The organism is Sorangium sp. So ce295, from assembly GCF_051527405.1.
In the GTDB taxonomy this organism is placed as follows: domain Bacteria; phylum Myxococcota_A; class Polyangia; order Polyangiales; family Polyangiaceae; genus Sorangium; species Sorangium cellulosum_B.
This window is the reverse complement of sequence record NZ_CP150324.1, coordinates 2,646,873-2,703,422: the sequence shown is the minus strand read 5'-3', so window position 1 is coordinate 2,703,422 and position 56,550 is coordinate 2,646,873. Positions and strand designations below refer to the sequence as shown.

At 71.4% G+C, this 56,550-nt stretch carries 49 protein-coding genes and 1 pseudogene (2 of these 50 running past the window's edge); 13 read left to right on the top strand and 37 right to left on the bottom strand.

Translation table 11 applies throughout. The features are described 5' to 3' along the window. From WMF11_RS10365 to WMF11_RS10350, 4 genes are all read left to right on the top strand, one after another. Nucleotides 1-400 carry the 3' end of a carboxypeptidase regulatory-like domain-containing protein gene (locus WMF11_RS10365; protein WP_437977336.1) on the top strand. Its footprint begins 2,579 nt before the window's first position, so 400 of the gene's 2,979 nt are visible here — the last part of the coding sequence; its start codon lies beyond the left edge, outside the window; the stop codon is at nt 398-400. A gap of 93 nt (nt 401-493) precedes the next feature. Beyond that, nucleotides 494-1,414 carry a LysR family transcriptional regulator gene (locus WMF11_RS10360; RefSeq protein ID WP_437977335.1) on the top strand — a complete coding sequence of 307 codons (921 nt, stop codon included), beginning with the start codon at nt 494-496 and terminating at the stop codon, nt 1,412-1,414. A 154-nt stretch (nt 1,415-1,568) separates the two neighbouring features. Then, nucleotides 1,569-2,663 carry a 2Fe-2S iron-sulfur cluster-binding protein gene (locus tag WMF11_RS10355; protein ID WP_437977334.1) on the top strand — a complete coding sequence of 365 codons (1,095 nt, stop codon included), beginning with the start codon at nt 1,569-1,571 and terminating at the stop codon, nt 2,661-2,663. 37 nt (nt 2,664-2,700) lie between these two features. Next, nucleotides 2,701-3,621, top strand: a complete 921-nt coding sequence (locus WMF11_RS10350) for a sterol desaturase family protein (protein WP_437908251.1) — start codon at nt 2,701-2,703, stop codon at nt 3,619-3,621. Between the two features lie 34 nt (nt 3,622-3,655). On the opposite strand, the gene WMF11_RS10345 is transcribed toward WMF11_RS10350, so the two are convergent. Together WMF11_RS10345 and WMF11_RS10340 are read right to left on the bottom strand one after the other, a co-directional pair. Further along, a complete protein-coding gene (locus WMF11_RS10345) occupies nt 3,656-7,015 on the bottom strand; it encodes a HEAT repeat domain-containing protein (RefSeq protein WP_437977333.1) in 3,360 nt (1,119 codons plus the stop codon). 158 nt (nt 7,016-7,173) lie between these two features. Next, nucleotides 7,174-8,826 (bottom strand): glycoside hydrolase family 30 protein, encoded by a 1,653-nt coding sequence (locus WMF11_RS10340; protein WP_437977332.1) that lies wholly within the window; start codon nt 8,824-8,826, stop codon nt 7,174-7,176. 304 nt (nt 8,827-9,130) lie between these two features. Between WMF11_RS10340 and WMF11_RS10335 the strand changes: the two genes are divergently transcribed. Beyond that, complete coding sequence (locus WMF11_RS10335) at nt 9,131-9,916, top strand: hypothetical protein (protein ID WP_437977331.1); 786 nt, start codon at nt 9,131-9,133, stop codon at nt 9,914-9,916. Between the two features lie 109 nt (nt 9,917-10,025). On the opposite strand, the gene WMF11_RS10330 is transcribed toward WMF11_RS10335, so the two are convergent. The 13 genes from WMF11_RS10330 to WMF11_RS10270 all read right to left on the bottom strand — a co-directional run bounded on the left by WMF11_RS10330 (nt 10,026) and on the right by WMF11_RS10270 (nt 22,686). Then, a complete protein-coding gene (locus tag WMF11_RS10330; RefSeq protein ID WP_437977330.1) occupies nt 10,026-10,847 on the bottom strand; it encodes a metallophosphoesterase in 822 nt (273 codons plus the stop codon). Nucleotides 10,848-10,999: 152 nt separating this feature from the next. Then, a complete protein-coding gene (locus tag WMF11_RS10325) occupies nt 11,000-12,010 on the bottom strand; it encodes a hypothetical protein (protein ID WP_437977329.1) in 1,011 nt (336 codons plus the stop codon). After that, nucleotides 11,988-13,223 (bottom strand): hypothetical protein, encoded by a 1,236-nt coding sequence (locus WMF11_RS10320; protein WP_437977328.1) that lies wholly within the window; start codon nt 13,221-13,223, stop codon nt 11,988-11,990. The genes WMF11_RS10325 and WMF11_RS10320 overlap by 23 nt, the downstream gene beginning before the upstream one ends. Next, nucleotides 13,220-14,338 carry an ATP-grasp domain-containing protein gene (locus WMF11_RS10315; protein WP_437977327.1) on the bottom strand — a complete coding sequence of 373 codons (1,119 nt, stop codon included), beginning with the start codon at nt 14,336-14,338 and terminating at the stop codon, nt 13,220-13,222. Before WMF11_RS10315 ends, WMF11_RS10320 begins: the two co-directional genes overlap by 4 nt. Next, nucleotides 14,331-15,500 (bottom strand): ATP-grasp domain-containing protein, encoded by a 1,170-nt coding sequence (locus WMF11_RS10310; RefSeq protein WP_437977326.1) that lies wholly within the window; start codon nt 15,498-15,500, stop codon nt 14,331-14,333. The genes WMF11_RS10315 and WMF11_RS10310 overlap by 8 nt, the downstream gene beginning before the upstream one ends. A 2-nt stretch (nt 15,501-15,502) precedes the next feature. Then, entirely contained in the window at nt 15,503-15,967 is a 465-nt protein-coding gene (locus WMF11_RS10305; RefSeq protein ID WP_437977325.1) for a GNAT family N-acetyltransferase, read from the bottom strand. A 2-nt stretch (nt 15,968-15,969) separates the two neighbouring features. Beyond that, nucleotides 15,970-16,764: a class I SAM-dependent methyltransferase gene (locus WMF11_RS10300; protein WP_437977324.1), complete on the bottom strand. Its 795-nt coding sequence runs from the start codon at nt 16,762-16,764 to the stop codon at nt 15,970-15,972. Beyond that, the gene (locus WMF11_RS10295; protein WP_437977323.1) at nt 16,761-17,288 is read right to left on the bottom strand and encodes a hypothetical protein; all 528 of its coding nucleotides are present in this window, start codon (nt 17,286-17,288) and stop codon (nt 16,761-16,763) included. Before WMF11_RS10295 ends, WMF11_RS10300 begins: the two co-directional genes overlap by 4 nt. After that, nucleotides 17,285-18,514 carry a 3-isopropylmalate dehydratase large subunit gene (locus WMF11_RS10290; protein ID WP_437977322.1) on the bottom strand — a complete coding sequence of 410 codons (1,230 nt, stop codon included), beginning with the start codon at nt 18,512-18,514 and terminating at the stop codon, nt 17,285-17,287. The genes WMF11_RS10295 and WMF11_RS10290 overlap by 4 nt, the downstream gene beginning before the upstream one ends. A gap of 1 nt (nt 18,515) precedes the next feature. Continuing rightward, a complete protein-coding gene (locus WMF11_RS10285; protein ID WP_437977321.1) occupies nt 18,516-19,649 on the bottom strand; it encodes a homocitrate synthase/isopropylmalate synthase family protein in 1,134 nt (377 codons plus the stop codon). A gap of 18 nt (nt 19,650-19,667) precedes the next feature. Continuing rightward, complete coding sequence (locus WMF11_RS10280; RefSeq protein ID WP_437977320.1) at nt 19,668-20,996, bottom strand: LLM class flavin-dependent oxidoreductase; 1,329 nt, start codon at nt 20,994-20,996, stop codon at nt 19,668-19,670. Then, nucleotides 20,993-21,406, bottom strand: a complete 414-nt coding sequence (locus tag WMF11_RS10275; protein WP_437977319.1) for a hypothetical protein — start codon at nt 21,404-21,406, stop codon at nt 20,993-20,995. Before WMF11_RS10275 ends, WMF11_RS10280 begins: the two co-directional genes overlap by 4 nt. 38 nt (nt 21,407-21,444) lie before the next feature. Further along, a complete protein-coding gene (locus WMF11_RS10270) occupies nt 21,445-22,686 on the bottom strand; it encodes a radical SAM protein (protein ID WP_437977318.1) in 1,242 nt (413 codons plus the stop codon). A 240-nt stretch (nt 22,687-22,926) separates the two neighbouring features. On the opposite strand from WMF11_RS10270, the gene WMF11_RS10265 reads away from it, so the two are divergent. After that, complete coding sequence (locus WMF11_RS10265; RefSeq protein ID WP_437908234.1) at nt 22,927-23,346, top strand: putative metal-binding motif-containing protein; 420 nt, start codon at nt 22,927-22,929, stop codon at nt 23,344-23,346. Between the two features lie 84 nt (nt 23,347-23,430). Here the strand turns inward: WMF11_RS10265 and WMF11_RS10260 are convergent, their stop codons facing one another. Then, nucleotides 23,431-24,864: a hypothetical protein gene (locus WMF11_RS10260; protein WP_437977317.1), complete on the bottom strand. Its 1,434-nt coding sequence runs from the start codon at nt 24,862-24,864 to the stop codon at nt 23,431-23,433. A gap of 183 nt (nt 24,865-25,047) precedes the next feature. Continuing rightward, a complete protein-coding gene (locus tag WMF11_RS10255; protein ID WP_437977316.1) occupies nt 25,048-26,250 on the bottom strand; it encodes an SMP-30/gluconolactonase/LRE family protein in 1,203 nt (400 codons plus the stop codon). A gap of 218 nt (nt 26,251-26,468) precedes the next feature. Here WMF11_RS10255 and WMF11_RS10250 point away from each other — a divergent pair, with 218 nt between their 5' ends. Continuing rightward, the gene (locus tag WMF11_RS10250) at nt 26,469-27,449 is read left to right on the top strand and encodes a 2-dehydropantoate 2-reductase (RefSeq protein ID WP_437910970.1); all 981 of its coding nucleotides are present in this window, start codon (nt 26,469-26,471) and stop codon (nt 27,447-27,449) included. Nucleotides 27,450-27,461: 12 nt separating this feature from the next. Here the strand turns inward: WMF11_RS10250 and WMF11_RS10245 are convergent, their stop codons facing one another. Further along, complete coding sequence (locus WMF11_RS10245; RefSeq protein ID WP_437908231.1) at nt 27,462-28,118, bottom strand: hypothetical protein; 657 nt, start codon at nt 28,116-28,118, stop codon at nt 27,462-27,464. A gap of 175 nt (nt 28,119-28,293) precedes the next feature. On the opposite strand from WMF11_RS10245, the gene WMF11_RS10240 reads away from it, so the two are divergent. Both WMF11_RS10240 and WMF11_RS10235 read left to right on the top strand, forming a co-directional pair. Beyond that, entirely contained in the window at nt 28,294-29,403 is a 1,110-nt protein-coding gene (locus tag WMF11_RS10240; protein ID WP_437977315.1) for a multiheme c-type cytochrome, read from the top strand. A 148-nt stretch (nt 29,404-29,551) separates the two neighbouring features. Next, nucleotides 29,552-31,171 carry a hypothetical protein gene (locus tag WMF11_RS10235; protein WP_437977314.1) on the top strand — a complete coding sequence of 540 codons (1,620 nt, stop codon included), beginning with the start codon at nt 29,552-29,554 and terminating at the stop codon, nt 31,169-31,171. Nucleotides 31,172-31,261: 90 nt separating this feature from the next. Here WMF11_RS10235 and WMF11_RS10230 read toward each other — a convergent pair whose 3' ends face one another. Beyond that, nucleotides 31,262-31,666, bottom strand: a complete 405-nt coding sequence (locus WMF11_RS10230; protein ID WP_437908228.1) for a GFA family protein — start codon at nt 31,664-31,666, stop codon at nt 31,262-31,264. Between the two features lie 318 nt (nt 31,667-31,984). Between WMF11_RS10230 and WMF11_RS10225 the strand changes: the two genes are divergently transcribed. Continuing rightward, entirely contained in the window at nt 31,985-32,554 is a 570-nt protein-coding gene (locus WMF11_RS10225; protein WP_437977313.1) for a hypothetical protein, read from the top strand. Nucleotides 32,555-32,753: 199 nt separating this feature from the next. Here the strand turns inward: WMF11_RS10225 and WMF11_RS10220 are convergent, their stop codons facing one another. The 11 genes from WMF11_RS10220 to WMF11_RS10170 form a co-directional block, all read right to left on the bottom strand. Beyond that, nucleotides 32,754-33,257 (bottom strand): hypothetical protein, encoded by a 504-nt coding sequence (locus WMF11_RS10220; protein WP_437908226.1) that lies wholly within the window; start codon nt 33,255-33,257, stop codon nt 32,754-32,756. Between the two features lie 96 nt (nt 33,258-33,353). Next, a complete protein-coding gene (locus WMF11_RS10215) occupies nt 33,354-34,334 on the bottom strand; it encodes a hypothetical protein (RefSeq protein WP_437977312.1) in 981 nt (326 codons plus the stop codon). Between the two features lie 38 nt (nt 34,335-34,372). Next, complete coding sequence (locus WMF11_RS10210; RefSeq protein ID WP_437977311.1) at nt 34,373-35,437, bottom strand: hypothetical protein; 1,065 nt, start codon at nt 35,435-35,437, stop codon at nt 34,373-34,375. After that, on the bottom strand, nt 35,434-36,147 hold the full coding sequence (locus WMF11_RS10205; RefSeq protein WP_437908223.1) for a hypothetical protein: 714 nt from the start codon (nt 36,145-36,147) through the stop codon (nt 35,434-35,436). The genes WMF11_RS10210 and WMF11_RS10205 overlap by 4 nt, the downstream gene beginning before the upstream one ends. 85 nt (nt 36,148-36,232) lie before the next feature. Beyond that, nucleotides 36,233-37,609, bottom strand: coding sequence for a DUF5050 domain-containing protein (locus tag WMF11_RS10200; protein ID WP_437977310.1), 1,377 nt, complete (start codon nt 37,607-37,609; stop codon nt 36,233-36,235). A 548-nt stretch (nt 37,610-38,157) separates the two neighbouring features. Beyond that, nucleotides 38,158-39,537 carry a DUF5050 domain-containing protein gene (locus tag WMF11_RS10195; RefSeq protein ID WP_437977309.1) on the bottom strand — a complete coding sequence of 460 codons (1,380 nt, stop codon included), beginning with the start codon at nt 39,535-39,537 and terminating at the stop codon, nt 38,158-38,160. Between the two features lie 566 nt (nt 39,538-40,103). Then, on the bottom strand, nt 40,104-41,303 hold the full coding sequence (gene purK, locus WMF11_RS10190) for a 5-(carboxyamino)imidazole ribonucleotide synthase (RefSeq protein WP_437977308.1): 1,200 nt from the start codon (nt 41,301-41,303) through the stop codon (nt 40,104-40,106). Between the two features lie 54 nt (nt 41,304-41,357). Beyond that, nucleotides 41,358-41,861, bottom strand: a complete 504-nt coding sequence (purE, locus tag WMF11_RS10185; RefSeq protein WP_173427451.1) for a 5-(carboxyamino)imidazole ribonucleotide mutase — start codon at nt 41,859-41,861, stop codon at nt 41,358-41,360. A 115-nt stretch (nt 41,862-41,976) separates the two neighbouring features. After that, nucleotides 41,977-42,303 (bottom strand): TerB family tellurite resistance protein, encoded by a 327-nt coding sequence (locus WMF11_RS10180; protein WP_437551368.1) that lies wholly within the window; start codon nt 42,301-42,303, stop codon nt 41,977-41,979. 120 nt (nt 42,304-42,423) lie between these two features. Next, on the bottom strand, nt 42,424-44,181 hold the full coding sequence (locus WMF11_RS10175) for a hypothetical protein (RefSeq protein ID WP_437977307.1): 1,758 nt from the start codon (nt 44,179-44,181) through the stop codon (nt 42,424-42,426). A gap of 30 nt (nt 44,182-44,211) precedes the next feature. Next, nucleotides 44,212-46,902 carry a HEAT repeat domain-containing protein gene (locus WMF11_RS10170; protein WP_437977306.1) on the bottom strand — a complete coding sequence of 897 codons (2,691 nt, stop codon included), beginning with the start codon at nt 46,900-46,902 and terminating at the stop codon, nt 44,212-44,214. Nucleotides 46,903-47,083: 181 nt separating this feature from the next. Between WMF11_RS10170 and WMF11_RS10165 the strand changes: the two genes are divergently transcribed. Then, nucleotides 47,084-48,085, top strand: a complete 1,002-nt coding sequence (locus WMF11_RS10165; protein WP_437977305.1) for an LLM class flavin-dependent oxidoreductase — start codon at nt 47,084-47,086, stop codon at nt 48,083-48,085. A gap of 154 nt (nt 48,086-48,239) precedes the next feature. Here WMF11_RS10165 and WMF11_RS10160 read toward each other — a convergent pair whose 3' ends face one another. The 3 genes from WMF11_RS10160 to WMF11_RS10150 all read right to left on the bottom strand — a co-directional run bounded on the left by WMF11_RS10160 (nt 48,240) and on the right by WMF11_RS10150 (nt 50,806). Further along, the gene (locus WMF11_RS10160; RefSeq protein ID WP_437977304.1) at nt 48,240-49,346 is read right to left on the bottom strand and encodes a hypothetical protein; all 1,107 of its coding nucleotides are present in this window, start codon (nt 49,344-49,346) and stop codon (nt 48,240-48,242) included. A 12-nt stretch (nt 49,347-49,358) separates the two neighbouring features. Beyond that, entirely contained in the window at nt 49,359-49,949 is a 591-nt protein-coding gene (locus WMF11_RS10155) for a hypothetical protein (protein WP_437977303.1), read from the bottom strand. A gap of 77 nt (nt 49,950-50,026) precedes the next feature. Beyond that, complete coding sequence (locus WMF11_RS10150) at nt 50,027-50,806, bottom strand: hypothetical protein (RefSeq protein ID WP_437977302.1); 780 nt, start codon at nt 50,804-50,806, stop codon at nt 50,027-50,029. 1,137 nt (nt 50,807-51,943) lie between these two features. Between WMF11_RS10150 and WMF11_RS10145 the strand changes: the two genes are divergently transcribed. Both WMF11_RS10145 and WMF11_RS10140 read left to right on the top strand, forming a co-directional pair. Further along, nucleotides 51,944-52,834: an AraC family transcriptional regulator gene (locus WMF11_RS10145; protein ID WP_437977301.1), complete on the top strand. Its 891-nt coding sequence runs from the start codon at nt 51,944-51,946 to the stop codon at nt 52,832-52,834. 69 nt (nt 52,835-52,903) lie between these two features. Then, a complete protein-coding gene (locus WMF11_RS10140) occupies nt 52,904-53,773 on the top strand; it encodes an alpha/beta hydrolase family protein (protein ID WP_437977300.1) in 870 nt (289 codons plus the stop codon). Between the two features lie 171 nt (nt 53,774-53,944). On the opposite strand, the gene WMF11_RS10135 is transcribed toward WMF11_RS10140, so the two are convergent. From WMF11_RS10135 to WMF11_RS10120, 4 genes and pseudogenes are all read right to left on the bottom strand, one after another. Next, nucleotides 53,945-54,898, bottom strand: coding sequence for an MbnH family di-heme enzyme (locus WMF11_RS10135; protein WP_437977299.1), 954 nt, complete (start codon nt 54,896-54,898; stop codon nt 53,945-53,947). Further along, nucleotides 54,894-55,067, bottom strand: a pseudogene (locus tag WMF11_RS10130) (MbnP family protein); the annotation flags it as partial. The gene WMF11_RS10135 and the pseudogene WMF11_RS10130, both read right to left, overlap by 5 nt. A gap of 357 nt (nt 55,068-55,424) precedes the next feature. Further along, nucleotides 55,425-56,174, bottom strand: a complete 750-nt coding sequence (locus WMF11_RS10125; protein WP_437977298.1) for an FkbM family methyltransferase — start codon at nt 56,172-56,174, stop codon at nt 55,425-55,427. A gap of 309 nt (nt 56,175-56,483) precedes the next feature. Then, on the bottom strand, nt 56,484-56,550 hold the 3' end of the coding sequence (locus WMF11_RS10120) for a PQQ-dependent sugar dehydrogenase (RefSeq protein ID WP_437977297.1). 1,340 nt of this gene lie beyond the right edge of the window; only the last 67 of its 1,407 coding nucleotides appear in the window; its start codon lies off the right edge, out of view — the gene reads right to left on this strand; its stop codon occupies nt 56,484-56,486.

Here is a 56,550-nt window from a genome sequence, read left to right as displayed (position 1 = left end):
CGATGTGCAGCCGGGCACGGAGACCGACGTCGGGCGGCTGCTTATGGCGAAGCGCCGGGTGAAGCACGACGAGCCTCCCGGCGATCTCGGGTTCACTGTCGAGCCGCCCCGGTCGCCGATGGATGTGGCCATGCGGCCGCACAAGGTGGTCGACGTGCGCCGCGACGGTCCGGCCGCGGCGGCCGGCCTGCAGGTGGGGGACGTGATCGTCTCGGTGGACGGCCACGATGTCACCGGCAAGCTGGGCTATCTGGTCGGGTCCCTGATCCGCGTGCCCGCGGGGACGCGGGTGACCCTCGGGCTCTCGCGCGGGGCGCACGTGACCCTGGTGGCCGCGGCGATGCCGCCGCCCCCGGGCGTCGGGCAGGGCGGCATCGAGGCCGCGCCCTCGCCACCGTAGGCGCCGCCCGCCACGTCGCGACGGCAGGCGCGTGGAAGAGCTCGCCGCCCGCGCTCTCGGCGGCGGGTGTCGGGGCAGCGCTACCCTCCCCCCATGAACGCACCGCCGCTGCCTCGCCTGCGCGCCGTGGACCTGAACCTGCTCACCGTGCTGGACGCCGTGCTCACCGAGCGCAACGTGACGCGGGCGGCCGAGCGCCTCGGCATGACCCAGCCGGCCGTGAGCAGCGCGCTGAACCGGCTACGCCTGCTGTTCAACGACGATCTCATCGTGCGCCGCGGCAAGGAGATGGCCCCGACGCCGCGCGCCCTCGCGCTCGCCGGCCCGATCCGCAGGGCGCTCGACATGATCCATGCCTCGCTCGCTCACACCGGCGCCTTCGATTGCACGGCGAGCCACACCTTCAGGCTGGGGATCACCGACCTCGGAGAGGCCCTCCTCTTGCCTCGTTTTCTGCAGTGGCTCGAGCAGCTCGGCGCCCGCGTCCGGCTCGATCTCTGTCGCGAGCCCGGAGCCTCGCTGCAAAATGAAATGCGGCTCGGCAAGGTCGAGCTCGTCCTGGATCACATCGCCATCCCGGGCGAGGAGTTCCGGCGAACCCGCGTGCTCGACCTCGAGTTCGTCACTCTGGTGCGCCAGGATCATCCGACCGTTGGCCCCTCGCTGACGCTCGACGAGTACATGGCGCTCGAGCACGTGATCATCGAGCCGCGCGAGGGCCAGACCAACCTGGCAGAGCAGATTCAGGCCGTCGTTGGGCGAGCGCGGCGCGTGCGGGTGCAGGTCCCCCGCTATCTCTCGATGCCGTTCATCGTCTCGCAGTCGAACCTCGTCTGCACGCTGCCGCTCCCCCTGGCGCGGCTGTTCGAGCAGCACTTCCCCGTGCGGGTGGTGAGCTGTCCGCTCCCCATCCAGCCGATCCCGCTGTTCATGATGTGGCATGCCTGTCAGGACGGCGACCCGGCCCACGAGTGGCTCCGGCGATCCCTCATCGAGCTCTGCAGCCGCGTCTGACGCGTCCCATGCGGGCGGGCTCGGCCTGAACAGAGGCGGGCGGCCAGGGATTCGGAGGAATATTCACGCCGGTAATCTGCCTCATACCATTTCCTGATTGGGCTTTTCGGTGGCCGCCTCCATGAAGCCACGTGCAACAGGGAGCCATGACATCGTGAAAGCCATCTCATTCGGCGGCCGGGCGAGGGGTCGAGCCGGGACCCTCCACCTCCTGGGCAGCGATCGCGCGGTCCGTATCGAGGCCGGAGAAACGCTGCTCAGCGCAGCCGTGCGCGGGAACATCCCGTTTCCACACATGTGCAGGGTGGGCGAGTGCGGCAGCTGCAAGTGTCGCCTCATCAAGGGGCATATCCGCCTCAAGAGCGATATCTCGCGCCACGTCGCGCCCGAGGAGATCTCTGCCGGCTTCGTCCTCGCCTGCCAGAGCCTCGCCGTGTCGGAGGACGTGGCGGTCGAGGTCCCGGGGATGGGCCGCGGGCGCTCGACGGATCGAGCGCCCGCGCAGATCGACGCGAGCGTCGCGCGCGTGACGCGGCTCGCGCCCAGCGTCGTCGCGCTCGAGGTCGACCTCGCCGCGGACGTCCGCTACGTGGCCGGGCAATATGCGCAGCTCACGGTCCCCGGCGCACCCGGGCTCGGCGAGCCGCGCTGTTACTCGTTCGCCGAGGCGCCGGATCGGGCCTCGCCGCGCAGGGCGCTCTTTCATATCCGCCACGTGCCGGGGGGCGCCTTCACCGAGTGGCTCTTCGGGGCCGATCGCACGGGCGCGCGCCTCTGCTTCTCGGGGCCCCACGGCAGCTTCCGTTATCACGAGGCCGATCGGCCGCTCCTCTGCGTGGCAGGAGGCACCGGGCTCTCTCCGATCAAGGCGATCCTGGAGCAGGGGCTCTCGGATGGGCTCGCCCGCGACGTGACGCTGGTCGTCGGCGCGCGCGCCCGGCAGGATCTCTATGCCCTCGACGCCATCGCCTCGATCAAGGCGCGATGGCGAGGTCGATTCGTCTTCATGCCCGTGCTCTCGCACGAGCCCGAAGGCTCGAGCTGGACAGGGCGGAAGGGGCACGTCACCGACCATCTCCGTGAGGTCGCCGCGGGCCACGCCGATTGCGCGGCCTACGTGTGCGGGCCGCCCGGGATGATCGACGCCGTGCTCGACGTGCTGCGCGGCGCGATCCCGCCGAAGCACTTGCATCACGACAGATTCCTGGACCGCGGCTCGGTCGCTCGCGCCGCCGCCGCGGTCGCCTGAGCCAGGCCACGACACTCGAAACGAAAGGAGAGCCCTCATGCTCCACGGCACGGTGTTCGTCCTCGTCTTCCTCGCGCTCTTTGCCGCCCTCGAGCTCGCGCTCGGCCTGTATCGGCGCACAGGCGTGCTCACCATGCGGGAGCTCGGCGCGAGCCTCGTGTCCGTCGGCGCCTACCTCGTGATCCGCGGCGCGTCCTTCGTCGCCGTGACCTGGGCGCTCGGGGCGCTCTGGCCCGGCTCCGAGGGCGCGCTCGCCAGCGTGAGCTCCTTGGTGGTGTTCCCGATCTACGTGCTCCTCGACGAGTACGGGATCTACTGGGTACACCGCAAGAGCCATGAGTGGCCCTGGCTCTGGCGGCTCCACAAGCCGCACCACGTGCCGCGCAACATGAACATCGCGGTCACGTACCGGGAAAACTGGCTATGGCATGTCCTGTTGCCGGGCACGTGGATGGCCCCGCTCGTCGTCTGGCTCGGCCACCCTGGCGCCTATGTCGTGGGATTGGCCTTCAGGACGGTGATCGTGCTGGCGGAGCACAGCGATCTCCGCTGGGACGTGCACCTCCAACAGGGCCGCTTCACGCGCCCTGCCATGCGGGTCCTCGAGCGCATCGTCTCGCTGCCCGACACGCACCATGTGCACCACGGAGTCGGCCGCTTCGGCAATGCCACGAAGAACTATGGCGCCGCCCTCATTTGCTTCGATTGGATCCACGGCACGCTCATGATCCCGCACGCGCGCCAGGAGGGCTTCGGGCTCCCCGAGGGCGCGCCGGTCGAGCCCTGGGCCGAGCAGCTCTTCTGGCCGTTCGTGCGCTCGACGAAGCACGAGAGGGCGGATCGCCGCGGCGCGATCGAACCGACGCAACCGACGCAACCGACGCAACCGACGGCCGACCTCGCCATGGCGGAGGCGGTGATTTACACCGCCGATGGCCGCGCTGTCGTCGTGAGATGAGCCGTGCCAGACGGCGCGCCCGCCGCCCTCCGCCTCACGGCGGCATGACGAACGACGCCGGCCCCGCCACGGCGGGGGACGGGTCCTTCCGGTAGCGCTCCAGCAGCTCGCGCCGGTCCGCCGTCCAGCCGTTCTTCGGCGACGCCGCCTGCACGAGCGCCTCCAGCGCGAGCCGGCGCAGCCGCGGATCGGGGCTCGCCCGGAGCTCCTGCTCGAGCTGCGACGGGTGGACGCAGCCGTGCACCGCGGACATCGCCGCGACCATCGCGTCGTGGTGCAGGAGGTCCCGCCGGCCGAGCTCGACGAGCGCCTGTCCGAGCGCCTTCCAGGGAAGGAGGCGCGCCGCGAGCCCCAGGTACTGGGGCACGGCCAGGGCGTCCGCCTTGAGCGCGGCGAGCAGCCCCTCCCCGACGGCGACGTGGTGCTTCGCGGCGTACGAGCCGAGCCGCGCCGAGAGCGCGGGCAGGAACGCCACGAGGTGCCGGCGCCTCGGCGAGAGCTCCGCGAGCCGCTGGACGACGATCGCGACCTCCCCCGGCTGCATCCTGGCGAGCGCCGCGGACAGCGCCTCCGCCGCCTCCTCGGGCGCGGGCGCGGCCATGTGCTCGAGCAACCGGCGGAAGAGCGACCGCGCCTCGTCCCGGAGCGGCAGGTGCGCGGCGCGCCGCAGCAGGTCGAGCCGCGCCTCCGGCTCTGCCCGCCCGAGGATCGCGGCGAGCAGGTCCACAACGCGCCGCTCGGCCTCGGGCGACAGCCTGCCGAGCGGGATGTCCGCGAGCTTCGAGGCCACGATCCAGTCGGGATCCCGGGCGGCGCGGCCGAAGACGTCCCAGGTCTCGGGCTTGTCCAGGTGGTCCCAGAGCGCCCGGAGCAGCGCGATCCGCACGTCGCGGTGCGTCTTCGGGGCGTCCAGCTGGAGCAGGTCCCGGTAGGCGTCGTCGCCGCCCAGCTCGCCGAGCAGGCGCACGACCTCCTTGGCCACGGTCACCTTCGTTGTCGGCACCGCCCGGAGCTCGGCGAGCACCCGCTCCCGGGACATCTCCGCGAACGCCTTCCGGAGCGCGTAGATCGCCCAGCGCGCGCGATCGTCGCCCAGGCACTCGATCAGCACGGGGACGCCCTGGCCGGCGTCGAGCCACGGCAGGCCCCGGATGGCCATCTCGCGCAGGGGCGGCCTCGGATCCGAGGCGAACGGGGTGATCGCCGACGCGTCGACGTACGCGAGCCGGACCAGCGTGGAGATCGCGAACCGCAGCGTGGGGACGTCGCTGGTCTCGTCGCCGAGCAGCGCGCGGAGGCCGGCGGCGTACTTCTCCTGCTGCCTCGCCGTCCAGCGGCCGTGGCCCCCGCCGAAATCGAGCACCCAGCGCGTCTTGCCCGTCGCGAACCTGCCGGTCATGGGTTGCGTCCGGTCGAGCAGGGGGTCCAGGAGATCCTGGCGCCTCTGGCTCACGTGCCGGGCGACGGCGCCGATCAGCACGAAGCTCCTGTCCTCGCGCAGCAGCGCGGGCACGAGCCGCGCGAACCGCGGCCTGTCGTGGGCGCGCAAGAGGCCGAGCGCGCCCGCAGCGACGCCGACGAACGGGAGCTCGCGGGACAGCCGCTCGAGCGCCTCGAGCAGCGGCGTGACCACCTCGAGGCGGATGCCGAGGCTCTGCGCGAGCGAGAGCACCGCCCCTGCCCGCTCGCCGGTGCACCACGCGCCCGCGAGCTGCGCGAGCGCCGGGCTGAGCCGCTCGGCCTCCGCGCGGGTCAGCCCGTCCCCGAGGCCCGCCGTCGAGACCGAGCCGCGCACCGCGAGGAGCTTCGTGAGCCAGCGCGCCCCCCACGCTCCGTCGATGCGGAACAGGCGGACCACGAGCCGCTCCACGGCCGAGGCCGTGGCGTGGGACAGGTCCGCGGCGTCGAGCGCGTCCTGCGCCACGGCGCCCACGGCCTCCAGGTGCTCCTGCGCGAACCGGCCGATGGGCAGCGCGGCGAGGGCGCCGATCATCGCCCGCCGCACCGGATCCTGCTCGAACTTGCGGGCGCGGACGTTCGCGAGGGCGTCCGCGAGCGCGCCCCGGTCGTGCAGGACGCTCGCGAGGAGCAGCGCCTGCGCCTTCGCCCGCTCGTCGCCCTCCGGGTGCCCAAGGAGCGGCGCGAGCACCTCCTTGGCCTCGGCGAAGGACAGGAGGCGCGCGTAGCTCATCCGCCGCTCCGGCTTCGAGACGAGCGACGGGCAGCTCGAGAGGTGCCGCCTCGCCTCGCGCTCGCGCAGGTCGCGGGGCAGCGCGTCGAGCACCTCGGGCGCGATCGTGCCGTCGGAGGCCTGCGCCGCGCAGGACCAGCGCACGAAGGCCCGCTCCCGGAGCGCTTGCTCCTTGGCCGACTCGGCCTTCACGTAGCGGAACAGGAAGGCGCCGTAGCCCCCGGCCCCTCCGAGCAGGAAGGCCCGCAGCACGGCCTTCTGGTCGTCGGGGCCGAGCCGCAGGAACCACCGCACGCCCCGCTTGCCGTCGCTCAGCGCGCCCCAGGCGTGGCGGATGAGGTACTCGAGGCGCTCGGCGCCGAGGGCGGGCGCGCCCTTGTCGAAGCGCACCACCCCGAAGGCGCCGGGCGGCCGCGCGGGTCGCCCGCCCTCGTGGCGCGCCTTGAGGAGGTCGAACGTGGCGGCCGGCCGCGATCGGGCCAGGAGCTGCAGGGAGCCGGCGAGGAACGAGGGCTCCTCGCCGCGCTCGAAGAGGGCCTGGATCAGCGGCAGCGCCGCGTCGGGCGCGCGCCGGGCGAGCGGGACGAGCAGCGGCGCGAGGCGATAACGCAGGCGAGCGTCGAGGGACTGGGAGCGGGCGATCGCCTCCCCGAACCAGCGCGCCGCGGCCGCGGGGTGCCTCACGCCGAGCCGATCGAGGCAGCTCGGGCCGCCCGCCTCGTCGATGGCGCGCCGGTGCGCCGACACGAGCGCCTCGGAGCCGAACGGGAGCAGATCCACGATCAGGGGGTCGCGCCCCGCCTGCATGCGCGCGCCGAGGAAGGCGTCCACGGCGGCCTGGCGCTTGCGCCGCGCGAGCTGGGCGACGGTGCGCCGGAGGGTGCGCCGCTCGAGGAGGGCGCCGAGCGCCGCGAGCGCCTGCGCGTCGTCGCAGAAGCGGGCGACCATGCGGCCCGCGCGCCGCCGCACGGAGCGGGACGGGTCGGAGATGGCCGCGACGACGCGCGCGCCGTCGCCCGAGCCGTAGACGCTCATCAGGGCGAGGAGGCGCTCGTAGGGCTGAGCGCTGCTCCAGAGCGCGCCGAGGAGGGTGCTTGCTCCGGCGTCGCCGCGCGCGGCGGCGCGGCCCACCTCCACCACGCGGCGGACGCGGTCGTAGTGGGCCAGCGGCTCGATGTCGGCGAGGAAGGAAGCGGCGTCCATGGAGGGCGATCATAGCGCCCCGGGGCCGGAGGCTCGCAAGGCCGAGCGCGGCGACGCTCCGGAGCGTCGACACCCTCCGGCTCAGGTTTCATCTCTCCCGGGAGGCCATCGACAGGTTCGGGCCGCGATGGTTCAACCCGGGTCGGGTCGCGCGCGTCTTACTTCCAGTTGACGGTGGCCCAGCCACGGGCAGGAACGCTGAACTGGAGCTTTTTCGAGGCCACGCTGAGGGTGGTCGTCTTCGCGGAGCTGCCGGAGTTGTAGATGACCGTGACGATGCTGCCGTCAGGGTTCTTGAACGCCAGCGCGTCGCCGCCGGTCGTGTTGACGCGCATCGCTCCAGGATCGACGTATTGCGAGACGTGGCGGAAGACGTAGTAGGCGGGCGTCAGTACCAGCTCCTTCGTGTCGGCTTTCACGTTGAGGAGCGCGTTCTGGGGCCACGGCCGCTGCGAGTCGATGTTCTTCCCCACCGGGTCCAGCACCATGTTCCAGGCGTTGTACGAGTTCACCCCCGCCTTGATCCAGTCGCGGATGAGCCCCCAGCTCTCCTGCCCGTAGGCGTGATCGTTCGCCGCCGTGTTCGGGTTGAACGTCGGCACGCCCGGAGGGTTCCAGTTGTAGTTGCCGCACTGGTGCTCCGTTTGCACGATCGGCATATTCCGCGATTTCAGGCCGTTCACGCTGCCCCGCATGTTCCACTGCAGCCCGAAGCCCTTGACGTACTTCATCGCGGTGGCATCGTCCGTCACGGCGCTGAGGATCCCTGGGTCTGCCGCTTCGTTGGACATCGTGCCGAGGAAGATCTGCGCCTTGATCCCGCGCTCTTCGAACAGCGGCCCCAGGTGGGTGCCGATGAACTTGGCCATGAGCTGCCCCGTCCACGCGCAGCTCGGATACCTCGTCTCGTAGGTCGGCTCGTTCTGGGGGTGGACCGCCTCGATGGTCATGCCCTCTGCGGCGTACGCCTCAACGAACTTCGCGAAGTACAGGGCATGCGCCTTCAGGGTGTTCGCGTCGTCCTTCATCTTGCCACCATCGAAGGCGCCGTTGCTCTTCATCCAGGTGGGGGGCGTCCAGGGGCTGGCCCAGAGGTGGAGGCCGGGCCTCACGGCGAGCGCCGCCTTGATGTACGGGATCAATTTCTCCTTGTCCCGCGCGATGGAGAAGCTCTCCATCGTGAAATCATCTTTCTTCTCGTTGAGGCTATAGCGATCCATCGCATAGTCGCTCGCCCCCATGGGGATGCGCCCATAGGCGAACCCTGCGCCCTCGTTCTTGTCGAAGAGAAGCTTGATGGCTCGCTGCCGCTCAGCTTCGCCGAGCATCGAGAGCATGTTCCAGCCCATCTCGTTGAAGGAGCCGCCAAAGCCATCCCAACGCTGTTGCGTTGCCGCGTCGTCGACGGTCACGTCGGCATTGCCGCTCGTCACTTCAGTCGGCGTCCCGATCTTCCAGTAGTCTTTGTCGCCCGAGGTGATCAACGTGGGCTCGACAACGTCGGGCTCACCGCCGCCGGTACCGGAAGACGAGCCGCCGCCGCCGTCTCCGCTCGGATCGCCGCCCGCACCGTCCGAGCCGGTCGAGCCGCCCGTCCCCGCGCCGCTGCCTGTCGTCCCGCTGCCGCTCGCGTCTCCGCTCCCGCTCGCGTCTCCGCTGCTGCTCGCGTTTCCGCTCCCGCTCCCGCTGCTACTCGCACCCGCACCCGGGCCGCCCGAGCTCTCGGGTTCTTCCGGGCCGCTCGAAGAACCACAACCCACCAAGAGAGACGCGAGCAATATGCCGACGGTCGAAGCGCGTACCCTGTTCATCACAAAAATCCTCCATCCCAGGGGTGCAACCCCTTGGCGGTGCCTGCAGCAGGCGTCAGAAAGTGGCCGTCCTATATGCCCAGCAGGCCCCACGGTGATCGGGCGGGTGGGATAAAAGGCGGCAAGCCCCACGTCGATGACCCGGCGCACGCACGCGCCATGCGCTCGCGTCACACCTCCCGTGCCGAAGGTCCGCGTCGATGTCGCGGATGGCACGGCGACACGCCTTCCAGATCGTGCACAGCAGATCCAACCCGGCCGTATGATTGCTGGGTTTTGATGCGCGTGTTAGCGTCGGCCCCCGATGCGAACCGCGGTTTTCGCCCTCGCCCTCCTGGCCGGTTGCGGGGGCGCATCCGGGGCGGCGCCCGGCGCGGCCCTCTCCCCCTCCTACGCGACGAGCCTGGGCTCCACGTCGGCGAGCATGCCCAGCATGCCGTCCGCGCCCGCGTTGCCCAGTCGAGCTTCGGTCCAGGCCGATCTGGTCGTCCGCCCCGACGTGCTCGTCCTTGGCTTCGCGCTCCAGGAGACCGACGCCGATCCGCAGCGCGCCCTCACCGCGGCGCAGGCCGCGGTGCAGAACCTGGAGCGGCAGTTCAAGGAGGCGACCGGCGGCGCATCCACGGTGAAGATGCTGGGCGCGTCGTTCACCGCGGTCTTCACCGAGAAGGCGGAGAGCGAGGGTGACGCCGTATCGGCCGCTGTCGACGGCGTGATCGAGGTGCGCCTCGCCCCCGAGCTCGACTTCTGGGCGAGGAGCCGGCTGGCCGCAGCCGTGGCGCAGGTCAGGCGCGAGGTGAACGCCGCGGTGCAGGCGGCCAAGGACGGGCGGCGCGGGGCCACCTTCGGGCAGCTTCGGGCCGAGGTGAAGGAGCCGGAGGGGCACCGCGCGCAGCTGACCGAGCAATGGCTCCGGAGGGCGCGATCGTTCGCGGAGGCGGCGCAGGCGGCGTCAGCGCCGCTCCTGCTGGTGGACTGCGCGCCGCCGGGGGCCATCGAGCAGCGGCCCATCTCGCTGCTGGAGGTGGGGCTCTCCCTGTCGGTCGCGTGCCGCCTCGACGCGCTCTCCGCAGAGCCGAAGCGCGACTGACGGACGCCGGGCGATTCACGCCCGGCCAGCGACAGCTCGGATTCGTGCGGCGCCGAGGGCTCGTCGTGCTCGAGAAGCGGATCTGAACCGCCAGCGAACCGCAAGAACGTCACCCGGCGATCAGCCGGAACACCGGGAGTTCTGGCCGACAGGTGAACCGCACAGGCAGGACGCTTGTGCCGACACCGCGGCTCACATACACCCTGCCATGGGCGGTGTCGTACATACCCGAGCGAAATCGGCCTGATCCAGGCGGAACCCACACCGGCGTCCCGAGCGCTCGGATCTGTCCTCCATGCGTATGCCCCGCGAGGCCCAGATCGAAGCGCGGCGCGCCGGGAGGGAGCCTCTCGAAGATGCCGGGCGCGTGCGAGAGAAAGAGCCGCACCGGAGCGGATGGCACGTTCGCCAACGATGCACGGAGATCGTCGTGGCCGCTGCAGAAATCGTCCGTCGCGACGATGGAGACACCACGCTTCAGCAGCACAGATTCGTTCCCCAGGAGCCTGGCTCCGGCACGCGCGTAGACCTCGCCCAGCCGCCGCAAGGGGACGTGCCCCCAGTGTTCCCAGTTGCCGACGGTGGCGAGGACGTCACGCCCCGGCGCGGCGAGCCTGCGGCAGAACTCCTCCAGCACGTCGAGCGAGCGCTCGCTCTCGATCGAGTCGCCGGTCAGCACGACGAGATTGGGCTCCAGCCTCCGGATCGCGTCGACGGCCTTGTCGTGGACACGGCCGAGCGCGCGCAGGTGTACGTCAGAGAAGTGAGCGATCCGAAGCCCCTGGAGCGCGGCCGGGAGCCGGGGAATCGGGACGTCGTGCTCGGCGATCTCGAGCCACGAGGGCTCAATGGCGAGCCCATCCACCGCGGCAATTCCAGCAGCGCAGCAGCTGGCGTGGAGGAACGCTCGGCGGGTGAACCGTCGGATCATCCAGGAATCCTAGCAAACTCAGCGGGTGGACCGCGGCCAGCGCGTGAGCTCGGCCGGCCGCTCCGGGAGGGGCAGAACGAGCCCTGCACGACGTGGTCCGCGAGCTCCCGGCGCTGGCCGCCCTCGTCCGAGCGAGGCGCGGCGCACATCCATCATGGCGCAAAGGGGTCGTGCGCCACGGCGTAGGCCCCGTGCTCCGCGAGCGCCATCCCCTGCGAGTACTCGATGCCGTCGGCGAGCAACGCCCGCTGCAGCGTGGCTGACGGCTTCACGGGCAGCGCGCTGGCATCGAGACCCGGCCACTGCCGGAAACGCACGAGCAAGGACGCGCGCGCCGCGGCGGCGGCGACGTCGGGCCAGTAGGCATGCATCTTGGCGCCGCCGATCACGTCGACGTCGCCGAGCGCGCCCGCCAGCGCGACGTTCGTCGGGTTGTCGAAGACGTAGGCGTCGCGCCAGTCAGCCGCGGGCGCGAGCTCGCCGCCTTCGCCGAGCCGGCGCGCCGGCGCCGCGTCCATCAGCGCCGCGAGCCGCGCGCCAGGCGGCGTGCCCGCCGCGCGCTGCGCGCGCACGCTGGCGACGAGCCAGTCCAGCGGCAGGTACAACGTGCGCGCGGCGCGCGCGACGCCGGCGCGCCGTTCGTGGAACGCCATCATCAGCATGCACGACAGCGCGAGGTTCGCCGCGCGCTGCGCATGACGGTACGCCTCGCGGTCGAGCTCGCCCGCGTCCACCGGCGGCTCCCCGAGCGGCGGCCGGCTCGCGACGATCACGTGCTTGAGCTTCTTGTTGCGCGTGAACAGCGTCGCGCGCGCCAGCGCGCCGGCGTCGTTCAGGTACCAGTACGCGTACGGTCGCCAGCCGAGGTCGCCGAAGTTGTTGTGCGTCAGCATCAGACGCACGTGAAACAGCGCCGCGTCGCGCACCTGCAGGTGTCGCGCGTACCAGGCGACAGCCGCGCGCGGGAAGAAGACGTTGGGGCTGGCGTGCGGCATCGTGACCAAGAGCCGCGGCGCCTCGCAAAACGCCGCGAGCGTCGGCGCGTCCCAGCCGAGCAGCGCCGCCGTCGCCGCGGGCGCGCCGGGCAGCAGCGCCGCGGCGTCGGCGACGAGGCGCTCCGCCAAGCGCGCGCGCGCGTCCTCAGGCCGCAAGCGTGTCCCCATGCGTCGCGGCCTCTTTCCACCGCGGGGGCCGGTACAGCCACGCCAGGGCAAACGGCAGGACGCTCGCGCCCAGCGCCAGCAGGCTGGGGCCGACGCCCAGGCGGTTCACGAGAAAGCCGGCCGCCAGCGAGTAGCCCGCCTTGACGACCGACACCACCGCTGTGCGCGTCACGACGAAGCTGCCGACCTCGGACTCCGGCGGCACCTGGTTCGCCTTGACCTGCATGGACACGACGTGCGCCGTCGCCGCGGCGATCAGCGTCACGGCGAACACCAGCGCCAGCGCGGGGCGGAAGTCGAGCGACATCAGACCCGCGGCCGCCGCCATCATCGGCAGGCCGAAGGTCAGGACGCCGCGCATCGACAGGTAGCCGGCCGACAGCAGCATGCTGACACCGGCGCTCGCGACCAGGCAGGCCATGTTGACGAGCGAGAAGAAGCCGGCGTCGCCGCGGGCCACGCCGTCCGCGAAGGGCGCGAGGATGGCGTTGGCGAACTGCAGGCCGCCGCTGCTCGGCACCGAGAACAGCAGCACCGACAGCAGGCCCGGACCCAGCTGCAGCGCCGGTCGCGCCGGCGCCTGGCGCGGCCTCTCGATGACCGCGGCAGGCGCCTCGGGCCGCGCCATGCGGAGCGCCGTCAGCCCCGCGGCGCCATACGCGAGCGCCGCGAGCAGGAGCCCCCACGCCGTCAGCTCGGTGCTCAGGAAGACGCCGGCGAGCCCCGCGCCCGCCGTCTGAGCGATCAGCGTGATCGACGACTGCGCCGCCAGGAGGCGCGCGCCCGTCGCCTGGTCGAAGGCGCCGCGGACCACCCGGTGCACCGCCGACTTGTTCACCATCTTCGCGAGCGACAGCGCGACCTGCGCGACGCCCATGCCGACGAGCACCAGCGCCACGTCGGACGCTCGCCGCAGCACCAGCAGAGCCGGCAGCAGCGCGAACAGCGCCAGCGTCAGGTTGCTGAGGTGCAGGCGGTCGGCCGACGCCCCGCCGTCGGCGAAGCGAGCGAAGGCCAGCCCGAGCACCGCCGACGGCGCATAGCCGAGCACCAGCATCACGCTCACCAGGAAGGCGTCGTGCGAGAGCTGGAAGGTCGCCCATATCAAGATCACCGACTGCAGGCCCTCGGCGAACGCCGACAGCGCGGTGAACGCCTGCAACGTCAGGGCGCCGGATTGGCGCAGCCACGACGGCCCGCGCTGCGGCGTCATCGCGCGCCCGCCGCCCCGGTGAAGCGCTCGAGCAGCGCCCCCAGCGCGTGAGCGTCCGCCGCCTGGAAGTAAACGTGATGCGAGAAGTCGCACGAGCCGATCGCCGTCACCCCGCGCCGCACACGCTCGCGCAGCGGCTCGATCAGGTCGATGCCCGGCGACGCCGCCGGCGGGCCGGTTGCGTCGCCGACGACGCCGATGACGCCGCTGAAGCCGACGGCGCGCGGCGCCGCGGCGACGTCCACAGGCGCGCCGAGCTGCAGCTTGACGAAGGCGTCCCACAGGTCGACGCCGAAGCGGAGCGCGAGGGATCGCGCGACGCCGCCGCCCGCGGGCCGCAGCGCGACCTCGCCGATGAACAGCGCGCCGCCGCTCGCGAGTAGCTCGATGTGGAAGACGGCGTCGCGCACGCCGAGCGCCGCCAGCGCCGCGGCCGCCTTCGCGAGCGCCGGCGCGCGGCGCGGGTCGTCGTGCGGCAGGTGGATGCTGGCGCGCGTCGTCCCCACGGCAGCCAGCACCGGCCGGTCGTAGGTCGACGCGAACGCCGCGCGCAGCTCGCCGCCGAGGATCACGCCGTCGCAGTGCAGCTCGGCGTCGAGGCGCACCGCCTCCTCGACGAGGAGCAGCTCCCGCGCCTCGCTCTCGAGGTACGGGAGCGCCGCGACCGTCGGCATCCTCCGGACCCCGCGGCTCGACGAGCCGTCGAGAGGCTTCACGACCACCTCGGCCGGCAGCGCGCCGCCGCGCCGCGCTGCGGCCACGAACTCGCCGGAGAGCCAGCTGCCGACGGCCGGCGCGACGCTCGCGAGCCGTTGCCGCATGCGCCGCTTGTTGGTGCACTCGAGCGCCTGGTCGTAGCGCATGCCAGGCAGGCCGTAGCGGCTGCGCAGGAAGCCGGCGAAGGCGAGGTTGCTCTCGGAGGTGGCGAGCACGTGCGTGAACGGCGCGCGCGCCATGATCAGGTCGATCGCCGCGAGGCTCGCGGGCTCCGGCGCGAACGCGATCGCACCGTCGCCGCTCTCTCGGACGCGCACGACGGCGACGTCACCAAGGCGCGCGAGCGCCTCGTCGAACAGCGGCTTGCGCGTGTCGAGCACCAGGGCCGTCTTACCCATCGCGGCCGGCCTCGCTGAAGGTGATCAGGCGCTCGACCTCGCGCGCGAGCTGTCCGCCGCCGCGACCGCGCACCACAGCGTGCCCGACGCGGCCGTACAGGCCCGGACGAGCTGCCGTCGAGTCCGGATAGTCGAGCTCGACGAGGTCGAAGCGCCCTTCGAAATCGCGCCGCGTCAGCGGCCGCGCCGCGCACGCTCTCAGGTAGACGCCAGCGTAGCAGGTGTCCGGGATCCTTGCAGACACCGGTTGGCTCAGCGGTTTGCCCAGGGCGACGTCGAGCTGCGCCTCATACAGGTCGAAGCCGTACGTGTGCTTGACGATCTCCGGCACCAGCGTGCCGCCCAGGCGCGCCGCGCACTCGCTGAACACCAGGTCCTCGCCGTCGTCGAAGCACTCCAGGTGGAACACGACGTCCGGCGCGCCGAGCCGCCGCAGGCTGCGCGTGACGAGCTCGTGGGCGCGCTCGAACAGCCGCGGCGCCTCGGCGCGCGAGAGCACCTCGACCGCCATCGTCTTGCCCGTGCTCCACTGGATCATCGGCGTGCGGTAGCGCCCGACCGAATGGAACACGACGCGCCCGTCTTGCCACACGCCGTCGACGAACAGCTCCTCCCCCTCCAGCGCCGACTCGGCGACGAAGGCGACGTCCGAGCGCTTCGCCCCGCCGCTGTAGTGCATGTCGAGCTCGGCCTGGCTCGCGACGAAGCGCGTCTCCTTCGAGCCCGCGCCGTTCGACGGCTTGACCACGAACGGCGCGCCCAGCTGCGCCGCCAGCGCCGCGAAGTCCGGCTGGCGCGTCAGGTACACGCAGCGCGCGTGCGGCACGGCGTCGCCGAGCGCATGCTTCTGCAGGTACTTGTCGCGAAAGCACAAAAGGCGCGCGTAGCCGCGGTCGCCCGGCAGCCCCAGCGCGTCGCGCAGCACCGCCGCGCCGAACACGCCCTCGTCGTGGCCCGTGACCACGCCGGCGACATCGCCGCCGAACGACAGCGCGGCGCGGATGATCTCCTGCGCGTCTTCGAGCTCCGCGACCTTGCGCGTCGGCCAGTCGCCGGTCTCGCCCTTGTCCTTGTGGACGATGCACAGCGGCGTGTAGCCGCGCTTCACCACCGCCGCCGCCAGGCCCGCGCGATACCCGAGAACGATCACGCTCTTCTGCATCCTCAGTCCTCCAGGTCCAGCCGATAGATGTCGTGCGCGCCGCCGGCGGTGAGCTCCCCCTCGAAGCGGAAGCCGCGCCGCCTGAAGAAGCGCACGTTCTCCGCGAGCTCCCGCCGCACGGCGATGCGCACCGCGCGGCGGCCCGCCGCGCGCGCCTGCGCGGCCGCGGCCTCGACCAGCGCCCCGCCGTACCCGCGCCGCTGCCGGTCCGGCCGCACCGCGAGGTAGCTGAACGTCCAGAAGTCGTCCTCGCGCTCGCTCAGGACGCAGCCGACCACGTCATCGCCCGCCTCCAGCACGAGCCAGTCCGCCGCGCGGGCGGCGATCTCCGCCGGCTCCAGCCTCGACGCCGACGGCAGGAAGCGCGCGCGAAAGGGCATGTATGCCGCGGCCAACAGCGCGTGCAGCGCCGCCGCGTCGGCCGCGACCGCCGCCCGGATCGTCACGCCGCGCGCCGCCGCCTGCACGATCAGCCTCCGGCCCCCGCGCTCGCGACGCCGAGGAAGAGCTGGCTCTCGTACGGCACGTCGACCGCGCCGCCGGGCGCGTGCTGGGCCAGCAGCGCCGCCAGCCGCTCGGTGAACCCGTCACCGTGCGCCGCGATCGCGCGCTGCACCTGCGTCGACGAACGGCTCATCCCGACGAACGCCTCCGCCGGCATGTGCATCACCCACCGCGTCTCGGCGGCGACGACGACGTCGTACGAGCCGTCGAACACCGCGCGCAGCTCCGCCGCGTAGTCGATCGCGCGGTAGCGGCGGCTGTAGCCGGGGCTGAGCTCCTCGAGCAGCGACTCGTACGCGTCCAGGAACGCGCTGCGCGCGTAGTCGCGGTTGTTCTGCAGAATCGCCATGACGCCGCCGGGGCTCAGGCGCTCGCGCACCGCCGCCAGCACGGCCTCGCGGTCCATCCACTGCATCGCCTGCGCCGCGAGCACCACGTCCATGCGCGGCATCGTGCGCAGCACGTCCTCGGCGCGGCCCAGCAGCCAGGTGACCTGCGGCAGCTTCTCGCGGCCGGTCGCGATCATGTCGGCCGACACGTCGACGGCGTGGTAGCGGTGCGCGGGGCCGAGCTCGGCGATCAGCCCCTCCAGCGCGATCCCGGTGCCGGCGCCGATGTCGACGACGTCCAGCTGCGGCGCCGGCGCCGCCCACGGGCGGATCCCGCGCAGCAGCGCCGCCGGGTAACGCGGCCGGTGCTGGTCGTAGCCCTTCGCCAGCCCGTCGAACGAGCCCGACTTGACCAGGGGAACGGCGCTCATGGCGTGACTCCTCTCGGCGAAACCGGCGGCTCGGCGCCCTCGCTGCGCGCCAGCACGAACGGCAGGAGCCCGCCGGCGCGCAGCATCGCCAGCATCAGCTCCGACGGCGGCGCGAAGCGCGGCAGCTCGACGCCCTCGGCGACGAAGCAGCCGCCTTCGAGCCTGACGCCGAACATCAGGCCTTCGCTGAACCTCGCGGTGTCGACGACGATCGCCGGCAGCCCCAGGTTCCACGCGTTGCGGAAGAAGATGCGGCCGAACGCCGGCGCCAGCACCAGGGCGACGCCCTGCGCCTTCAGCGAGGTCACCGCCTGCTCGCGCGAGCTGCCGATGCCGAAGGTCGCGTCGCACACCAGCGCGTCGTTCTTCGCCAGCGTCGCGGCGAAGCCGGGGAAGCGGTTCGCGAAGACGTGCGGCGCCATCTGCGCAGGGTCGGTGTAGATGTGCTTGATGCGCGCCGGGATGATGTCGTCGGTCGAGATCTCGCCGCTGACGCGGCGCACGCGGTAGACGGTGTCGCTCATGGCAGCACCAGCTCCTCGACGGCCGGGAAGCGGCCATGCACGGCGATGTTGGCGGCGACGAGCGGCGACGCGAGGAAGATCTCCGCCTCGCGGTTGCCCATGCGCCCCTGGAAGTTGCGGTTCATGGTGGTGACGACGCGCTCGCCGTCGGCCGGGATGCTGCCCTGCGTGCCGACGCAGGCGCCGCAACCGGCGGGCGTGACCAGGACGCCGGCCCTGGTCAGCGTCTCGACGTACCCGAGGCGCAGCGCTTCGAGGTAGACCTTGCGCGAGCCCGGCGTCACGATGCAGTGCACGCGCGGGTGCACGGGGCGGTTGACGAACACCGCGGCGGCCTCGGCGATGTCTTCGAGGCGACTGTTGGTGCAGCTGCCGACGAACACGTAGTCGACCGGCTCGCCGGCGAGCTCGTCGAGGCCGACGGTGTTCGCCGGGTTGTGCGGCCTGGCGATGCGCGGCGTCAGGCCGCCGATGTCGAACCGCAAGCGGCTCTCGCCCGGCTCGATCGCCCGCATCTGCGCCGGCCGCCCGGGGCCGCCGGGCAGGAAGACGCACTTGGCGCCGAGCTCGACGCCCATGCTCGCCACCGTCGCCGCCGCGTCGGCCGACAGGGCGTGCGACCAGCTGCCGGTCCACTCGATCGATTTGTTGAGGAACGGCGCCTGCCCCATCGTGCCGAGCAGGTGCAGCATCACGTCCTTGGCGCGCGTCGCCTCGTGCGCCGTGCCCTCCACCTCGAGCCACACCGTCTCCGGCACGCGCAGCCAGGTCTTGCCCGTCACCATCGCGGCGACGATGTCGGAGGCGCCCATGCCAAGCGCCAGCGACTGCACCGCGCCGCCCGTGCAGGTGTGCGAGTCCGCGCCGAGCACGACGTTTCCCGGCTCGTACCAGCCCTCCTCCATGGCGATGACGTGACTGATGCCGGCGCCGCGGTGGAAGATGCGCGCGCCGAGCCGCTCGGCGAAGGCCATCGCCTCGCGCGTCCGGTCGGCGATCTGCTTCTCCGGGATGATCACCGAGTGGTCGAAGAAGAAGCCGATGCGCTCGGGATCCCACACACGGCGGATACCGTGCTCGCGGAACAGCCGGGCGATCGTCGGCGAATTCCCGTCCTGGATGTAGACGCGGTCGACGTCGACTGTGACGAAGTCGCCAGCGGCGACGCTCGATCCGCCGCCGTGAGCCGCGATGATCCGGTTGACCAAAGGCAGCGGGGCGGGCACCTCAGGCGCTCTCCGCCGTCTGGTGGTACAGCGCCGTCAGCGCCGCGGCGTCGACCTCACCGCCGCCCTCGACGGCGCGCGCCCGCGCCAGGTCGAGCACCTGGCCCAGGCGCTGCTCGTCAACGGCGACGCCGACCTGCTCCAGCACGTGCTTGATCACGGCGCGACCGCTGTGCTTGCCGACGACCAGGCGGCGCGTGCCGCCGACCGTCTCGGGCGAGATCGGCTCGAAGGTCCCGGCGTTGTTCAGCGTGCCGTTGGCGTGGATACCCGATTCGTGCGCGAAGACGTTATCGCCGACGATCGGCTGCCACGGCGTCAACGGGCGCTTGCACGCGTCGGCGACCAGCTGCGCGATCTTCTTCAGCTTGGTGGTGTCGATGCCGAGATCGACGCCGTAGAACTGCTTCAGGCCCATCACCGTCTGCGCCAGGTCCGGCATGCCGGCGCGCTCGCCGATGCCGTTGACGCAGACGTGGAAGTAACGCGCGCCCGCCTCCAGGCCGGCCAGCGTGTTCGCCACCGCCAGGCCGAAGTCGTTGTGGCAGTGCGTCTGCAGGTCGATCGCGGCGGCTTCCTTCACTGCCTTGACCCGGGCGGCGTACTGCGCGCTGTTGAGGATGCCGATGGTGTCCGACAGGCGCAGGCGGTCGGCCCCGGCGGCGGCGACGGCGGCGGCGTACTCCTGCAGGAACGGGATCTCCGTGCGGCCGACGTCCTCGGCGCTGATCGACACGAACATGCCCTTGTCCTTGGCGTAGCGCACCATGTCGTGCGCGGTCTGCAGGAGCCACCTGCGGTCCTTCTTGACGCTGTGGTCAAGGTGCACCTTGGAGGTCGGCAGGCCGATGTGCACGGCCTTGAAGCCGAGCCCGATCGACTCCTGGATGTCGCTCAGCACGCCGCGGTTCCATGCGACGAGCGTCACCTCGCCCTTGCGCTCGAGCATCTCCTTGAGCGCGAGCACCTCGTCGCCGCCCATGGCGGGGATGCCCGGCTCGATCCACCTCACGCCGGCGTCCACCAGCGCGTGGAAGATGGCCACTTTGGTCTTGCGCGAGAAGGCCACTCCGGGCGCTTGCTCGCCATCACGCAGGGTTGTGTCTTCGAGGATCAGGTTGTTCAGCAAAGTCATCTCCAATGGCTAAGGCGGTCAGCGCCGGGGCACGGGCCGGCGCAGGCCGAGCTTGTCGCGCAGGGTACCAGGGCGATATTCACGTTGCACGAGGCCAAGCCGCTGCAGCTCCGGCACGACCCCGTCGACGAACTCGTCGAGGCAGCCGGGCAGGCTGGGAGGCATGATGTTGAAGCCGTCGCAGGCGCCCGCCTCGAACCAGGCGGCGATCTGCTCGGCGACGCTGCGGTACGAGCCGACGAACACGCAGTGGCCGCGCGCGATGATCATCTTGTCGCACACTTCTCGCAGCGTCCGGCGGCCGCCGTCGGAGATGCGCTCGATCAGCTCGCGGCGGCTGCGGTTACCGTTGGACGGCGGCAGCGGCGGCATGGGCTTGTCGAGGTCGCAGCCGGACAGGTCGAAGCCGCCGACCAGGTCCGACAGCATCTGCACGGCGAAACGCGGATGCACGAGCGAGTTGAGCGTGCGCAGCTTCGCCTGGGCCTCCTCGTCGGTCTTGCCGATGAACGGGCAGAGGCCCGGCATCACGTGGATGTGCGGGTTGAGGCGCTGGTACCGCGCGGCGCGCTCGAGCAGGTCGCGGCGAAACTCGACGGCGGGCGCGATCTCGGGCTGCGCGGTGAACACGACCTCGGCGGTGCGCGCGGCGAGGTCGCGGCCGGCGTCGGACGAGCCGGCCTGCACGAGCAGCGGATAGCCTTGCGGCGAACGCGAGATGTTGAGTGGCCCGCGCACGCGGTAGAACTCGCCCTCGTGGTGGATCGGGTGGCAGCGATCTGGGCGGTAGAAGACGCCGCTCGCCTTGTCGCGCGGCAATGCGTCGTCGTCCCAGCTGTCCCATAGGCCGGTGACGACCTTGAAGGCCTCCTCGGCGCGGCGGTACCGCTCGGCGTGGTCGGGGTGCGCGGCGAAACCGAAGTTGTGCGCGGCGATCGCCTTCGACGAGGTCACCACGTTCCAGCCGGCGCGCCCGCCGCTGAGGTGGTCGAGCGAGGCGAACTCGCGCGCGAGCTTGTACGGGTGCTCGTAGGTCGTCGACGCGGTCGCGACCAGGCCCAGGTGCTGCGTGTGCATCGCCAGGGCCGACAGCAGCGTCAGCGGCTCGAACACCGCCACGCGCGCGCCATAGCCCTCGCGGTCGTCCTGGAACACCGACGGCGTGTCGGACAGGAACATGAAGTCGAAGCGGCCGCGCTCGGCGGTCTGCGCGAGGCGCATATAGTGCGCGGGGCTCTGGGCGCCGTCGGCCGGCGTGCCGGGCAGGCGCCAGGCGGCCGGGTGGTGGCCAGTGCCGTAGGACAGGTAGGCGCCCAGCAGCAGGCGCCGCTCGTGCTGCGCGCTCAAGAAGGGCGGCTCCAGCTGTGCACGTCCAGCACCGCGATCTCGGGCAGCCCGCGCGAGGTCGAGCCGGTCAGCGAGCTCGACCAGCCGCCGTCGAGCTCGCGCTCGACGCCGTCGTCGCCAGGGCCCCTGGTACGATCGGCGATGATCGCGGAGCGCGGGTTGTGCGCCTCGATGAAGAGCAGGAAGGGTTTGCGGGCAACGAGAGATCGGAGCGACATCAGGGGCTTCCTGGGGTTGGGATCATGGTACCATGGCCACAGTGTCGTGACGCTTCCGTTCGCATCGCGGAACGGAGCAGTCGCGGCGCTGGACGTTTCATCGGCCTTCAATTCTTCACGTGCGGCGTGTCGGCCGGGTTTGGCGTCAGGGGAATGGCGCTGCAGGCTCAACTCACCTTCAACCGTTTTCACGTAGGAGCGCCTCGGTTCATCCCGGAACCTTGGCAAACTCAGCTCGATGGCCGCGGCTTGCGCGTGAGCTGGACGAGCCGCTCCGGGGAATCGAGCCCGGGATCGGGGCCGTCGAGATCCTCCAGCACGAGCTCGAACAGCCCGTTGTCGAACGGCCTGCCCGCGGCCGGCGCGGCGGGGACGAGGCGCTCGCGCTTGCCCTGCGCGGCCAGCGTGCGCGCGCGGAAGTGGCAGTACGGGTTGTTCCCCGGCCGCCCGAAGAGCGCGTGCGCCGTGAAGGTGCACCCGCCCATGCACACCTCCGCGAAAGCGCAGCTCCGGCAGAAGCCCCAGAGATCGTCGGCCGTGCGCGCCCGCGCGAACGCGAGCCGCGGCGCCTCGTCCCAGATCTCCTGGAGCGCGCGCCCGCGCAGGTCGCCGCCCACGTAGGCGTCGCTCTGGAGCGACGGGCAGCCCTTCACCGCGCCGTCGGACTCGATCCCCAGCACCAGCTTCCCGGCCTGACAGCCGCGAAAGTGGTCGCGGCCGCCCTCGCGCAGCGAGCGCAGGAGCGCCTCCTCCGGGCCGAAGTAGCCCAGGTTGTTGCCGGGCATCACCGTGATCCCGTCCCGGAAGGCCCGCCGCTTCAGCTCGGCGATGCGCGGGAGCACGTCGAGCAGATCGTAGGGCTGGAGCAGCATCGCCGGCCGGTCGGCCGCGCGGCCCAGCGCCGCGGTGATCTGCACCTGCCACGCCTTGATCCCCTGCTCCCGGAGCAGGTCGTAGAGCGCCTCGAGGTCGCCCTGGTTCACCCGGTTGAGGTTGGTGTTGGCCGCGGTGAGCAGCCCCGCGCCCCGGAGGTGCCCGAGCGCCGAGCGTGCGCTCCGGTGGCTGCCCGGGGCCTTGCGGATGAGGTCGTGGGCGCGCTCCAGCCCGTCGACGCTGACCGAGACGCTGTGCAGGCCGGCCTCCTTCATCTGCGCCGCGATCTCCGCCGTGATCCCCCGCCCTCCGGTGGTCATGGTCGGCCGCACGCCCGCGGCCTTGAGCGCCGCGATGATCTCCAGAAAGCCGTCGTGCAGGTAGGCCTCGCCGCCGATGAGCACCACCTCGCGCGCGCCCATCGCCGCGAGCTGCTGCACCACGCCCAGCGCCTCCTCGGTGCCGAGCTCCGAGGGCCGCGCGGCCCCTGCCCTGGAGCCGCAGTGCCGACAGGGCTGATCGCAGCGGAGCGTCAGCTCCCAGACGACGTACGCCGGGAAGTACTCGCCGGGGACCACATCGAGACGGCGCAGCGCCATGCCGGAGCCTACCGCGAACTCCGCCGCCGGCTCCTGCTCTCCAACGCCCTTTCGATCGCGCGGGGGATGGAGGGTGCGTGCGCACGCGCACGCGCACGCCGGGCCGCTGCGCCATTCCCCTTCATTTTCCTTGCGCGTCGCCGAGGCGCCTTGACATAGAATGGGACGGTTTGACCTCCCTGGCTCGGCCTTCCGGGGCGCGCCAGGCCTCGGCCCCATGGCCCAAAGGCGGAGATCCTCATGCTCACCCTCGGCGCTTGTCCTTGCTGCGATGGTTTCCTGCCTCCCGGCGCTTCCGCCTGCCCGCATTGCGGCGCGACGCCCACGGCCGAGCGCGCCAGCTGCGCGCAGGCGCGCCACGGGATCGCGGGCCGGCTGCTCGCGGCGGCGTCGGGCGGCATGATGGCTGTCACGCTGATGGCCTGCTACGGCATGCCCCCGTGCGACGAGCCCGCGACCGACAGCGACGGCGACGGCTACCAGGCGACGTGCGAGGGCTACGGGCCCGAGGAGGACTGCGACGACGGCAATCCGGACATCCACCCCGGCGCGACGGACGTGGCAGGTGACAGCATCGATCAGGACTGCAGCGGCGACGACACCCCGCTCGGCACCGGCGGCGCGGGAGGCGGCGGAGGCGGCGCTGGCGGCGCCTCCTGACAAATCCCCTCACTTTGTTGGCATTTTAACGAGAAATTAAACAGGGAGACGGGGAGACGGGGAGACGGGGAGATTGATGGGATTTCACTCCCCGCCTCCCCGCCTCCCTGTGAACTTTCCCGAAAACGGAGCCGCCGCCCATTCGGACAACACACGGCGGACGCGCTCGAGATATCCCTCCTCGCGCACGATCTCCTGGTATCCCGGCACCGCGCCGACCCACTCCCGCATACGCACGTTCGACGCCTCGGTGAGGTACATCGTGGGGAGCCCCATGAGCGCGGGCCCATCCATGCCTGCGGTCGTGACGCCGAGCTGGCCGACGAGGCCGTGAGTTCGCTTCAAGTGCTCGAAGAACTGCAGCTGCGCCCGGCGCATGTCGAGCTGCCGGAAGGTCGGGTCCTTCCAGAAGAGCGTCATGTCGACCGCGCCGTCGGGGACCTGTGCGTCTCGAAGAGCGTCGCCGGTCAACACAGGTACGAGCCCCGCACGTTGAACGAGGTCCGTCAGCTCCAGGAGCTCGGCGAGCGTCGTGTTGCGGTGCGGGTGGTGGACCCCCTCGCGGATCCAGAGCAGCACCTTCTTCCGGCGTGACGCTCCCGCCCGCGCTTCCGCGAGCCTGCGATCGACCCAGGCGATCACCGATCCCGGAATCGGCGCGTCCGCCAGAAACGCTGCGCGGAGTCTCCCCTGGGCGGAAAACGGATCGGCCTTGAAGGCGCGCGCGACGATCTCCGTTGTCTGCTTCATCGCGCGCGGGCGCGAGCGGTACGCCTGAAGGTGATCGCTCAGGCCTGCATCGCGGAGAAACGCCTCGGCTTGCGCCGTTCCCGCTTTGCCTGGCTCGACCTGGATCGCCGCGCCCGCGAGGACGGCGGCCGCGGCGACGTACCACCCCTCGCCGAACGAGAAGCCGCCGTCGGTGTGGAATGTATACGCGTGGTTTCGCTCCTCGATGATCCTGCGCGCCGCGCGGGCGGCGACCTCGGCCTCGTGAGCCGCCGCGCGCGCCGCGCGGGCGACCTTTGACCGCGGAGAGCCGTCCTCGAGCTCCGAGGCGCTCATCGCGGCCGCGCGGGCCGAGGCCTCTGCGCCGGCCACGATCGCCTCCACGCGCCGCCAGCCGTCGTCGCAGGCGTCGCGCGTCGGCGCGCGCTGCGCGCTCAACGAGAGCTGGCCCGCGCCGTGGAGAGCGTCTGCCGCCCGCGCCGCATGGGCCCTCGCCAGCGTCGAATGGGCGCCCATCGCCGTCGCGAGGATTCGCTCTCTTCCCGCCGCGACCTCATGTTCCTGGAGGGCAGCGCGCTCCTGCTCGGCGGCGGCCAGCGCGCGATCCGCCTGCTCGATCGCGCAGTCGAGCAGACGCCGGTAGCGCTCGCGCTGCCCCGGCGCGTGCAGCGTGGTCGCCAGGGCGAGCGCGGCGCCGAGACTGCATTCGGCGTCGCGCTCGATGTGCTGTGCGGCGAGCGCCTCGGCGACAACCACTCCCATGCACACCGGCTCGAGTCCCTCGATCATCGTGACCTACGCCGGACCGCCAGACCGGTCAAGCGCTGTCGCCCGCGGGGTGTTCCGCGTCGGTCAATCCATCGCGGATTTCCTGGACTTCATGCTCGCACGCGAGGACAAGCCGCCGGACGCTCGCGGCCAAAGCGCCGGCGCGGCCGAGCACCGGCGGTCTGCGTCCAGCGAGAGCGAGGTTCAGTAGGGGTATCCGGGGATGTTCATCTCCATCGCATAGAGCGACGCGCCCGCCGTGATGTAAAGGGTCTTTCGATCGGCCCCGCCGAACGCGACGTTCGACACCTCGCCCAACCCCGTGATCTTGCCGACCCTCGCGCCGCTCGGCGCGACGATCTCGATGCCCTCACGCCACGCGATGTAGACATTGCCCGCGCAGTCGACGCCCATTCCGTCGGCCTTCGGCAGGTTCGCGGCGAAATCGGACGAGGCGCCGGGCGCTCCGTCGGCGCTCAGCGTATAGCGACGGATCCGGCCGGGGGTGAACTCGGTCACGTACAGCACGCTCTCGTCCGGCGAGAGCGCGACGCCGTTGGGGGTCTCCAGCGTGCCGATGAGGCTCACCGCGCCGGACGGGGACACGCGGTAAGCTGCTGTCGGCAGCTCCGGCCTGCCGCTGCTGAGCTGAAAATCGGGATCGCTGAAGTAGACGTTGCCGTCGCTCCGCACGACGACATCGTTCGGGGAGCTGAACCGCTTGCCCATGTACGACCCGGCGACCTCGCGCCGCGCCTTCGTGCCGAGATCGAACACGGAGATGCTGCGCGTATCGTGGGTACATGCGATGAGGTTCCCGTCGCTGTGGAGGCTCAGCCCGTTCGTCCCGCTGTTCTCGACGAACACCTCGAACGCGCCCGGCGGCGTGAGCCTCTGGATCTTCGCCTGTGGACCGTTGAGGGGCGGAGAGTTCTGCGCCTGCAGGTTGATCTCCGAGAAGAACAGCGCCCCGAGCTCGGCGACCCAGACAGGGCCCTCGACGTACGTGAACCCCCCTCTCACCAGCTGCGCCCTGCCGTTCGCCGGCACCGGATCGGCCGCGTACGGGCCGCCCGGGCAGACGACCGACACGTCATCACCGCCGCCCGCCCCGGCCCCGCCCGCCCCGGCCCCGCCGCTGCCGCTGCCGCTGCCGCTGCCGCTCCCCGTCTCGTCGCCCCCGCTGCCGCTCGTCGCCGCAGCGCTGCTCGCCCCCACGCTGCCCGCGCTGGTGCCGCTGGAGCTCGTGGCGCCCACGCTGCCCGTGGAGCCGCTCGACCCGCCAGCCCCAGCGCCGCTGGAGGATCCGCCCCCGCCCTCCGACTCGAGCGGGTCGTCGCCGCCGCCACAGCCATTCGCCGCAGCGAACACGATCCAAGAAACGAAGAGCGAGTACCTGACCTTCATAAGCAAGTGCCTCCAAGCGCGCCCGGATGGTGTGCCGATCGGGCACGCTCATCTTCGTCAGCTCGCCTCGCGCCGCAAGAGCCAGGTGGCCGAGCGGCACAGCGCCTCGAACGCGCGCTCCGCGCAGGCCAAGGACCGGCACGACGCGGTGCGCCGTGAACGGCGGCGGCGGGCGAGGAGGCAACCGGCGGTCTGCGACGATAGGATGCGGAGACACCATGAAAATTGCGGTTTACGGCTTCGGATCCATCGGCGGTTTGCTCGGCGCCCGGCTGGCCAGGGCCGGCTGCGACGTCAGCGCCGTCGCGCGCGGAGAGAACCTCGCCGCCTTGCAGAAGCGCGGCCTGCTGCTGCAAGGCAAGGGAGAGATCACCCGCGTGCCGATCCGCGCCGCAGAGGATCCGGCCGCGCTCGGCGCGCAGGACGTCGTGATCATCGCGGTCAAGGCCACCGCGCTGGCCGACGTCGCGGCGCGCATCGCTCCGCTGCTCCGCGAGGACACGATCGTCGTCCCCGCGATGAACGGCGTACCGTGGTGGTTCTTCGCCCCCGAGAACGTGCCGTATGCCGGCGCCCGGCTCCAGTCGCTCGACCCGGGCGACGTCGTGCCGCGCGCCATCCGGCTCCGCCAGGTGGTCGGCTGCGTCGTGCATCTGTCGGGTTCCAGCCCGGAACCGGGGATGGTGCGCGTCGGCCTCGGCAACCGCCTGCTCCTCGGCGAGCCGGCCGGCGGACCTTCTGACCGGGTGGGCGCGCTTGTCGAGCTGCTGCAGCGCGCCGGCTTCGAGGCCGAGGCCAGCGCCGAACTCCGGACCGACATCTGGTACAAGCTGTGGGGCAACATGACGATGAACCCGGTGTCGGTGCTCACCGGGGCGACGTGCGATCGGATACTGGATGATCCGCTGGTGCGCGGCTTCTGTCTTCAGGCGATGCAGGAAGCGGCGGCGATCGGCGAGAGGATCGGTTGCCCGATCGCGCAAAGCGGAGAAGACCGGATGGAGGTCACGCGCCGGCTCGGCGCGTTCAAGACATCGATGCTCCAGGACGCGGAAGCCGGCAAGTCGCTGGAGATCGACGCGCTGGTGACCGTGGTCCACGAGATCGGCAAGCTGACCGGCGTACCGACGCCGACCATCGACGGCTTGCTCGGCCTCGTGCGCCTGTGCGGCCGCACGCGCGGCCTGTATGCCGGATGATCCAAGCGTCGCTCAGGGCCGGGCTCCACCGCAGTCGCCCGGACAATTGCAGTCGTTCTCACCCGCGCCGCAGGCGCCGTCGCCGCATCTCGCGCAGAGGTGCGCGTCGGGCGCCGTGGTCACGCACGCGCCGTCGACCCGCGCCATGCTCGCGATGGGCGTGAGACCCGGGCAACAGGTCGTGAACGACTTGCTCGACGCCATCCCTCCCTCGCCCGAGCAGCGCGACGCGAGCGCTGCGCACGAGCCGTCGGCTTGCTGGACATACCCGGGCAAGCAGTCGCACTGCGGCCGCCGGGGGCGCAGCACCGGCACCGTGCCGGCCGGGCCTCTCGGCCCGAGCTGAACTGTAGCCGCCGCCGGAGACGGCGCCGGCGCAGCGCCGCCCGGGCTCGCCGGCGGCGGGGGGCTGGCTCCCTCCGGCCCCGCGGGAGGCGTGGCGATCTTGCCGTCCGGCGTCTGGGACTCGATCGGGATCCAGTCGACGATCTGGCCGTCCGGCGTGACCGTGGTGGCCACGACGTGCTCGCGGGGAGGTCGCGGCGTTCCCCCCGGCGCGCAAGGGTTGTCAGCGCCCGGGTGAGGGGGATCCGCCGGGTCGGGCCCCCTGGCGGCGCAGGCCGCGGCGAGGAGCAGCAGGGGGCACAGGAACGGAGCAAGCGCGTGCATGGGCAGGAAACACGGGAGCCCGCGGGATCTTACGGCGCCACGCCGCCTGCGGTGGCGGAACGGCCCGAAAGGAGGCAGAGCGGCCGGCGTCGCGCGGAGGCCTCGGAGATGACGCAGCGTCGGGGGTGTTGTAGCTGCAATCTTCGCTGTGCAGCGCTGTGTACCTGGCCTCGGCTTGCTGATCGCGGGCGCGTGCGCTGCCGCGCCGGACGCGCCTGCGCGGCCGACAGGTGACGTCGAGGCGCCCGCCGGCGGCGCCCTGCCTGGAGCCCCGGAGGTGGCGCGGGTGCCCATGCCGAGGCCGGCGCGGGCGCGGCTCGAGGCGGCGGTGAGCGCGAACCAGGCCTGCGAGGGGTGCCACGAGGAGGTGGCGCGGGAGTGGCGCGCGTCGCTCCACCACCGGGCGAACACCGAGCCGGCCTACCGGCGGGCGTTCGCGATCGAGCCGATGCCGTTCTGCCGGGCCTGCCACGCGCCCGAGGCGAGGCCGGAGGAGCCAGAGCCGGAGGCGCTCGGGGCGCTCGGGGTGGGGTGCGTGACGTGCCACGTGACGACCGACGCCGAGGGTGAGCTCGCAAGGCAGGCGGTGGCGCCGGTGCTCGCGGCGCCGTGGGCGGGGCGCGGGGCGCCGCCGGCGGCGCCGCACGCGGTGATCCGGGACGCGCGGTTCGGGGGCGCGGACGCGTGCGCGGCCTGCCACGAGTTCGCGTTCCCCACGGCGCGAGGGCGGTCGGCCGCGGAGCTGATGCAGTCGACCGTCCTCGAGCACCGCGCGTCGCCGGCCGCCGACCAGCCCTGCGCGGCGTGCCACATGCCCCGCGGGCCGGGGGGGCGGCGCGGCCACCGGTTCGCGGGATCGCGGGACGAGGCGCTCGTGCGGAGCGCCGTGGCGGTGACGGCGCGGCGGCTCTCGGCGACGCGCGTGGCGGTGACGCTCGCGCCCGCGAACGCGGGGCACGCATTTCCGACGGGGGATCTGTTCCGGAGGCTCGAGGTGTCGGCCGAGGCGCTCGGGCCCGACGAGCTCGTGCTGGGGCAAGCGGAGCGCTACCTGACGCGGCATTTCGCGCTGCGGCCCGGGGCGATCGGGCGGAAGCTCGTGGCCGACGATCGGGTGCACGCGGAGCCCCTGACGGTGGAGCTCGACGTCGGGGCCGCCGGCGAGGGGCGCGCGATCGCGTGGCAGGTGGCCTACCAGCGGGTGGCGCACCCGAACGGGGTGGACCTGCGCGACGCGGAGATCGAGGGCGAGATCCGGGTCGCGTCGGGGAGGCTCGCGCCATGAGCGAACGAGGGATCGGCGCGAGGGGAAGCAGCCCGGCGTGGCGAGCGGTCCGGGGTGGTAAGCGGCCGGGCAGCCGGCGTGTCGAGGATGAGAGCACGGGAGCGCGGCGCGGCAGTGCGGCGCGGCCGTGCCTGGAGGAGGACGAGCGATGATCGGGCGACGGACGTGGTGGGGGCTGGGCGGGCTCGTGATGGCGATGGCAGGGTGCGGACCTGCGCCTGCGCCGCAGGCCGCGGACGGGCCGCGCGCGGAGGCCGCGACGCAGGGGCCGGGCGCGGCACGCACGGCGGGCACATCGAGCACCGCCGGCGCGCCGGGCGCGGCGGGCGGGGTGAAGGCGGACGAGGCGGCGAAGCCGGCGCCGCCGCCGAAGTCGGCGTTCGCGCCGGTGGCGCAGATCCCGGAGGAGGTCGAGCTGCGGCTTCACCCGGTGGAGGGGGCGCTGCTCGTGTCGACCTCCAACCTGACGATGCTCGAGGGGGAGCAGGAGGCCGTGGCCGCCGCCGTCGGCGTGCTGAAGGACGGGAAGATCGAGTTCCCGAAGCGGCTGCACCTGCCGGGGTGGTGGGTGTCGGTGATCGGCGTCCACGGGCGCTATCCCGACCAGCTCGACCTGATCGCGACAGGCACGACGGGCCGCACCGGCGTCGCCGAGCACTACGCGCTGGGGCCGAAGGGCTGGGTGCAGCGCGTGAGCGACGCGGGGCAGTGGTTCACCGGGGTGGCGAGCATGGGCAGCTCGCTCGTGGGGCTGGTGGGGCCGACGATGATCGGCCCCTCGAGGTTCGTCACGCTGCGCGGGCCCAGGGTGGGACTGACGATCACGCCGGCGCCCAGGAAGGGAGAGTGCCGCGGGTTCGACTTCGAAGGGGCATCGCGTTACTCGGAGACCGAGGTCCGCCCGGAGGCATTCGGGGCGACGCGCGATGGGACCGCGCTGAGCTACGGGCTCGACTGCAAAGGGGAGAGCGCCCTGGAGATCTGGAAGCCTGGCGAGAGACGCTCGACCATCCTGCCCATCCCGGCGCCGTTCGATGAGAAGGCCGACGATGTGCGCAAGTTGATCCTGCCGGGCCCCGGCGACGGCGAGGCGTGGATCGTGGACGGGGGCGTGCTCCGCTACCAGGGCGGGGAGGTGAAGAAGATCGACCCGCCGGCGAAGGGCGCGCGCGTGCTCACCGCGTCGGCGGCGCCGGACGGGACGCTGTGGGCGCTCGCGGACGGCGCGCTGTTCGCGCGCAAGGGCGATGCCTGGGAGCAGGCGCCGCTGCCCGACGGGGTGAAGGCCCGCGACGTGGCCGTGGGGAGCGACGGGGCGGTGTGGGTCGCGGCCGGCGGGGCGATCCTGAAGCACGGCGGCGCCGGCGAGGCCGCGGGCGCGGCGCCCGGGAGCATCCAGCTCCAGAAGGGGCCGCCGCCGAAGCCCAGGGAGAACCGGACCTTGCCCAGGCCCGGCGGGCCGAAGTGCCCGCAGAACCTCGTGGTGCTCTACACGTTCAGCAAGACGGCGCCAGACGACTACGACTTCCCGCTGACGCGCAAGGCGCTCAAGGGACGCACGGAGTTCTCGCCAGCGCGCTTCGTGGTGACGCGCGACATGGGACAGCGCTTCTTCGCCGCGTTCGTGCCGACCTGGGATCTCGCCAAGAAATTGGAGGAGCGGATCAAGACCGATGTGCAGGGCTCGACGCCGCAGATCGTGTGCGCCACGCCGGAGGTGGTGCGGGAGCTCAAGCTGGATCTGAAGACGGGAGAGGTCGCGAAGTAAGACGGGTGAAGACGGCGCGGCCGGGGCGCCGGCGTGCGGCGGCGCCTCCGTCGAGGGGCCTCCGTCCGCCGCAGCCAGCGGCGGCGCCGTTCACAGGTGCCGGGTCTCTCCCGGCGGCGTGCCCCAGTCGTTGTTGCGTCCGTCGGCGTACCGGATCGGCGCGGAGACGAGCTCCGCGAGATCCACGTCGTCCAGGGAAGCGAGCTGGACCGCCACATAGTCGCCGCCGATCGCCTCGACATATCCGCGCCCGAACGACCGCACGCCGCAGTGTCGACAGAACAGGTGGTGCCCGGCCTTCATGCCGAACTGGTAGTCGCTCAGCGCGTCCTCACCCGCGAGCAACCGGAACGCGTCCGGCTTGAGGATCACGTTCCAGTTTCTCGTCTTGGTGCAGATAGAGCAGTTGCACTTGTTGGTTCCAGCGCTCAGGTCGATGTCGGCCTCGAAGCGGACCGCGCCGCAGTGGCAGCTCCCTGAATAGGTCTTCTTCATGTGCAAACCTCCTGGCAGGACGGGCGTTCGCGTTCGAACGCGCGACCACCTGAAGGCCTGACGGTACCCGAATCCGCGCCGGCGGGAGCCCCCTTCGAAGCGCCGCCGCGCGGTCTGGAGGCGCGCCGCGCCGGCGGCGCCGGGGCGTCCTTCAGCCGAGCCGCGGGTTCGTTGCCCTGACACACCTGTCATGCCGCTCGGCGGGCCCCTGGCACAAGGCGTCAGGAGCGCCGGCTTCTTGCGCCCGCGCAGGTGGTCTACGCGTTGCTTCGCCAGCGCCTCCATCCACGGCGGTCCCGCCGGAGAGAGGATGGATCCATGACCTTGTCTCTTTTTTCCCTCGTCCCGCTCGGCTCCTGCGTGCGTACGACCGCCGCGCTCGCCGCCGGATTCGCCATGGCCTCCGCCATGCCCGGCTGCATCCTGAACCAGAAGCAATGCACCGAGATGGCCTGTAGCGACACCTTCACCATCACCGCCGCGACGGCGAACAAGAGCTGGGCAGCGGGAGAATACACGCTGGAGCTCACGGTGGACGGCAACGCGGTGTCGTGCGCCTACAGCTGGACGAACACGCCGAGCGTCGGCGGCAGCGGCGTGTTCGTCCAGTGCAGCCCGAGCGTCAGTGTCTCGGTCAATGCGGTGACCATCTGCACGGAGACGAAGCACGGCGACGCCGTCTCCCAGAGCTGCGTCCCGGCCCCCGGGCAGTTCACGCAACAGCTCGCGATTCGTGGCACGCCGGCGCGCGTCGACGTGGTGGTACGGCGGGACGGCGCGGTCCTCGGAGAGCGGAGCTTCACCCCCGCGTACCGGACGTGGTACCCGAACGGTGAAGACTGCGGGCCTGGGTGCCGACAGGACGCGCAGGACTGGGCGATCCCCTAGAGCGACAAACGGGTTGAAACCACGAGAAAAAGCAAGAATTTCACAGGGAGACGGGGAGGCGGGGAGCGAGAGACGGCAAGAGGGAAAAGTTCATTTTTTTTCTTCCTCCCCGCCTCCCCGCCTCCCTGTGAAAATTCTCCGGGTTTCAACGTGATCGTTGTTCTAGCCGTCGGCGCCGCAGGGGCGCCGAGGCGCTCACCTAATCCCAGCGAGCGGAGAGGACCGCCCTCATCCGGTCGATCCGCAGCGCCCTCTCCAGGGCGCGCCCCTCGTAGGCGCTGAGCAGCGCGGGGAGCGCCTGCCGGGCCAGCGCCAGCAGCGCGCGGCGGCGGACCTCCGGATCGAGCCTGCCCTCGACGACGATCTGGCTGAAGGCCAGGGCGAGGATCGCCTCGTCGCGGGTGAGCAGGCCGTACTCGTCCTCTTCGCCGAGCGCCTCGACCTCGGCCGCGTCCACGGCGTCCCAGCCGGCATTGCCGACCTCCCAGCGCTCGAGGAGCTCGTCGAGGAGCTCGATCGGGCTCTTCTTCGGGTGCTCGTCGCGGAAGTCGCGGAAGGCGGTGAGGGTCTCGTGCGCGGTCTCGTTGCCGAACGGAGCGGTCTCGTCGGTGAGCGACCAGAAGAACGGGTCGGCGAGGGCAGCGGCTGCCCTGGGGTGGCAGTCGTCGGGGGAGAGGTCGGGGATCTCGGGCGCTTCGGTCATGGGAGAGGGCTTTCCGTCGGCTGAGGCGCGGGCGCGCCGCGCCGCCACCTTACCGCGTCGGCGCGCCCCGTCCGAGCGCGGCGCCCTCCTCCCCGGTCATTTCCAGTGCCCCTTGCCCTTGTGCTTGTGCTTGTGCTTGTGCTTGTGGATGACGAGAACCCGGCCGTCGTCGTCATCGTCGTCGTGCACCACCACGGTCGGCCTGACGTCGACCTTCACGGCCCACGTGGTCGCCACCAGGATGCCGATCATGGGCGCGCTCGGGCCGACCACGATCACCGCGCCTGGACGGTAACCGCAGAGGACCACGTGCGTGTGCCCGCCTTCCTTGAGCACCACCGTGACCTTGGTCGGATTGACCTTCACGTTGAGCTTGCCGGTGAAGTAGAGCCGATCGGGCCCGGGCGCGAGCACGATGACGTCCGGCCCCGACGCCGTCTGGACCGCGAGCTTGATCTCGCGCTCGCCGATCGGCACCGGCTTGAGGTTGAGATCCAGCACGTACACGCGCAGATCGCCGCTCTCCTTGTCGGCGACGATCTCCACGATGTCGTCTCCGACCGGCTGGAGCACGCCCCCGTTCGGCCCCTTGGTCCCGTCGAGCTGGGTTGTCTGGTGCTCCCTGGCGCTCTCCTGGAGCTCCCGGGTCCCGCCGCGGGGCACGTGCAGCACCCCCTTGAACGGCTCGCCCTTCACCTTGAGCTCGTAGCTGACCTCGGTCAGGTCGTCCTCGAGCGGCGGGAGCTTGGCGAGCAGCACGCCCCCCGACTTGGGCTCTGGCACGAGCGCCGCGCTCATGGGGGCTCCGCCCTTGCCAGGCACCTTGACCGAGACGCTGCCCGACACATCCGCCGCGATGGGCTTGCCGTCGCGATCCTTCACCAGCGCCGTCACCTGCCCGTCCTGCGCCACCGTCATGACGACGGACCCGGGCTCGTGCTGCTCCGTCAGCGCCCAGTTGTCCTCGATGCTCTCCGCCGTGATCTGCGGCGATTTGCTGCAAGCGGACGAGACGAGCGCCGCGGAGGCGACCCCGAGCGCGACGACCATGGACCGGAGACAACGTTGGATTCGCATACACCCCTCTCTGGTGACCTCTCGAAGGCGCGATCGCCTCATACCTGCTTGCGCGTCACGGACCAGATGAAGCCGTCGTACCAGAAGTGCATCAGCGCGACGGTCTGCGTGATCGACCACAGCGCGCGGTCCTCCGCCGGCGCGAGCTCGGCCCAGACCCCGTACACAAGGACACCCCCGAGGAAGACCGCCACCGCGATCGGCGTGCCGGCCCGGAGCGCGTCGAGGCGCAGCCGGCGGCGGAGGCGGCCGCCCTCCGACCACCAGACGAGCGCCAGGTACTGCACGGCGTGGAACAGGTTCATGATGAAGAAGGCCTGTCCCCAGGGGTTGAAACCCCACGTGTAGATCGAGCAGAGCCCCGTGCTGACGAGCAGCCACACCTTGGGGAACGACACCCGATAACCCCGCCGGACCATCCCTCGGTAAGCGAGCGCGTAATAGAGCAGGTACGACGTGCCCGCGGCGATGACGGCCCAGCTGAGGACGCGGTGGCTCGACGTCATCAGCGCAGGGACGGCGGTGAAGAAGGCGGGGCCCACGCCCTCGAAGGCGTCGAAGCTCTGGAAGTGGAGGAGCATCGTCGCGCCGCCCAGGATGGGGCCGGCATAGAGGACGAGGTTGAGCCACAGATCCAGCCGGCGGCCGAGCGCCGGCGCGTTCCCCGCGCGCGCGTCGTAGATGCGCCCGAGGCCGAATGTCTGGAGCGCCGAGTGGTAGACGTCCCAGAACACCACGAGGACCGACACGCAGGCGACGGCCCACATGGACAGCATCATCGCGGCGAACAGGGCGACCGGCGCCACGAGGAAGCGGAGCCGATGCCGCCGGAAGATGTCCGCGTTGCCGTGGCTCCGGAGCAGCACCGCGGCGAGGTGGCCATGGATGAGCGTGCCGATGAAGAGCCCCGCCCAGGTGACCTTCTCCCCGTGAAGCCTGAACCTCGCGTCGGCGAACGGCGTCCCCGCGATCAGGGCGCCCGCGGCGAGCGCGACGAGCGGCGGGAGCAGGAAGAAGGCCCAGTCATACAAGGGGCCGACGATGTACGCGGCCCGGCCTACACCGAGCAGCGCAGCGGACGCGGGCTCGGCCCGTGCGCTCATGCGGGACGAGGTGCCGCCGCGGGCCGCGGCTCCGGTGCTGCTGGCGAGAAGCCGATCGTCCATCCCTGCACGGCGAGGTGATCGACGAGCGAGAGCAGGAAGAGATTCACGCCGAGCATCTCCATCGACTCCTCCACGAAGTCGATGAGCGCGTAGATCAGGTTGTCGCTCCCGGCCCGCTCGGTCCAGTACCCGAGCGGCAGCTCCAGGACGAGGGCCCCGGTGACATAGATCCCGCCCGAGAGGAGGAATCGATTCCGCGTATCTCGCGGGAGGTGCGAGAGGAACCGGAGGTATGCGACCACGAACGCCGCCACCGCGGCGGCCGCCGGGATCACCCAGCTGAAGTACAGCACCCCGCCCAGATCGAGCCAGGAGCTCGCCGCTTCATGGATCTCGACCACCTCGTCGAGCGAGATGTAGAGGAACGCCGCGGAGAGCCCCCACCAGTGCTTCACGAACTTGCCCGTGCGCCGGGCGCCGACGGCGATGACAGCGAGCGTGAGTGAGCACACGAACAGCAGTGACGAGGTGTACCACGTGGGCACGTTCTGCTCGTAGCTCAGCGAGAACAACGGGACGACGCCGCTCTGGCTCCTCAGGTGGAGGAGCGGCTTGAGCACCTCGACGGCGAGCCCGGCGCCCGCGATCACCGCCATCACGGCGAGCAGCGCGACCTGGAGCCGGGCCCGCGACAGGGTGATCTGCATCGAATGAGAAGAACTACGCCAGGACGCCGGACACGGTCAACGCGTAAAGCAGCCGACACCGGCGCAGCGGGTCGGCGCGGCGCGCTCAAGGAGCGCTGTAGGACACGATCTCGCCTTCGAAGCGGTAGTCACCGCCGTTGGTCCAGAACACGTCCTGACCTTCCGGGGCGATGATGCGCCAGGCGAAGTGCTGGCCGAGCGCGAGCACGGTGGTCTTGTTCTCCACGAGATCATGGGCCTGGACGCTGCGGTTCCGGCTCATGTCCGTCGAGAAGAGCGTCGAACCCCTGAGGGCCAGCCCGCCCATCGAGCCCCCCTGGTAGATCAGCGTCTTCGCCCCTCCGGCGATCGGCGCCTTGAACACGCCGCCGTCGCCGGCGTTGGCCCAGTAGACGAACTCCGCGTCCACCGCGATCCCGGCCGGCTCCCCCTCGTTCTCGGCGATGACGGTCACGTCCCCGCCCGACTTCGCCACCTTGTAGACCTTGTTCGTCGTGGCGCCGCCGGTCCAGTAGATATTCGCGGCGTCCTGCGCCAGATGCTCCGGCGCGCCGGCGTCGGCTGCGAGCACGACGGGCTCGCCGCCGTCGAGCGGCATCTTGTAGATGTTATGTCCGTCGCCATCGCCGAAATAGACGGACGACTCGTCTCCGGTGACGCTCAGCACGTAGCCGATCTCGATCAGCGTCTCCATCGCCAGGGTCGATTTGTCGACGCGCTTGAGCGCCGAAGGGATGATCGGATCGTTGTCTCCGCCGCTCGCCCAGTACACGTGGGAGGCATTGACCCACAGCGCCTTGGGGTCCGGATCCGCGGGGGTCATCGCCTCCACCTCGGTCGTGCCCGGCTTGACGCGATAGATGTAGCCGTCGTTCGAGTCCGCGGGCGCGGTGGCCTCGGTCCCGCCGCTCGCAAAGTAGAGGTAGGTGTCGTCGGCCGCGAGCGCCATCGGGTAGGCGTGCTGGCTCGCCATCGCCGCCGGCGGGACCATCCCGGCCTGGAAGCGGGAGAAATGCGGGGTCTCCGTGACGACGCCGGCAGGGAAAGCGTCATGACGCTCGAGCCGCGTGAAGTCGTCGGAGTCGGCCGGCGCGGTGAAGGCATAAACGTCGAGGAAGGTGTTTTCGCCGAGCTCTGCCTCGAGCTCGACGGTGATCGGCAACGTGAGCGAGACCGGCTTGTCGAACGTCTGCCCCTCCGGGCCGAGGAGGTACATGGGCCCCACCCCGCCCTCGCGCACGTCCTCGACGCGCTCGATGGTGATGTCCGTCGCTGCGCTGACCGCGCCAGGCGGCACCTCGATCGTGAACCCGTCCCTCGCGGTGAACACGCCGCCCTGCGCGTCGACGGAGAACTGCGGCTTGGTCCCCTGCGTGGCGTCGTCCGCCTCCGCCCCCCCGCACGACACGCCGCCCAGCCCGCCCGCCGCGCACGCCAGCACCATGAATGAGATTCTTTTCATCGACTTGCTTCTCCGCGGGCGGTCGCCGCCGCCCATGATGGACAGGGTTGCAAGCAGGGGCACGACCGGAGTCTCCACGGTCGCGAGCCGATGAGACGCGAGCATGCCGCAGCGGCGCCTCTCACGAGAGGGTCGTTGGAGCTGGGATCGGGTGCTTTCGGATCAACGGCTTCCTGGGTCGATGGTCCGTCCCGGCGGCCAACGCGCGTGGTTCCGCCTCGGCCAACATGCGCTCGCCATGAAGACAAAGACGCCGTGAGCGCTCTCCGCGCTGGGAGTGAAGACGATTGATGACGATTGACTCTGCCGAGCTCGCCGCCCGCGGCCCCGGCGCCGCCGTCGCTTTCACGCAACAGCAGAGCCCCAGGATCGCTGGAAGCGAAGCCAGGCATGAGCGAGTGGGACCCCCCCTGCCCGTCACGCTGGTCCCGGGTGAGCAGTCGCGCCGCGGCTCATGGGCGGCTCACAAATCGGCGGCCCACGAATCGCGCGACCTGGCGTTCGCCCCTGCTGTCATGCTGCCCGGCATCGCCGCCGGAGGCGCGCGCTCAAGGAGCGCGGTAGGACACGATCTGTCCTTCGAAGCGATAGTCACCGCCGTTGGTCCAGAACACGTCCTGACCTTCGGGGGCGATGATGCGCCAGGCGAAGTGCTGGCCGAGCGCGAGCACGGTGGTCTTGTTCTCCACGAGATCATGGGCCTGGACGCTGCGGTTCCGGCTCATGTCCGTCGAGAAGAGCGTCGAGCCCCTGAGGGCCAGCCCGCCCATCGAGCCCCCCTGGTAGATCAGCGTCTTCGCCCCTCCGGCGATCGGCGCCTTGAACACGCCGCCGTCGCCGGCGTTGGCCCAGTAGACGAACTCCGCGTCCACCGCGATCCCGGCCGGCTCCCCCTCGTTCTCGGCGATGACGGTCACGTCCCCGCCCGACTTCGCCACCTTGTAGACCTTGTTCGTCCGGGAGCCACCCGTCCAGTAGATGTTCTCTGCGTCCTGCGCCAGGTACTCCGGCGCGCCGGCGTCTTGCGCGAGGACGACGGGGTCGCCGCCGTCGAGGGGCAGCTTGTAGATGTTGTGTCCGTCACCATCTCCGAAATAGACGGACGACTCGTCTCCGGTGACGCTCAGCACGTAGCCGATCTCGACCAGCGTCTCCATCGCCAGGGTCGATTTGTCGACGCGCTTGAGCGCCGAAGGGATGACCGGATCGTTGTCTCCGCCGCTCGCCCAGTACACGTGGGAGGCGTTGACCCACAGCGCCTTGGGGTCCGGGTCCGCGGGGGTCATCGCCTCCACCTCGGTCGAGCCCGGCTCGACGCGATAGATGTAGCCGTCGTTCGAGTCCGCGGGCGCGGTGGACTCGGTGCCGCCGCTCGCGAAGTAGAGGTAGGTGTCGTCGGCCGCGAGCGCCATCGGGTAGGCGTGCTGGCTCGCCATCACCCCCGCCGGGATCATCCCGGCGTAGAAGGTGCCCACGGAAGTGGTCTCCGTGATCAGCTCCGCGGCAGAGACCTCGTGCTGCTCGAGCGGCGTGAAGACGTCGGAGCCCGTCGGCGCGGAGAAGCCGTAGGCATCGAGGACGGTATCCTCCCCGAGCTCCGCCTCGAGCTCCACGGTGATCGGCAGCGTGAGCTTGATCGGCTTGGCGAACGTCTGCCCCTCCGGACCGAGGCGGTACGTGGGGCCTACCGCGCCCTCCCGGGCGTCCACGATGTTCTCGATGGTGAGCTCCGTCGCCGCGCTGACGGCCCCCGGAGGCACTTCGATCTTGAATCCATCATCCCCGGTGAAGACCCCGCCCTCCGCGTCGACAGAGAACTGGGGCTCAGTCTCGTGCGTGGCGTCGTCGCCCGCGTCCGCCCCCCCGCACGACACGCTGCCCAGCCCGCCCGCCACGCACGCCAACACCATGAATGAGGTTCTTTTCATCGACTTGCTCCTCCTCGGGCGGTCACGCCGCCCGAGATGGACAGGGTTGCAAGCAGGGGCACGGCCGGAGTCTCCACGGTCGTGACCTGTTGAGAATCGAACATGCCACAACGGCGCCTCTGTGCGAGATATTCGTCGAAGTCCAGGGCGTGTGTTCAGATCAAATGCATCCTATATCGATGTTTCGTCCTGATAGCCAGTGCGCGTGATTCCGCCCCGGCCAGCGTGCGTTGCCCCTGTGGACGAAGACACCGTGAGATGTCTCCGCACGAGCGCTCGAGACCATTGAATCCGCCGAGATCGCCGCGCGCGGCCGCGGCGTCGCCGTCGCGCCCGGACGCCCGCCACGCCGCAGGCGACACCGAACCTGAGCACGCGAGAACACACCTCCCTACTCTCCAGGGCCGTCCCGAACATGCAGTTGCGCCGCGGCTCACCGGCGGCTCATGAATCGACGCGAACGGGACGAGTCCGTCGACCGTCGACGTGGTGGCGCGGCGCGCGCCGCGCCACCCTGGGCAGCCGTGGAGAGCGTCGTGCGCCGGCGGAGGCCCGCCGGCGGCGCGTCAGCGCCCGGGGGGGAGCGGCAGCCCAGCCTGGGCCGAGAGCCGGGCCATCGCGAGCTTCGCGGCGACGAGCGCCTCCTCCGGCGTGCGGCCCGTGGCGGAGAGGTGGCCCATCTTGCGGCCGGGGCGGGCGACCCGCTTGCCGTAGAGGTGGAGCCGGACGCCCGGGATCTCCAGCGCGGCCTCGAACGGCGGCGGCGCGCCGCCGAGCCACACGTCGCCGAGCAGGTTGAGGATCGCCGCGGGGCGGACGATCTCGACCGAGCCGAGCGGCAGGTCGCACACGGCGCGGACCGCCTGCTCGAACTGGCTCGTCGCGCAGGCGACCTCGGAGGCGTGGTAGCTGTTGTGGGGCCGCGGGGCGAGCTCGTTGATGAGCAGGCGGCCGTCCTTGAGCAGGAAGAGCTCGACGACGAGCAGCCCCTCGACGCGCAGGCCGACCGCGAGGTCGAGCGCGATCTGGACCGCTTGCCCCGTCACCGCGGCCGAGAGCGGGCCTGGCAGCAGCGACCAGTCGAGGATCTGGTCGACGTGGTGGTTCAGCGCCGGCGGGTAGACCGCGAGCTTGCCGCTCGGGCTCCGCGCGACGAGCACCGAGAGCTCGGCCTCGAGGTCGAGCGCCTGCTCGACCACGCAGCGCTGCCCGCCGAGCGACGCGAAGAGCGCTGCGGCCTCACCCTCGAGACCGCCGCCGCCGCCATCGTCCAAGCCCGCGTCCCCCGAGAGCCGCAGCTGGCCGCGGCCGTCGTACCCGCCGACGCACGACTTCACGAAGCACGCCCCGCCCATGGCGCGCGTCGCCTCGAGGAGCTGCTCGCTCGTCGCGACCTCGCGGAAGGGCCCCACCGGGAAGCCGTTGCGCGAGAGCCATCCCTTCTGGACGCCGCGATCCTGCACCATGGCCAGCACGTCGGCCGACGGGCGCACCGGCGCGAACCGGGCGGCGGCGACGAGGCCGTCCGTTGCGACCTTCTCGATCTCGAGCGTCACCACGTCGCACTGCGACGCGAGCTCGGCCGCCTGCGCCACGTCGTCGAACGAGGCGACGATGCAGTGATCGAGCACCGAACGGGCCGGGCAGTCCGGGTCAGGGTCGAGGGCGTGGACCTTGTACCCGAGCGTGCGGGCGGCCAGCGCCGTCATGCGGCCGAGCTGGCCGCCACCGAGGATACCGAGCGTGGAGCCGGGAGCGATGGGCATTTCCGGAGGACCTGTAGAGGGGGACCGAAACGAGGCCTGACGAGGCCTGACGAGCTAGACGATGACCGAGTCGCGTAGCACCGCCGCCTCCTGGGCGCCGCGGAAGGCGGCGAGGCGCTCGCGGAGCTCCGGGTGCTTGCCCGACAGGACCGCCGCCGCGAACAGGGCCGCGTTGGCCGCCCCGGGCTTGCCGATCGCCATCGTGGCGACGGGGACGCCCTTCGGCATCTGGACGATCGAGAGCAGCGCGTCCATCCCGTTCAGCGCCGTGGCGGGGATGGGCACGCCGATGACGGGCAGCACCGTCTTCGCGGCGACCATCCCGGGCAGGTGGGCGGCGCCGCCGGCGGCGGCGATGATCACCTCGATCCCGCGCTCCGCGGCCGTGCTCGCGTACTCGAACATCCGGTCCGGCGTGCGGTGCGCCGAGACGACGCGCACCTCGTGCGGGATGCCGAGCTGCGTGAGCAGCTCGCTCGTGACCGCGAGGTGCTCGTAGTCGCTCTTGCCGCCCATGATCACGCCGACCCAGGGCTTCTCGGCCGAGCTCGCTCCCATTTCCGCGGGGGTCCGGCCCTCGCCGGCCCCTCCCTGCGCCATCGTGCTCATCGTTCCACCGCTCACCGGCTCCTCAGCCGTCCGTCGTCCGTCATCCGTCGCCCCCCCGCCCGCGTCAGCGCGTGAGCTGATCCAGGAGGCTCAGGCTCTCGCGCTCTTCCTCGCCGATCTCGCCGTCGGACGAGATCATCTCGCGCGCGGCGTTCAGGAAGAGCTGCCGGTGCGCGCGCGGGATCTTCATCGGATCCACGTCGTCGGCCGCGGGCGGCACCTCGAGCCAGCCGCGCACCTGCTTGGCTTCCTCCGCGTCCAGGTGGAGCCGCAGGATCATCTTGCGCACGAACTCGCGCTCCTGGTCGCGCACCTGGAGGTCAGCCCAGGCGAACGAACAGATGAACCGCATCAGCTGGAGGCGTTCTTCGCGAGAAAGCTTGTCGAGCATGGGCGGGGACTCTAGCCCGGATCCGCCAGCGTTTTGTGTGGAAATCAGCGAGCCGCGCGCCCTAGGGGGATTCCCGGTTCCAGGGTGCTGCCCCCCGCCCGGGCGCCCGCTCCTCGCCGCTCAGCGGTACGGGCGGGCGGCGCGCGGGCCGCGCAGGAGCGCCGCCACGTGCAGCTGCTCGCCGAGCAGATCGCGCAGGGTGGCGGGGTCCTCGAGCGGGGCCGGCAGCGTGATCACGATGGCGTGCGGGGCGATCCGGAGCGCGCGCGTGCGGGCCTGCAGGCCCTTGACCGCCTCGCGCGCCCTCGGCGAGGCGGCGCGCAGCTGCTCGGGATCGTCGGGATCGAGCCCCGCGTCGAGGGGCGGATCCACCACCAGCGTGATCTCGGAGCGCTCGGGGTGGGGGCCTCGCTCGAAGCAGGTGTCGACGTGGAACGTCGCGCCGTCGACCTGCGCGTCCCGGATGCGCATGCGGCCCACCTCGAAGCGGCCGTGGACCTCGGCCGCGAACCGCTCCCAGGCCGCGCGCATCCCCGCCATCGGCGTGGGCGGCGGGATGCGCTTCTTCGCGGCGCCGATCTCGGCCGCCAGCGCGGCGAGGTGCTCCAGGAACGCGCCGAGCCAGGGCTGATCGTGGCCCGGCGTCCGCGACCGGACGGACACGTGCTCGTCGTCCAGCCGGACGTCGTCGAAGGCGAGCAGCGCCCGGCGCAGCGGCCCCGCGATCACGGCGCGCACCTGGCCGGGATCGCGCCCCCGCACGCGGTAACGGCGGCCGAAGCCCTCGTCGTCCTCGGACGACAGCGCGAGCAGGAAGCGCTTCACGCCGACCTCCAGGTCGAGCCCCCACGAGGGCCAGCGCAGCTCGCCCACGAGCGCGCCGCTCGACGAGGAGCCCGCGTCGATCCACACCGACGCCGCGGCGCCGGAGAGCGTGCCCGAGAGGCGGAGCTCCAGCGCGTCGAGGGACAGGCCGTGGCGCGCGCCGACCGCTTCCCAGACGGCGCGCCACCTCCCGGAGCCGATCTGCCGCCGCATCGCGCCGAGGCCGGGCGGGCTGTCGAAGACGCCGAGCACGAGCGGCGTCGTGTGGACGACGCCGTCCGCGCGCGCGAGATCGACGCGCACCTCGAGCCCCCAGACGAGGGCGACCCAGCCGGCGTCGAACGACGGCGCGACCGAGCGGGGGATCCGGAACCGGAAGGGCAGCTCCCGCCCCTCGTCGCGGCTGTCCGCGCGGCGGAAGGCGGTGAAGCGGTGCGCCTCGGTCGCGCGGTTCGGCGCGGAGCGGTCGGCGCTGAGGAGGCGCTCGACGCCGACCAGCGAGATCTCGATCCCGCGCACGCCGCGGCCCTGCACGTTGCCGAGGGCCACCGCCCCCGAGATCTCGTCGCCCGGCGCGAAGACGCGATCGTCGAGCGAGACCTCGACGAAGGGGCTGTCGCCGCGCGCCGTGGTCCCCGCGGCCGGCGACCGGGCCGGGCGGGTGACGGGGCGGGGCGTGACGAGCACCTCGTAGGACTCCTGGACGTCGAGCCACCACGGGATCGCGATGGAGAGCGTGATGCCGTAGCGGATCTCGGCGCGCGTGCCGAGGTAGGAGCAGGGCGCGTCGTCCGGGAGCGGGAAGCTCGCGCGGTAGCGCTGCTCGCCCTCCGGGAGCGTCGTCGCCCCCGAGACGCGGGCGACGAGCGAGAGGAAGTGGGGCGGCACGAGGACGCGCTCCTCGACGCGGGCGACCTGCATGCCCTCCAGGTGGAGCGCGATCGCGTCGACCGGCGTCCTCCCGCGGCAGCGGAGCACCAGCTCGACCAGGACGACGTCGCCCGGGTGGACGGTCCTGGACATCCGGAGCTCGACGTCGGGTCGGGTTCGCATGGTGTCCGGCTCAGCGCGGCGGGCGCGGGCTCACTTCACGAGCGGGGCCGGGACGGTCAGGCGGATCGGCCCTCGGGGAGCGCCGCGCTCGAAGATCTCTCCGCGCCGGTCCGCGACGCCGAGGCGCATGAGCCCGTCCGCGCGCACGAGCGCGAAGGGGGCGCGCGGGGCCGGCGCGTCGCGGACCGAGCCGCCCCGGCCCGCGTCGAACGGGACGATGAAGACCGCGACGTCCTCGGCGCCGGCGGCCGGCGCGCGGGGCGGCGCGGCGCGGGCGCAGCGCCCGGCGACCGTGGCGTTCCTGTCCTCGGCGGCGCAGCGGGCGAGCGCGCGCCGATCGTCGTCGGCGCCGCTCCGCGCGAGGTGGTCGGCGGCCGCGAGGCGGACCGCCTCCGCGGGGTCGCGCGCGAGCAGGTCCCGGGCCGCGTCGCCGTCGCAGCGGGCGCCGGCCACGGTGAGGGCCGCGAGCGCGTTGGCCCGCACGTAGGGGCGCGCGTCGGGGAGCGCCGCGCAGAGCGCCGCGGCCGCGCGGGCCGGCTGCCCGGCCCGGCCGGCGGCGCGCCCGATCGCGCCCGCCGCGTTGCCCGCCACGGCGGCGTCGGGGTCCTTGAGGAGCGGCAGGAGCAGCGGCAGCGCGTCCTTGTCCCCCGCCGCGCCCAGCGACCAGACCGCGTTGGCGCGGACGCCGGGATCCGGGTCACCCGCGAGCTTGCGGAGCGCGGCGGCGGCCTCCGGGTGCCCCGCGAGCGCCTCGGCGATCTTGCGGCGATCGTCGATGGGCGCCGCCGAGGCCATCCGCGCGAGCGCGGCGCCCGCGGCCTGCCCCGGCATGCGGCCGAGCCCCTCGATCAGCGCGTCGCGCGCGGCGTCCGGCGCGCTCGCGATCGCGGCCGCGACCTCGTGGACGAGGCCTTTGACGCTCGCGCCGCTCGCGCCGCTCGCGTCGTTCGCGTCGTTCGCGTCGTTCGCGGCCTTCGCGTCCGTCGCGCCGTCCGCGCGCGACAGGGCGCCCGAGAGGGCGATGCCGAGCGCGCCGCGGTCCTGCTCCGCCGCGACCGTGAGGCGCTGGAGCAGCGGCCGGGCGCTGCCTGGGCCGGCGACGCGGGAGAGCGCGATCGCCGCCCGGAGCCGCACGTCGGCCGACTCGTCGTCGAGCGCCGCGAGCAGGGCGGCGTCGACAGCCGCGCCGAGCGTCCCGGCCGCGCGCGCGGCCCCGAGCGCCTCGATCACGGCGAGGCGGAGCGGCGTGGAGCGCGCCTTGGCGAGCGGCAGCAGCGCCGCCTGCGCGCGCGGCGAGCCGGTGCGCCCGAGCAGCTGGACGAGGGCGAGCTTCTCGTCGGGCGCGGTCGCCGGGTCGACCAGCAGGGCGCGCGCCGGGTCCACCGCGCGCCCGTCGGGCCGCGCTGGATCGAGCAGCGCGGCCGCGGCGCGGATGGCCTCCGCGCGGACCGCGGGGTCGGCGTCGCCGAGCAGCTCCAGCACGCCGGGCAGCGCCGCGGGATCGCCGAGCGCGCCGAGGGCGCGCAGCCCGTGCCGGAGCGGGACGACGCCCCGCTGCATCCCCCGCTCGATCGCGGGCAGCGCTTCCCTGGCCTTGAGCTCGCCGAGCACGAGGGCGGCGCCCGCGGCGGTGTTGGCCGACGGCGCGGCCGCGAGCGCCGCGACGAGCGCGGGGACGGCCGCGGCGCCGGCGCTGACGAGGGCGTCGCGCACCGCGGAGCGCGGCGCCGCGGGGTTGTCCTTCGCGAGCGCCGCGAGCAGCGCCTTCACGGCCGCGTCGGAGCCGATGCGGCCGAGCGCCCGGAGCGCCGCCTCCCGCACGTCGTTGCTCGAGGTGGCGCTGTCGGACGGCCGCGCCCCCGGGAACGCGCCCGCGGCCCCCGGCGACGCCGTGACGAGATCGGCGATCGCCGACGTCGCGTCGTCCGAGCGCAGCCGGCCGAGGGCGGTCACCGCCTCGACGCGCACGTCCTGGGATGCGTCCTGGAGCGCGAGCAGCAGCGCGCTGACCGCGCGCGGGTCTCCGAGCTCTCCGAGCGCGCGCGCCGTGGCCTTGCGGACCTCCGGCACCGAGTCCTGCACCTTGCCGATCAGCGGCACGACGGCGCGCGCGTCGCCGATCCTGCCGAGCGCGCGCGCGACCTCCGCGCGCACCTCCGGCGCGGTGTCGTCGAGGTGACCGAGCAGCGGCGAGACCGCGTCCGGGAGCCCCGCCGCGCCCATCGCGGTCGCGGCGGCGAGGCGCACGTGCGGGTCGGGATCGCCGAGCACCCGCCCGAGCGCGACGACGGAGCGGTCCGTGGGCGCCGCGCGGATCACGTCGCAGGCCGCGAGCCGCAGGCGCGCGTCGCCCTCGCCGAGCCACTCGATCACGAGGTCCCCCGCGCGCGGCATCCGGAGGCGCACGGCCGCCCCGGCGAGGTGCAGCCGCACCTCGACGTCGGGGTCGCTCATGCCTCGCTGGATCAGCCTGATCGCCGTCTCCGGGGCGAGCTCGCCCACGCGGGTCGCGGCCAGGCGCCGCTCCAGGGCGTCGCCCGACGTGAGCGCACGCGCGATCTGCTCGGGCACGTTGGGCCAGAGGGTCGCGGCCGCTCCCCCGGGCGACGCGACAGCGGCGGCCGAGGCGGCGACGACGAGCAGGACCTGCGGTAGGCGGCGCAGCGGCGAGGACGAACGGCGCACGAGCCGAGCGTAATACAGCGGGCGCGGCCGCGTCATGGCGTTCCAGACGGCTCGAGCGCCGCGGGGCGACGCGCCGCGGGGCGCGCTGGCGGGGGCGCGCGCTGGCGGGGGGCGCCTCCTCGCCGCGCTCTCGCGCGGAGACCGCCACGAGCCGCGCCGGTCCCCCAGCGCTGCCGCAACCGTCCGTGGCGTGCAACAGTCTGGCGAGGTGTCCAACATGATTCCTTTCTCCGTTCTCGACCTTGCCCCGATCGTCCAGGGCGGAGACGCCGCACAGGCCCTCCGCAACTCGCTCGACTTCGCGCGCCACGCCGAGCGGCTCGGCTATCACCGCTACTGGCTGGCCGAGCACCACAACATGGGCGGCGTGGCCAGCGCCGCGACGTCGGTCGTGATCGCGCACGTGGCCGCCGGCACCTCGACGATCCGCGTCGGCGCGGGCGGGATCATGCTGCCGAACCACGCCCCGCTCGTGATCGCCGAGCAGTTCGGCACGCTGGCGTCGCTCTTTCCGGGGCGCATCGATCTGGGCCTCGGGCGCGCTCCGGGCTCCGACCCGATCACCGCCCGCGCGCTCAGGCGCAACCTGGCCGGCGACGCCGACGGCTTCCCCCAGGACGTCCTGGAGCTGATGGGCTACTTCCGCCCGGCGGAGCCTGGCCAGCCGGTGCAGGCCGTGCCCGGCGCCGGGCTCCGCGTACCGATCTGGATCCTCGGCTCCAGCCTCTTCGGCGCGCAGCTCGCCGCGGCGCTCGGCCTCCCCTACGCCTTCGCCTCGCACTTCGCGCCGGGCCAGATGATGCAGGCGATCGCGCTGTACCGCAGGGAGTTCCGCCCCTCGGACGAGCTCGCAGAGCCCCGCGTCATGCTGGGGATCAACGTGGTCGCCGCCGGCACCGACGACGAGGCGCGCCGGCTGTGGACCTCGCTCCAGCAGGCCTTCGTCAACCTGCGCCGTGGCCGGCCGGGGCCCTTTCCTCCGCCGTCCGACGACTTCGAGCGCGACCTGAGCCCCCTGGACCGCGCCGGCCTCGAGCAGTCGCTGTCCTGCTCGGTCGTCGGCTCGCCCGAGACCGTGCGGCGCGGGCTGGACGCCTTCATCACCCGCACCCGCGCCGACGAGCTCATCGTGAGCTCGCCGATCTTCGATCACGCCGCGCGCGTGCGCTCGCTCGAGCTCACGGCAGCGGCGCGAGACGAGCTCGCCCGCGCCGGGTGAAGCGCCTTGCCCGGAGGCGCGGGCTCGCGCCGGGCGGGGCGCCGGCTCGGCACGCAGCGCTCTCCGTCGCCTCGAGCGCGTCGCGCGATGTGAAGCTTGGAGATGTCTCTGAGTTCCTCACCGGCTTCCTCTTCGACAGCAGAACCCACGACGTTCAAATTCCGCCTGAGATATCACTCACGGTCACGAGAGAGGTGATCCCTTCGATCGTCAAATTCGGCGGCGTCCGGCACATCACCCCGAACTGTAGCTCTTTACCGATAAGCTGCGAGGCGGCTCCCTGGTACAACTCACGAACGCCGGCAATCTTCGAAAGCGCGCCGGTATCTTGCATGATTCCATCCCTATCATACCACATGAGCCGGCAGCTCGGGCAAGTCGCGCCGCCCACGCAGGAGTTCGAGTTCGAGGCAGCCGTGTTGTAGACATCCGAGTAGTAGACCGTCGTGGCTGTGACGCTGCGATTATGCTCCCGACTGTCGTCCGAGGGTGGAGCGATCGGGCAGAAGATGTCGACGGGAGAGCTCCCGAGGTTCGTGACCCCACCCCCGTTCCGATGGACGGTCACGATCGCACCTTCCGTGCCCGCCGGCGAACATTCGACGCCGCTCGTCTGAACGTAGTTCCCCATGGTCGATGTGGTGGTGTCGTCCTCTGGATCGCCGCTTCCGTGAGTGCAGTCACCAGTGAGCTGGCAGAGCTTGGCCTTGTAACCGAGGATCGCCGTTCGTTCGGGCACCGAGCACACGAACTCCAGGCCCTTCACGACGGTATCCTCATGGGCCTCCAGCGTGGTGCCGTTGCCCGTACCGCCCGCCCACTGGCCACCGCCGCTCGTCGACCCCGCCACGTCGAGCCGACCGACGCCGGAGCCGCCGGTGTCCGAGACCGAGGCGCTGTAGTAAACAAAGCTATCGGAGGCGCGCATCGCGGCAAAGCAGCTCACCGTCCGCGTCCCCGCTCCTCTGCGATCGAAGTAGACGATCGCCGAGAGCGCATCCGCCCAGCGCTTGGCGTTGAACGCCGGCGTCCCGTTCGAGCCCCAGCGGCCCGACAAGGCGACCGGGCAGATGACGCTGCGCTCCGAGGTGTCGGAGTTGTAAATCGCACCGCTCGAATCCATCCGATCGGTGGCGAGCGGGTACGCGAATGTACACTCTGCCCCCCCGTTCTTCATCAGCCAGGATTTGTGCGTCGCGAGCGCCGAATGGCTCAACGAGAGAGCTGCGGCGACGAGCGCCATGATTGTGATCTTCTTCATGCCGTTCACCTGTCAATTCGAAGAGACCGTTGCTTCGTAGGAGCCGATGCTGGAGCTACCTGGCATGGTGCAGGACAGACCCCACTGAACCGAGGTCTGCGACGTGAAAGGGTTGCTCCAGGAGAGGGTGTCGAATTCACCGGTAAGAGTCGTGTAGGACCCCGCCGGCGTGCTGGTGCACCCCCCGGCGGTGGAGCACGCGTAGCGGGAGGTGCCCCAAACGATGCTGCCGCCGATCGATTGCGCGAACGGTGTGCAGCGCACCGACTCTCCCGAATTAAAGTCCTTGACCTCGGCCTTCAACCCGGTCGCGGTCACTTCGGTCGCCGTGCTTGATGAGATCGAATCCCCGTAGTAGGCGGTCGCGCGCCTCGTGATCGGGCAAACGACAAACACAGTCCCAGGAACGTCCCACCTGACCGAGGTCCTCTGCACCGAGTGCGTCAGTTTGTCTTGCTGACTAATGGACCCAGCGCGGCAACGGGTGCCGCTCATGTTGACGTGGTTCGGACCTCGAGTGTAGACGTATTGCGCGTGCGCCCCGACCGTGACCAGGCCGATCGCGCAGAATGCCAGCGCCCCTATTCGTACCTTGTGTCCCATACCGTTCTCCTCTGTTCTCCGTTCACTTCGACGTCGAGCCGATCAAGGCTCCACGCCGCGCCGCGGCAGCGCAGCTCTCATCGTCCAGAGCCGCGCTCCACAAGCTCGTCGAGGTCGTCCCGAGGCAGCTCCTCCGGAAGCACGGGGCTGTCCGGCGGCGGCGCGTCGAGGATCCAGGTGACCTCCACCCGATCGCCGTCGTGCTCGATCAAGCCGCTGCGCATCTTGCCGGCTTGCCAGCCGTTGAACTCGCGGGTTCGGGTGATGACCTCGGTGGCCTCCTCCGCATTCACCGCGGATGCATGGACGACCGTCACGGAGCAGCCTTTCGCGTAGCACTCCAGCGGCTCGAACGTCCCCGCGGCCCCCAGTTTCGCGAGCTTGCTCGTCCACGCGCCGACGACGGCCGACGCAGGCGCGAACAAGCGGTGGTCCGGGCCTGAAGCACGGAGCTCACGCAAGACGCGATCTCGATGCTCGCGCGGCGATGGCTCCCTGGGCGGCTCGGCGGGCTCGTTCGAAGGCGGCCCCGGCTCGAGGGGCCGGATGGGCGGAGAGGCAGCGCCGGCGGCGTGCTCATCAGCGTGAGCGTGCTGCGCGCGCTCCTCCGCTCCCGGGGCGACCGAGCCTGGCCGCGACGGGCTGTCTTCGTGCTGCCGCTCGCGCTCTGGAAGCGTCGCGCGGGCGCCGAGCTCATAGGCAAAGAACAGCGACCCGATCACCGCGCAGCCCGCGAGCAACCTCCCTATCAAGCGGTCCTTGGAGCGCTCCGCCGGCAGCCCCGGAGAGCTCGAATCTCGTGGGTTCGAATGCAGGCCCGCCCCTGTCCCAGTATCATGCTTGACCAGCTGGCTCATCCCGTCACTTCCATCCTTACTTCTGCAGCCTGGACCGTGCCGCTCGGGCCCCCATGGCCGGAGCTGTCGAGCTCCTGGTATCGGTTCGAGCTCGGCTTCAAAGATGGGCAAGAACGTGGACAACGATCGGCGCGGCTCGGGCTCGTGGCAGTCGTGTCGCCTGCGCGCTGGCTGCCAGGTCTGCCGAGGCGGTCGTCGCCCGGAGGCCCGATGCCCGATGCCTCGCGGTCGTCGTGAACGACGGTCTTCCTCGACCGCTGCCCGGAGGACCTCGCACGCCTCGTGCCAGGTTCAACAATGGCCTGGGTCGTCCGGCCATCACGCTCCGTGCGGAAAAGGCACGACCGAGCTGGAAATGCGGACCGATGCGCCGCTACCTGTCACGGGTTGCACCGTGACAAGTCACGGGTTGCACCGTGACAAGTCACGGGTTGCACCGTGACAAGTCACGGGCCGCAGCGTGAGGAGCCGCTCACCCAACCGGGGACCGCCGTACTGGAAGAGCACCGTCCTGCGCCGCAAGGCGCTCGGCGACGCCGCGTGGCGCATCGCAACAACATCCCGGGCCAGACCATCGCCCGGAGGGCGACGTGTGCCCGCGGCACGCCGAGGCGCCCCTTGTCTCGCTCAGCGCCGGCCGGGGCCCGCTCTTTCCACCCATGAACGAGGCGTCACGACGCTCGCGGTGCCGCCACTTCGGGTTGCCGCGCCACACTTCCTCGCGCGCGATCCGGCTTCTTTTGCCGTAACCGTTCACGACCCGGAGGCACCGTTGACCGCGACGATGCCCAGCTATGTCTTGCCGATGATGTCCGGACCGTCGTCGTCAAGCCCGAGGTGTGCCGGCGGTGCGGCGACGCCTTGCAGGGTGACGACCCTGCTCCCCACCGCCATCAGGTGATGAATCTGAAGCAGGCCACCAGCGAAGCTGTCGCCCAGCTCAGGAGGTCTGGGCGGTGAACGCTCACCAAAATTCTTACCTCAGCGGAAAGATGGGCATCCCCCGGCCAGCCACATCCGCGCTTCTGTGCCACCTCCAGCCCGCCCGGGCCCCGGTCGCCCCGAAGTTCAGCAATTTCGGTCAGGCACGGCGCGCGGCGCCTCGTTACCTTGCCCCTCCCCGAGGAGGACGCCGCGTTGACCGAAGCCGCCGAGAACGCGTATATCGAGAGGTTCCGCAGGGTGCTCGAGCACATCGACGCGCACCTGGACGAGGACTTGACGCTCGATCGGCTGAGCGGCGTCGCCGCGTTCTCGAAGTACCATTTCCACCGGCAGTTCTCCGAGCTGTTCGGGATGGGCGTTCACGAGTACGTGAAGCTCGTCCGCCTGCGGAGCGCGTCCTACCGGCTCGCGCACCCGGCGCGCGAGCACGCCCGGATCATCGATATCGCGATGGCGAGCGGCTACGAGAGCCCCGAGGCCTTCTCGCGCGCCTTCAAGAGGGCCTTCGGGCAATCCCCCTCCGAGTTCCGGGAGCAGCCCCGGTGGGATCCCTGGCACGCGACCCATGAGCGCCTGAGAGAGACAAGGGCCCTCCCCATGAAGGCCGCTCACCGCGCCGAGGACGTGGCGATCGTGCGGTTCGACGAGACGCGCGTCGCGGCCCTCGAGCACCGCGGCGACCCGAAGCGGATCCTGGAATCGGTGCGCCGGTTCATCGCGTGGCGCAGGGAGAACAAGCTCCCGCCGAGCGTCAGCGCGACGTTCAACATCCTCTACGACGACCCGGCCGAGACCCCGCCGGAGGCCTACCGCGCGGACCTCTGCGCGGGCATCCACCGCCCCATTTCAGAGAACCAGCACGGCGTCGTCGAGAAGGCGATCCCCGGCGGCCGCTGCGCCGTCCTGCGGCACGTCGGGTGCGACGACACGCTCTACGTGGCGGTGAGGTACCTCTATGCGACGTGGCTCCCCATGAGCGGAGAGGAGCTGCGGGATTTCCCGCTCTTTCTGCAGCGGGTGCGCTTCTTCCCGGAGGTGCCCGATCACGAGGCCGTCACGGATGTCTTCCTCCCGCTCCAGTGAGCTTCCCGTGAACAGACAGGCATCGTCCCTGGTCTTCCCATCCCCCCGACACCGTCCGGAGAAACGCGCATGAATCGATCCGTGGGCTGCCGCAGCCTGACCGTTCGAGACCCGGTGAACGACCTGTCGTTCCCGGTCCTCGTGATGTACCCGACGCACGTCCCTGCCGGGGTCGTCGCCATGGGGCCGTACTCGATCGAGGCGACCTTGAATGCGCCCGTGCACGGCGGCCCTCTCCCCTTCGTGCTCATCTCGCACGGCGGCGGCGGGACGCCCCTCGGGTATCGGACGCTCGCGTCCCACCTCGCACAGAGCGGTTATGTCGTCGCGATGCCCGAGCACCCCGGGGACAATCGCAACGATCGGTCCCTGACCGAGGCGATCGAGAACCTGGAGCGCCGGCCCCGCCACGCCCGGCTGGCGGTGGACGCTGTCTGCTCCGACGCCGAGCTCGGGCCTCGCCTGCAGGGCGACGACATCGCCGTCATCGGGCACTCGATGGGCGGCTACACCGCGCTCGCCCTCGCGGGCGGGCAGCCCTGGACGGGGCCGGGGCAGAGGGTCGCGGTCACGAAGGATCCGCGCATCAAGGCGCTGGTCTTGATGGCCCCCGCGGCGTGCTGGTTCGTGCCCAACGACGCCTTGAAGGACGTCGAGGCGCCCATCCTCCTGCTCGTGGCGGAGCACGACCGCATCGCGCCGAGGTGGCAGGGGCAGCTCGTCCTCGACCTCGTCCCCGACCCGGCCCGGGTCACGTTCAAGGTCGTCGAGAACGCGAACCATCACTCGTTCCTGAGCCCGTTCCCTCCCCAGATGCGGCGCCCGGACTTCCTGCCCGCGATCGATCGTCCCGGGTTCGATCGCGAGGCGTTCCACCGTCAGCTCGAGCGCGACGTGCGCGAGTTCCTCGACGCGGCGCTGCGGCGGAGCCCTTCGTAGCCGCCAGGTCGACAGCCCGTTCCGGAGAAAGCGGGCGACGCGCCGGCGGCCGTGGAGCCACCCCGGAGCGCCTCCAGTCGATGCTCGAACCGAGCGTCCTTTCGCATGCTCTCGAGATCCGGGTCGCTCATGACATGCGCCTTGTGTTTGAAGCCCGCGTCCGCCGTCTCCTCACGGGACGTCGTCGCCAAAGGGGCTCGAGAACGCCGGGTTCGCGATGAACGATGAATCCGTCAATGAATCGAGGAACGCGACCATGTCGTCGATCTCCTCCGGCGTGACCTGGAACCCGCGGACGAGCCCGGACTTCAGTGGGCTCTTTCGGCCGTCCCCCGCGTACGGCCCCGAATCGATCACCCGTCCGCCCGCGGCGTAATGCTTGATTACGTCGGCGAGGGTCTCGATGCTCCCGTCATGCATGTACGGAGCGGTCAGCGCCACGTTCCGCAGGCTCATCGGGCGGAACAAGCCGCGATCCTCCGGATCCAGCGTCACGTCGTACAACCCCTGATCATAAGGCGGGTAGCTCCCGTCGCCTCCCACGTTGTACAAGCCATTATTGAAGAATGGGTGCTTGATGTTGCCGGACGTGGTGTTCGCGTCGTAATACGACACGGACAGATTGGTCCCGCTATGACAGTGGAAGCACTCGAAGCGCTCGCCGTCGAACAGGGACAACCCCCGGCGCTGCTGCTCGGTCAGCGCCGACTTGCCCCCGGCGATGTAGCGATCATACGGGCTGTCTGCGGTGACCAGCGTGCGGCAGAACGTCGCCAGGGCGAAGACAATCTTGTTGATCGTCGCGCCGCTCTCGCTCTCGGGGAATGCCTCCGCGAACATCCGCCGGTACGCGGGGTCGACGTCGAAGCGAGCGAGGACCTCGTCGAGCGCCCCGTCGGACACGCCGAGCTCTACGGGGTTATCGCCACGGATGGGCACGTGGAGCTGGGTTTCGAGCTCCACTAGACCATTGTTCGCCCATGTCAGCGTTGAATGGTAGAACGCGTTCCCGAGGCCGGGGCTGTTGCGGACGAGCACCTGTCCGGTCGAGCCGGTGGGCGTGCGTCTTCCATCGGCGAAGGCGAGCTTTTTGTAGATAGCCGTCGCCGGTCTCGGCGTCCCCATTGTCGACGGTGAAATTCATGACGAAGTGGCGGCACCCGCTTGCCCACGACCAATACATCTCGTTGAGCGGGGAAGGCGCGCCCTCCGCCGTGTTGTTCGCGATGGTTTGCTTCATCAGCGCTTGAGGGACCCCGATGTCGAAAGCGACGGACGCGACGTCTTCGACCACGGCGGTGCCAGTGACGGCGGCGTTGGTCAGCGCGCGCCGCTTTGGCTCGACGAAGCAACCAAAGCCTCTGATGCGGCCAGGAAGCGCTAGCTCTATTGCGGGAAGTCGGCCGGGGAACCGAACCGCCAAGCCGCCAAGGGCGCCAAGAAACCCGGGGAATAGGGGGGGATGCCCGGACGGCCCCCTTCCCCTCTCCCCTTGGCGTCCTTGGCGACTTGGCGGTTTTTCTGCTGATCCGGGGGAACCTCCCGTAGTAGAGCTAGGACGTTGCTGCCCGCCACGCGGTGCCCGGCGCCCGTGCTCCGCGGTGCAGAGGACGTCGGCGATGCGCCCACGAGCTCGCCCGCGCTCACCCCCTCAGACCCGACCGAGGCGGGCGTAGACGTCGCCCGAGCCCGAGCCGAGGGTCAGCGACGCAAGGAAGCGGCGGATGCCGTCCGCGTCGAGCCACGCCGTTTCGCCGAGGACGAGGCTCTCTCCGCGGGACCAGTTGTAGCGGTACTCTCCGAGCGAGGAGAGCCGCTCGACGCACTCGATCGCGATCTCCCGCGCGGCGGGCAGGTACTCGAAGGAGAGCGCAGGCAGCGGCCTCGAGAGGCCCGAGAGGACCTCGGCCTCGAAGCCTTCGACGTCGATCTTCACGAAGGCGGGGACGCCGAACTCGTCGATCAGCGCGTCGAGCGTGCGCACCTCGACCTCTGCGCCCTCGGCCCATCTCACGCCCCGGAACGACGGATCTCTCCGTACCTTATCGATCCAGGAGCGCGACAGCGTCGTGACCGTCGGTGCCCGCTCGCTGACGAAGAGGCGCGCTCGTCCGGGTGCCCGACCGAGCGCGGCGTGCAGGACGACGACGTCCCGGTCACACCCATAGAAGCCGTGGAGCAGGCGAACGAACGCGGCTTGCGGCTCGACGGCGACGACGCGCGCCCCGAGACGGCGAAACGTGCGGATGCGATTCCCCGCGTGGGCGCCGACGTCGAAGCAGAGCGAGCCCGGCGTCACGAACTGCCCGTAAAGGCGAGCCATCCGGCCGGCGCGGAGCGGCACGCCGTAATACATCGCCAGCGAACGCGCGATGCCGAACCAGCTCTCCACGCGCGTCATCGCGCTCCTTACCGCCTCACGGGTCGACCCCGGAGCGTCGCAAGCCCTTCCCAGCGGCCCCCTGTGCCTCGTGTCGTCAGTCCGCGGCACAGCTCCGATCGCGAGCCGCTGCGAGCGACGGTAGCACGGCGCGCGCTCACCCGCCGCGCGCTCGCCATTCCATGGAGAGCCGCTCGGCCCTACATTGCCGAGCGGACGGCACGTCCACGTCCGGGGCGCGTCCGTCCGGCGACGGCGGCCCGCAGCGAGCTCGTGGCGCGGCGCCCGGACTTCCTGCCCGCTATCGATCGCGCCGGGTTGGAGCCTCCTTCAGCCCGGATCGAGCCGGTAGACGCGCCCCGTGTTGAACATCACCACATAGACCTCCCCGGCCGCG

Coding starts and splice junctions, on each gene's coding strand:
- WMF11_RS10265 (WP_437908234.1), top strand. CDS start 22,927: ATGCTCACCCTCGGCGCTTGTCCTTGCTGCGATGGTTTCCTGCCTCCC.
- WMF11_RS10200 (WP_437977310.1), bottom strand. CDS start 37,609: ATGAAAAGAATCTCATTCATGGTGCTGGCGTGCGCGGCGGGCGGGCTG.
- purK (WP_437977308.1), bottom strand. CDS start 41,303: ATGCCCATCGCTCCCGGCTCCACGCTCGGTATCCTCGGTGGCGGCCAG.
- WMF11_RS10170 (WP_437977306.1), bottom strand. CDS start 46,902: ATGACGCGGCCGCGCCCGCTGTATTACGCTCGGCTCGTGCGCCGTTCG.
- WMF11_RS10325 (WP_437977329.1), bottom strand. CDS start 12,010: ATGGGGACACGCTTGCGGCCTGAGGACGCGCGCGCGCGCTTGGCGGAG.
- WMF11_RS10300 (WP_437977324.1), bottom strand. CDS start 16,764: ATGAGCGCCGTTCCCCTGGTCAAGTCGGGCTCGTTCGACGGGCTGGCG.
- WMF11_RS10135 (WP_437977299.1), bottom strand. CDS start 54,898: ATGGGGACGCCGAGACCGGCGACGGCTATCTACAAAAAGCTCGCCTTC.
- WMF11_RS10195 (WP_437977309.1), bottom strand. CDS start 39,537: ATGAAAAGAACCTCATTCATGGTGTTGGCGTGCGTGGCGGGCGGGCTG.
- WMF11_RS10160 (WP_437977304.1), bottom strand. CDS start 49,346: ATGAAGAAGATCACAATCATGGCGCTCGTCGCCGCAGCTCTCTCGTTG.
- WMF11_RS10320 (WP_437977328.1), bottom strand. CDS start 13,223: ATGACGCCGCAGCGCGGGCCGTCGTGGCTGCGCCAATCCGGCGCCCTG.
- WMF11_RS10225 (WP_437977313.1), top strand. CDS start 31,985: ATGACCTTGTCTCTTTTTTCCCTCGTCCCGCTCGGCTCCTGCGTGCGT.
- WMF11_RS10270 (WP_437977318.1), bottom strand. CDS start 22,686: ATGGCGCTGCGCCGTCTCGATGTGGTCCCCGGCGAGTACTTCCCGGCG.
- WMF11_RS10315 (WP_437977327.1), bottom strand. CDS start 14,338: ATGGGTAAGACGGCCCTGGTGCTCGACACGCGCAAGCCGCTGTTCGAC.
- WMF11_RS10335 (WP_437977331.1), top strand. CDS start 9,131: ATGCGAACCGCGGTTTTCGCCCTCGCCCTCCTGGCCGGTTGCGGGGGC.
- WMF11_RS10215 (WP_437977312.1), bottom strand. CDS start 34,334: ATGCGAATCCAACGTTGTCTCCGGTCCATGGTCGTCGCGCTCGGGGTC.
- WMF11_RS10220 (WP_437908226.1), bottom strand. CDS start 33,257: ATGACCGAAGCGCCCGAGATCCCCGACCTCTCCCCCGACGACTGCCAC.
- WMF11_RS10175 (WP_437977307.1), bottom strand. CDS start 44,181: ATGCGAACCCGACCCGACGTCGAGCTCCGGATGTCCAGGACCGTCCAC.
- WMF11_RS10350 (WP_437908251.1), top strand. CDS start 2,701: ATGCTCCACGGCACGGTGTTCGTCCTCGTCTTCCTCGCGCTCTTTGCC.
- WMF11_RS10155 (WP_437977303.1), bottom strand. CDS start 49,949: ATGGGACACAAGGTACGAATAGGGGCGCTGGCATTCTGCGCGATCGGC.
- WMF11_RS10235 (WP_437977314.1), top strand. CDS start 29,552: ATGATCGGGCGACGGACGTGGTGGGGGCTGGGCGGGCTCGTGATGGCG.
- WMF11_RS10140 (WP_437977300.1), top strand. CDS start 52,904: ATGAATCGATCCGTGGGCTGCCGCAGCCTGACCGTTCGAGACCCGGTG.
- WMF11_RS10245 (WP_437908231.1), bottom strand. CDS start 28,118: ATGCACGCGCTTGCTCCGTTCCTGTGCCCCCTGCTGCTCCTCGCCGCG.
- WMF11_RS10250 (WP_437910970.1), top strand. CDS start 26,469: ATGAAAATTGCGGTTTACGGCTTCGGATCCATCGGCGGTTTGCTCGGC.
- WMF11_RS10345 (WP_437977333.1), bottom strand. CDS start 7,015: ATGGACGCCGCTTCCTTCCTCGCCGACATCGAGCCGCTGGCCCACTAC.
- purE (WP_173427451.1), bottom strand. CDS start 41,861: ATGGGAGCGAGCTCGGCCGAGAAGCCCTGGGTCGGCGTGATCATGGGC.
- WMF11_RS10260 (WP_437977317.1), bottom strand. CDS start 24,864: ATGATCGAGGGACTCGAGCCGGTGTGCATGGGAGTGGTTGTCGCCGAG.
- WMF11_RS10150 (WP_437977302.1), bottom strand. CDS start 50,806: ATGAGCCAGCTGGTCAAGCATGATACTGGGACAGGGGCGGGCCTGCAT.
- WMF11_RS10165 (WP_437977305.1), top strand. CDS start 47,084: ATGATTCCTTTCTCCGTTCTCGACCTTGCCCCGATCGTCCAGGGCGGA.
- WMF11_RS10340 (WP_437977332.1), bottom strand. CDS start 8,826: ATGAACAGGGTACGCGCTTCGACCGTCGGCATATTGCTCGCGTCTCTC.
- WMF11_RS10295 (WP_437977323.1), bottom strand. CDS start 17,288: ATGAGCGACACCGTCTACCGCGTGCGCCGCGTCAGCGGCGAGATCTCG.
- WMF11_RS10210 (WP_437977311.1), bottom strand. CDS start 35,437: ATGAGCGCACGGGCCGAGCCCGCGTCCGCTGCGCTGCTCGGTGTAGGC.
- WMF11_RS10285 (WP_437977321.1), bottom strand. CDS start 19,649: ATGACTTTGCTGAACAACCTGATCCTCGAAGACACAACCCTGCGTGAT.
- WMF11_RS10255 (WP_437977316.1), bottom strand. CDS start 26,250: ATGAAGGTCAGGTACTCGCTCTTCGTTTCTTGGATCGTGTTCGCTGCG.
- WMF11_RS10360 (WP_437977335.1), top strand. CDS start 494: ATGAACGCACCGCCGCTGCCTCGCCTGCGCGCCGTGGACCTGAACCTG.
- WMF11_RS10230 (WP_437908228.1), bottom strand. CDS start 31,666: ATGAAGAAGACCTATTCAGGGAGCTGCCACTGCGGCGCGGTCCGCTTC.
- WMF11_RS10205 (WP_437908223.1), bottom strand. CDS start 36,147: ATGCAGATCACCCTGTCGCGGGCCCGGCTCCAGGTCGCGCTGCTCGCC.
- WMF11_RS10330 (WP_437977330.1), bottom strand. CDS start 10,847: ATGATCCGACGGTTCACCCGCCGAGCGTTCCTCCACGCCAGCTGCTGC.
- WMF11_RS10310 (WP_437977326.1), bottom strand. CDS start 15,500: ATGCAGAAGAGCGTGATCGTTCTCGGGTATCGCGCGGGCCTGGCGGCG.
- WMF11_RS10125 (WP_437977298.1), bottom strand. CDS start 56,174: ATGACGCGCGTGGAGAGCTGGTTCGGCATCGCGCGTTCGCTGGCGATG.
- WMF11_RS10180 (WP_437551368.1), bottom strand. CDS start 42,303: ATGCTCGACAAGCTTTCTCGCGAAGAACGCCTCCAGCTGATGCGGTTC.